At 60.5% G+C, this 48,719-nt stretch carries 56 protein-coding genes and 2 pseudogenes; 45 read left to right on the forward strand and 13 right to left on the reverse strand.

The genetic code is table 11. From position 1 onward, the window contains the following. The first annotated feature begins 628 nt into the window (after positions 1-628). Genes infC through rplT form a run of 3 tightly spaced genes read left to right on the forward strand, consistent with a single transcriptional unit; the run spans position 629 to position 1,753 of the window. Positions 629-1,123, forward strand: a complete 495-nt coding sequence (gene infC / locus G485_RS0110645; protein ID WP_035155700.1) for a translation initiation factor IF-3 — start codon at positions 629-631, stop codon at positions 1,121-1,123. A 17-nt stretch (positions 1,124-1,140) separates the two neighbouring features. Beyond that, positions 1,141-1,341, forward strand: a complete 201-nt coding sequence (rpmI, locus tag G485_RS0110650) for a 50S ribosomal protein L35 (RefSeq protein WP_027092543.1) — start codon at positions 1,141-1,143, stop codon at positions 1,339-1,341. Positions 1,342-1,393: 52 nt separating this feature from the next. Continuing rightward, the gene (rplT, locus tag G485_RS0110655; protein ID WP_027092544.1) at positions 1,394-1,753 is read left to right on the forward strand and encodes a 50S ribosomal protein L20; all 360 of its coding nucleotides are present in this window, start codon (positions 1,394-1,396) and stop codon (positions 1,751-1,753) included. Positions 1,754-1,954: 201 nt separating this feature from the next. On the opposite strand, the gene G485_RS25995 is transcribed toward rplT, so the two are convergent. Further along, positions 1,955-2,527, reverse strand: a complete 573-nt coding sequence (locus G485_RS25995; protein WP_051318178.1) for a PDDEXK family nuclease — start codon at positions 2,525-2,527, stop codon at positions 1,955-1,957. Between the two features lie 287 nt (positions 2,528-2,814). Here G485_RS25995 and G485_RS0110665 point away from each other — a divergent pair, with 287 nt between their 5' ends. Then, on the forward strand, positions 2,815-3,120 hold the full coding sequence (locus G485_RS0110665) for a hypothetical protein (RefSeq protein ID WP_027092545.1): 306 nt from the start codon (positions 2,815-2,817) through the stop codon (positions 3,118-3,120). Positions 3,121-3,202: 82 nt separating this feature from the next. On the opposite strand, the gene G485_RS0110670 is transcribed toward G485_RS0110665, so the two are convergent. Then, complete coding sequence (locus G485_RS0110670; protein WP_027092546.1) at positions 3,203-3,655, reverse strand: GNAT family N-acetyltransferase; 453 nt, start codon at positions 3,653-3,655, stop codon at positions 3,203-3,205. 524 nt (positions 3,656-4,179) lie between these two features. Here G485_RS0110670 and ilvB point away from each other — a divergent pair. The 20 genes from ilvB (at position 4,180) to G485_RS29005 (ending at position 24,519) form a co-directional block, all read left to right on the forward strand. Further along, positions 4,180-5,925, forward strand: a complete 1,746-nt coding sequence (gene ilvB / locus G485_RS0110675) for a biosynthetic-type acetolactate synthase large subunit (protein WP_027092547.1) — start codon at positions 4,180-4,182, stop codon at positions 5,923-5,925. Further along, on the forward strand, positions 5,922-6,407 hold the full coding sequence (ilvN, locus tag G485_RS0110680) for an acetolactate synthase small subunit (RefSeq protein ID WP_027092548.1): 486 nt from the start codon (positions 5,922-5,924) through the stop codon (positions 6,405-6,407). Before ilvB ends, ilvN begins: the two co-directional genes overlap by 4 nt. 186 nt (positions 6,408-6,593) lie before the next feature. Next, positions 6,594-7,586, forward strand: a complete 993-nt coding sequence (gene ilvC, locus G485_RS0110685) for a ketol-acid reductoisomerase (RefSeq protein ID WP_027092549.1) — start codon at positions 6,594-6,596, stop codon at positions 7,584-7,586. 170 nt (positions 7,587-7,756) lie between these two features. Then, on the forward strand, positions 7,757-9,313 hold the full coding sequence (locus G485_RS0110690) for a 2-isopropylmalate synthase (protein WP_027092550.1): 1,557 nt from the start codon (positions 7,757-7,759) through the stop codon (positions 9,311-9,313). A 96-nt stretch (positions 9,314-9,409) separates the two neighbouring features. Further along, the gene (locus tag G485_RS0110695) at positions 9,410-10,603 is read left to right on the forward strand and encodes an aminotransferase-like domain-containing protein (RefSeq protein WP_027092551.1); all 1,194 of its coding nucleotides are present in this window, start codon (positions 9,410-9,412) and stop codon (positions 10,601-10,603) included. 280 nt (positions 10,604-10,883) lie between these two features. After that, positions 10,884-11,963: a 3-isopropylmalate dehydrogenase gene (gene leuB, locus G485_RS0110700; RefSeq protein WP_027092552.1), complete on the forward strand. Its 1,080-nt coding sequence runs from the start codon at positions 10,884-10,886 to the stop codon at positions 11,961-11,963. 140 nt (positions 11,964-12,103) lie between these two features. Next, positions 12,104-12,652: a peroxiredoxin gene (locus G485_RS0110705; RefSeq protein WP_027092553.1), complete on the forward strand. Its 549-nt coding sequence runs from the start codon at positions 12,104-12,106 to the stop codon at positions 12,650-12,652. A gap of 179 nt (positions 12,653-12,831) precedes the next feature. Next, a complete protein-coding gene (locus G485_RS0110710; RefSeq protein WP_027092554.1) occupies positions 12,832-13,257 on the forward strand; it encodes a hypothetical protein in 426 nt (141 codons plus the stop codon). 219 nt (positions 13,258-13,476) lie between these two features. Then, positions 13,477-14,280, forward strand: a complete 804-nt coding sequence (gene sigI, locus G485_RS0110715; protein ID WP_027092555.1) for an RNA polymerase sigma-I factor — start codon at positions 13,477-13,479, stop codon at positions 14,278-14,280. After that, a complete protein-coding gene (locus tag G485_RS0110720) occupies positions 14,277-15,773 on the forward strand; it encodes an anti-sigma-I factor RsgI family protein (protein ID WP_027092556.1) in 1,497 nt (498 codons plus the stop codon). The genes sigI and G485_RS0110720 overlap by 4 nt, the downstream gene beginning before the upstream one ends. Positions 15,774-15,984: 211 nt before the next feature. Then, positions 15,985-17,253, forward strand: coding sequence for an ATP-binding protein (locus G485_RS0110725; RefSeq protein WP_338027749.1), 1,269 nt, complete (start codon positions 15,985-15,987; stop codon positions 17,251-17,253). A 123-nt stretch (positions 17,254-17,376) separates the two neighbouring features. Next, on the forward strand, positions 17,377-18,684 hold the full coding sequence (locus G485_RS0110730; RefSeq protein ID WP_027092558.1) for an MFS transporter: 1,308 nt from the start codon (positions 17,377-17,379) through the stop codon (positions 18,682-18,684). 87 nt (positions 18,685-18,771) lie between these two features. After that, positions 18,772-19,353 (forward strand): sulfite oxidase-like oxidoreductase, encoded by a 582-nt coding sequence (locus G485_RS0110735; RefSeq protein ID WP_027092559.1) that lies wholly within the window; start codon positions 18,772-18,774, stop codon positions 19,351-19,353. Positions 19,354-19,558: 205 nt separating this feature from the next. Next, positions 19,559-20,065: an FUSC family protein gene (locus G485_RS26000; RefSeq protein WP_051318180.1), complete on the forward strand. Its 507-nt coding sequence runs from the start codon at positions 19,559-19,561 to the stop codon at positions 20,063-20,065. Positions 20,066-20,206: 141 nt separating this feature from the next. Continuing rightward, the gene (locus tag G485_RS0110745) at positions 20,207-22,468 is read left to right on the forward strand and encodes a xanthine dehydrogenase family protein molybdopterin-binding subunit (RefSeq protein WP_051318185.1); all 2,262 of its coding nucleotides are present in this window, start codon (positions 20,207-20,209) and stop codon (positions 22,466-22,468) included. After that, entirely contained in the window at positions 22,465-23,301 is an 837-nt protein-coding gene (locus G485_RS0110750; RefSeq protein WP_027092561.1) for an FAD binding domain-containing protein, read from the forward strand. Before G485_RS0110745 ends, G485_RS0110750 begins: the two co-directional genes overlap by 4 nt. 39 nt (positions 23,302-23,340) lie before the next feature. Further along, positions 23,341-23,808 (forward strand): (2Fe-2S)-binding protein, encoded by a 468-nt coding sequence (locus tag G485_RS0110755; RefSeq protein ID WP_035155705.1) that lies wholly within the window; start codon positions 23,341-23,343, stop codon positions 23,806-23,808. Between the two features lie 103 nt (positions 23,809-23,911). Beyond that, entirely contained in the window at positions 23,912-24,046 is a 135-nt protein-coding gene (locus tag G485_RS31235) for a hypothetical protein (protein ID WP_276203348.1), read from the forward strand. Positions 24,047-24,137: 91 nt separating this feature from the next. Continuing rightward, on the forward strand, positions 24,138-24,311 hold the full coding sequence (locus tag G485_RS29865; protein WP_156922269.1) for a hypothetical protein: 174 nt from the start codon (positions 24,138-24,140) through the stop codon (positions 24,309-24,311). A 97-nt stretch (positions 24,312-24,408) separates the two neighbouring features. Further along, on the forward strand, positions 24,409-24,519 hold the full coding sequence (locus G485_RS29005) for a hypothetical protein (RefSeq protein ID WP_027092563.1): 111 nt from the start codon (positions 24,409-24,411) through the stop codon (positions 24,517-24,519). 186 nt (positions 24,520-24,705) lie between these two features. On the opposite strand, the gene G485_RS0110775 is transcribed toward G485_RS29005, so the two are convergent. Next, the gene (locus G485_RS0110775) at positions 24,706-25,014 is read right to left on the reverse strand and encodes a hypothetical protein (RefSeq protein ID WP_156922271.1); all 309 of its coding nucleotides are present in this window, start codon (positions 25,012-25,014) and stop codon (positions 24,706-24,708) included. Positions 25,015-25,247: 233 nt separating this feature from the next. Between G485_RS0110775 and G485_RS26005 the strand changes: the two genes are divergently transcribed. The 10 genes from G485_RS26005 (at position 25,248) to G485_RS26025 (ending at position 29,369) form a co-directional block, all read left to right on the forward strand. After that, positions 25,248-25,688, forward strand: a complete 441-nt coding sequence (locus G485_RS26005; RefSeq protein ID WP_051318181.1) for an Hsp20/alpha crystallin family protein — start codon at positions 25,248-25,250, stop codon at positions 25,686-25,688. A 57-nt stretch (positions 25,689-25,745) separates the two neighbouring features. Continuing rightward, positions 25,746-25,970 (forward strand): hypothetical protein, encoded by a 225-nt coding sequence (locus G485_RS0110785; protein ID WP_027092565.1) that lies wholly within the window; start codon positions 25,746-25,748, stop codon positions 25,968-25,970. Then, positions 25,967-26,362, forward strand: coding sequence for a hypothetical protein (locus G485_RS26010; RefSeq protein ID WP_051318182.1), 396 nt, complete (start codon positions 25,967-25,969; stop codon positions 26,360-26,362). Before G485_RS0110785 ends, G485_RS26010 begins: the two co-directional genes overlap by 4 nt. A gap of 6 nt (positions 26,363-26,368) precedes the next feature. Continuing rightward, the gene (locus G485_RS0110795) at positions 26,369-26,650 is read left to right on the forward strand and encodes a hypothetical protein (RefSeq protein ID WP_027092566.1); all 282 of its coding nucleotides are present in this window, start codon (positions 26,369-26,371) and stop codon (positions 26,648-26,650) included. Between the two features lie 36 nt (positions 26,651-26,686). After that, entirely contained in the window at positions 26,687-27,148 is a 462-nt protein-coding gene (locus tag G485_RS0110800) for an Hsp20/alpha crystallin family protein (RefSeq protein WP_027092567.1), read from the forward strand. A gap of 85 nt (positions 27,149-27,233) precedes the next feature. Next, a complete protein-coding gene (locus G485_RS26015) occupies positions 27,234-27,500 on the forward strand; it encodes a hypothetical protein (protein ID WP_205620139.1) in 267 nt (88 codons plus the stop codon). 35 nt (positions 27,501-27,535) lie between these two features. Continuing rightward, on the forward strand, positions 27,536-28,072 hold the full coding sequence (locus tag G485_RS28335) for a hypothetical protein (protein WP_027092568.1): 537 nt from the start codon (positions 27,536-27,538) through the stop codon (positions 28,070-28,072). Positions 28,073-28,114: 42 nt separating this feature from the next. After that, the gene (locus G485_RS0110815) at positions 28,115-28,366 is read left to right on the forward strand and encodes a hypothetical protein (RefSeq protein WP_027092569.1); all 252 of its coding nucleotides are present in this window, start codon (positions 28,115-28,117) and stop codon (positions 28,364-28,366) included. 21 nt (positions 28,367-28,387) lie between these two features. Further along, positions 28,388-28,654: a zinc ribbon domain-containing protein gene (locus tag G485_RS0110820; RefSeq protein ID WP_027092570.1), complete on the forward strand. Its 267-nt coding sequence runs from the start codon at positions 28,388-28,390 to the stop codon at positions 28,652-28,654. 13 nt (positions 28,655-28,667) lie between these two features. Next, positions 28,668-29,369 carry a S1C family serine protease gene (locus G485_RS26025; RefSeq protein WP_051318183.1) on the forward strand — a complete coding sequence of 234 codons (702 nt, stop codon included), beginning with the start codon at positions 28,668-28,670 and terminating at the stop codon, positions 29,367-29,369. 69 nt (positions 29,370-29,438) lie between these two features. Here G485_RS26025 and G485_RS26030 read toward each other — a convergent pair whose 3' ends face one another. The 4 genes from G485_RS26030 to G485_RS0110845 all read right to left on the reverse strand — a co-directional run bounded on the left by G485_RS26030 (position 29,439) and on the right by G485_RS0110845 (position 34,958). After that, positions 29,439-31,022 (reverse strand): sugar porter family MFS transporter, encoded by a 1,584-nt coding sequence (locus G485_RS26030; RefSeq protein ID WP_276203349.1) that lies wholly within the window; start codon positions 31,020-31,022, stop codon positions 29,439-29,441. 168 nt (positions 31,023-31,190) lie between these two features. Then, positions 31,191-32,513 carry a response regulator transcription factor gene (locus G485_RS0110835; protein WP_027092571.1) on the reverse strand — a complete coding sequence of 441 codons (1,323 nt, stop codon included), beginning with the start codon at positions 32,511-32,513 and terminating at the stop codon, positions 31,191-31,193. Next, positions 32,488-33,960 carry a sensor histidine kinase gene (locus G485_RS0110840; RefSeq protein WP_027092572.1) on the reverse strand — a complete coding sequence of 491 codons (1,473 nt, stop codon included), beginning with the start codon at positions 33,958-33,960 and terminating at the stop codon, positions 32,488-32,490. Before G485_RS0110840 ends, G485_RS0110835 begins: the two co-directional genes overlap by 26 nt. Beyond that, positions 33,957-34,958 carry a substrate-binding domain-containing protein gene (locus G485_RS0110845; RefSeq protein WP_027092573.1) on the reverse strand — a complete coding sequence of 334 codons (1,002 nt, stop codon included), beginning with the start codon at positions 34,956-34,958 and terminating at the stop codon, positions 33,957-33,959. The genes G485_RS0110840 and G485_RS0110845 overlap by 4 nt, the downstream gene beginning before the upstream one ends. A gap of 271 nt (positions 34,959-35,229) precedes the next feature. Between G485_RS0110845 and G485_RS0110850 the strand changes: the two genes are divergently transcribed. From G485_RS0110850 to G485_RS31240, 6 genes and pseudogenes are all read left to right on the forward strand, one after another. After that, positions 35,230-36,390: an MFS transporter gene (locus tag G485_RS0110850; RefSeq protein ID WP_240489123.1), complete on the forward strand. Its 1,161-nt coding sequence runs from the start codon at positions 35,230-35,232 to the stop codon at positions 36,388-36,390. Positions 36,391-36,618: 228 nt separating this feature from the next. Then, positions 36,619-37,065, forward strand: coding sequence for a Fur family transcriptional regulator (locus tag G485_RS0110855; protein ID WP_027092575.1), 447 nt, complete (start codon positions 36,619-36,621; stop codon positions 37,063-37,065). A 342-nt stretch (positions 37,066-37,407) separates the two neighbouring features. After that, on the forward strand, positions 37,408-38,133 hold the full coding sequence (locus G485_RS0110865) for a metal ABC transporter ATP-binding protein (protein ID WP_035155707.1): 726 nt from the start codon (positions 37,408-37,410) through the stop codon (positions 38,131-38,133). Continuing rightward, positions 38,067-38,960 (forward strand): metal ABC transporter permease, encoded by an 894-nt coding sequence (locus G485_RS26035; RefSeq protein WP_051318184.1) that lies wholly within the window; start codon positions 38,067-38,069, stop codon positions 38,958-38,960. The genes G485_RS0110865 and G485_RS26035 overlap by 67 nt, the downstream gene beginning before the upstream one ends. Before the next feature lie 19 nt (positions 38,961-38,979). Beyond that, complete coding sequence (locus G485_RS0110875) at positions 38,980-39,993, forward strand: metal ABC transporter substrate-binding protein (RefSeq protein ID WP_027092577.1); 1,014 nt, start codon at positions 38,980-38,982, stop codon at positions 39,991-39,993. 45 nt (positions 39,994-40,038) lie between these two features. Then, positions 40,039-41,237 (forward strand): annotated as a pseudogene (locus tag G485_RS31240) (GTP-binding protein). 100 nt (positions 41,238-41,337) lie between these two features. Here G485_RS31240 and G485_RS0110885 read toward each other — a convergent pair. Further along, positions 41,338-42,168, reverse strand: coding sequence for a 1,4-dihydroxy-6-naphtoate synthase (locus G485_RS0110885; protein ID WP_027092578.1), 831 nt, complete (start codon positions 42,166-42,168; stop codon positions 41,338-41,340). Next, positions 42,165-42,839 (reverse strand): futalosine hydrolase, encoded by a 675-nt coding sequence (locus G485_RS0110890; protein WP_027092579.1) that lies wholly within the window; start codon positions 42,837-42,839, stop codon positions 42,165-42,167. The genes G485_RS0110885 and G485_RS0110890 overlap by 4 nt, the downstream gene beginning before the upstream one ends. Positions 42,840-43,053: 214 nt before the next feature. Here G485_RS0110890 and fur point away from each other — a divergent pair, with 214 nt between their 5' ends. Beyond that, the gene (fur, locus tag G485_RS0110895; protein ID WP_156922273.1) at positions 43,054-43,530 is read left to right on the forward strand and encodes a ferric iron uptake transcriptional regulator; all 477 of its coding nucleotides are present in this window, start codon (positions 43,054-43,056) and stop codon (positions 43,528-43,530) included. A 72-nt stretch (positions 43,531-43,602) separates the two neighbouring features. Here fur and hxlB read toward each other — a convergent pair whose 3' ends face one another. Continuing rightward, on the reverse strand, positions 43,603-44,196 hold the full coding sequence (hxlB, locus tag G485_RS0110900; protein ID WP_084423252.1) for a 6-phospho-3-hexuloisomerase: 594 nt from the start codon (positions 44,194-44,196) through the stop codon (positions 43,603-43,605). A 5-nt stretch (positions 44,197-44,201) separates the two neighbouring features. Next, positions 44,202-44,834, reverse strand: coding sequence for a 3-hexulose-6-phosphate synthase (hxlA, locus tag G485_RS0110905; protein WP_027092582.1), 633 nt, complete (start codon positions 44,832-44,834; stop codon positions 44,202-44,204). Positions 44,835-44,988: 154 nt separating this feature from the next. On the opposite strand from hxlA, the gene G485_RS0110910 reads away from it, so the two are divergent. From G485_RS0110910 to G485_RS0110920, 3 genes are all read left to right on the forward strand, one after another. Beyond that, positions 44,989-45,342 carry a winged helix-turn-helix transcriptional regulator gene (locus G485_RS0110910; RefSeq protein ID WP_027092583.1) on the forward strand — a complete coding sequence of 118 codons (354 nt, stop codon included), beginning with the start codon at positions 44,989-44,991 and terminating at the stop codon, positions 45,340-45,342. Between the two features lie 79 nt (positions 45,343-45,421). Then, positions 45,422-45,850 carry a MerR family transcriptional regulator gene (locus G485_RS0110915; protein WP_027092584.1) on the forward strand — a complete coding sequence of 143 codons (429 nt, stop codon included), beginning with the start codon at positions 45,422-45,424 and terminating at the stop codon, positions 45,848-45,850. Positions 45,851-45,895: 45 nt separating this feature from the next. Next, the gene (locus G485_RS0110920; RefSeq protein ID WP_276203350.1) at positions 45,896-46,354 is read left to right on the forward strand and encodes an MFS transporter; all 459 of its coding nucleotides are present in this window, start codon (positions 45,896-45,898) and stop codon (positions 46,352-46,354) included. Here the strand turns inward: G485_RS0110920 and G485_RS0110925 are convergent, their stop codons facing one another. After that, positions 46,355-47,101, reverse strand: coding sequence for an MBL fold metallo-hydrolase (locus tag G485_RS0110925; RefSeq protein WP_027092586.1), 747 nt, complete (start codon positions 47,099-47,101; stop codon positions 46,355-46,357). 204 nt (positions 47,102-47,305) lie between these two features. Here G485_RS0110925 and ssuE point away from each other — a divergent pair, with 204 nt between their 5' ends. After that, positions 47,306-47,857 carry an NADPH-dependent FMN reductase gene (ssuE, locus tag G485_RS0110930; RefSeq protein ID WP_027092587.1) on the forward strand — a complete coding sequence of 184 codons (552 nt, stop codon included), beginning with the start codon at positions 47,306-47,308 and terminating at the stop codon, positions 47,855-47,857. 332 nt (positions 47,858-48,189) lie between these two features. Here the strand turns inward: ssuE and G485_RS30405 are convergent. Next, positions 48,190-48,719, reverse strand: a pseudogene (locus G485_RS30405) (hypothetical protein); the annotation flags it as partial.

Below are 48,719 nucleotides of genomic sequence, written 5' to 3' on the forward strand. Positions count from 1 at the left end.
CGAGTTGCATACTATTCGCGGCATGGCCAAAATGAAGATGCGGTGCGGACTCGTGCTTTGCGTCATGCTGGCCATGGCGCTGGGACGAATCAAGGAAAACCAGACTGAGAAGATGAGAAGCTTGGTGGCGTAAGAAGATATCCAGATCTGGATAACTCGCCCAAAAAGCGAATCCACAAAGCCGATTCTGTGGATAACAGGATTCGTGCGCCCTTTTACGGTCAGATTCGCTGCCATGCGCTGACATCTGCGTTAATTTTGCTGTGAAACCGTCTAAGACACTTGCACTTGCGTATTCATTTTGCAGCCATCGATCACAAAAAAGGCACATCGCAAAAAGCTCGCGGCGGATAAAGGTTGACACTTTGGCTTATGGCGTGATATATTAATCGAGTGACTGCTCTAATCAGCACGCGCAAGCAGAAGCGCCCGCTTCTCACCTGTCCGGCCGCGGCCGGCTGGTACAGCGTAGCCGACGTACCGGGCAGCGAAGGGAACAACGCCCATCGCAGCCAAGATCACGTTTGCGACGGAATGCGGGTCTTCTACGGACCACGCATTTTTTGTTTGTGTCTGGAAGGCAACTCAGCCCCTTTGGAGGTGGAACATTATCAGCAAGGATCATCAAATCAACGAGGAAATCCGGGCGAAGGAAGTTCGTCTCGTCGGCGCTGACGGCGAGCAGATCGGCATCAAGCCGTTTCGCGAAGCTTTGCAGATGGCGATCGATGCGAACATGGACTTGGTTAACGTAGCTCCCCAAGCGAAACCGCCGGTTTGCCGCATCATGGACTACGGCAAATTCCGCTACGAGCAACAGAAGAAAGAGAAGGAAGCCCGGAAGAATCAGAAGATTGTCGACCTGAAGGAAGTCTGGTTCCGTTCGAACATTGAGGAACACGACTACCAGACGAAATTTCGCAACGTCGTGAAGTTTCTGAACGAAGGCGACAAAGTCAAATGTTCCGTGCGGTTCCGTGGGCGCGAGATTGCCCATGCCAACATCGGCCAGAAGATTTTGGAGCGCGTCGCGAGCGAAGTGGCCGACATTTGCGTCGTCGAGCGCGTACCGAAGCTGGAAGGCCGAAGCATGATCATGATTCTGGCTCCGAAGAGCCACTGACAGGAGGAACCATTCAGATGCCTAAAATGAAGACGCATAGCAGCCTGAAGGATCGTTTCAAAATTACGGGTACGGGCAAAGTCAAACGCTTCAAAGCTTACAAGAACCACTTGCTGTCCCACAAGTCCGCCCGCCAGAAACGCGTCCTCGGCACGCAGCCGCTTATGGCGCAAGGCGACGTTCGCCGTCTGCAGCAACAACTGGCTAACCTGAAATAATCGACGATTCGTCGCGCGAGCGGCGATCCATTTTCCCGGGAGGTAATGAGCAATGGCAAGAGTTAAAGGCGGGTTCGTCACGCGCCGCCGTCGCAATAGAGTTCTGAAGCTGGCGAAAGGTTACTGGGGCGCGAAGCATCGCCTGTTCAAGAAAGCTAACGAGCAAGTCATGAAGTCGCTGATGTACGCATATCGCGACCGCCGTCAGGCGAAGCGCAATTTCCGCAAGCTGTGGATCGTGCGCATCAACGCGGCTGCCCGTCAGAACGGCTTGTCCTACAGCAAGCTGATGCACGGCCTGAAGCTGGCCGGCATCGAAGTCAACCGCAAAATTCTCGCCGACCTGGCCGTGAACGACATCGCCGCGTTCAACACGCTGGCCGGCACCGCCAAAGAAAAGATCAACGCCTAATCCGCGTTGCCGTCAAGCCGCCGACTTCTCCGGTTCCCGGAGGGTTCGGCGGCTTTTTGCTTTCATTCTTCCTTACAAGCTGTTGGCGACGCGGACGCAGTGAGCGAAAGAGAGCCACTCGAGGCGGCGCCAAGGTAAGGCGGTTAGACGCAGGCCGCTCCCTGACCGCCTGGGGAGACTGCACGCATAGGCAGTGCATCGTTACTTGCGCGGCTCGCGCGGCAAGGCGCCGAAGCGGAGATGCGGCGAGCGCAGCGGCGGGAAGCTTTTTTCCGAGCCAAGGAGAGCGTTCCCGTTGCGTGAGGCGATCGGTCGGTGCGGAAAAATCAGCGCTTGAGCCCAGAAGCCTCTGGCCTGCTGCACGATTTGTCGGCAAAGGCGAGGCCTGTCCGACAGATCGTCGTAAGCGAAGCGCAGCACGCGCCATCCGTCAAGCTGAAGGTCGTTTTGCCGAATGCGGTCGTCGGCGAAGCGCATCTTGCTCGCGTCTATCCCGTGAGGGCCGAACCCGTCGATTTCGATACCGGTCCTTAACAATTCGGGTTCCCACGCATAGTCCAAAAACCGGCTGCCGTCTTTGCAGTCCCTCGCCTCATACTCGGGAACGAGACCGTGCAAATCCCCGAATGCCGGCCACCATACGTCCGACAGAAATTTTCTCTCCGCATGTCCGTGATTTTCCACCCGGCGTTTTCGCTCTCCCCGGCTTTTTCGAATATGGTGCTCCATAAACCGGCGATAAGCTTCCTCGAATCCGTTGACGGACCTGTGCATCTCCATCGCCTCCTTTAAAAATATTAAAAGCCGCCCAACCGGTTCGTAACCGGAATGGACGGCGTGTGCTTCACGTCGCGATAATGGGGATATTTGCCATAACTATAACACGAATGGGGTTGCTTGAAAAGCGTGTAAAAAAGAACAGCCCCTTTTGGCCGGCGATAGACAGAGATACAAGCCGCAAGCCCCGTTCGCTCATACAGTGTAGGACATCTGGGAACGGCGGACGGAGCGGCGTTGACGCGGCCTCCCGAACGTCCCCTGTTGGAAAGGAGGGGTTTTGAATGTCCCGCGTTACTCGAGATCAAGCCTTCAAATTGATTGGAAAACACATCTACGCGCTGCGCAAGGATGGAACGACGGTTAGCGGCAAACTCGTAAAAATCAGCGGCAGCCGCCTGATTCTTGAACGGCCGAGTGGGAAGAAAGTGAGCACCAAGGCAATCCTCCCGCTGGCGCTGTTCGATTTGCTGGCGATCGGAACGGCGCCGTTCGCTTTCGGTCCATGGGGCGGAGGCTTCGGAGGCTTCGGCGGTGTCGGCGGTTTCGGCGGTGTCGGCGGTTTCGGTCCATGGGGCGGCTGGTGGTGATAACGGATTTACCGAAGAAAAGAAGCGCAAAAGAAGCCGGCATCCGCCAGCTTCTTTTGCTGTCCGGGGCCGCCTGCGCCCCTTACCACCAGCGCCCGAGAGGCTTCTCCAGCCGATAACAGCGCAGCGAACTCACGTGCTTGATCGCGGTGTATCCGAGGCGGTTATAAAAACGATGCGCCCTGTCATTTTCCTCGTCCACGAACAGCATCGCCTTGCGGCATCCTTTTTTCACTCCGTATTCCTCGGCGCGAGCCATCAGCTCCGTGCCCCAATGCCGATTTTGCCTCGACGTGTCGACGGCGAGCAGATCGATAAACAGAACCGAATCCTGCACGACCAGATGCAGGAAAGCGAACGGCTCCTCGCACCGCCTCTTAGAGGCGACGAGCGTGCAGCCTTCCCGCAGCCTGGAAGCGATCTCGCTACGCAGCCGGCTGTCCCTCGGATGATGCCAAGGCGAGACCGGCACGAGCTGCGTCCGGACAAGCCGCACGATGCCGCGCATATCGCGCGGCCGCATCCATCGGATCACGATTCCCACCTCCAACGGGCCCAGACCCTCACGCGGCCGGATGAAATATGTTATGAACCCGTCTCCGATGGCGTTCTCCGCGAATTTCATCCGTGTATTGACGAATGCTTCGGTGAAGAATATAATGGATTCTAAATCGACCGAACATTTAACGGCCGTGAAGAGGAAGAAGCGGGAGGGCTCTTGAGCTCAGAGAGCGTCGGATTTGCTGAGACCGATGCCTCAATCCCTGTACGCCGGGTCTCCTCGGAGCTGTTCGCCTGAACCGCCGGTTTAACCGCCAGCGCTGTAGGGGGAATCGGAATGACGCACGTTACCGCGTCCGAGGTATGAAGTTCGGTGCTTGAGCGCTCAGGCGAACCGGCCATACTTTATGAGACCGTCGCCGCGAGGCGCACGGTGAATCCGGGTGGTACCGCGGAAGGAACAGCCTTTCGTCCCAGAACGTCAAACGATGTTCGGGCGAAGGGCTTTTTTGATTTTCCAACCATTACAGCATGAACATTTCGAAAGGAGGATGACGGATGAGCGCGCAAAGTGCCACGCTGAAGTCCAAGGAAGAACTGATTGAGAAATGGAGCAAACCGGAAGTCATTACGGGGTCGGAGATGCTGCTTCGAAGCCTGCTCTTGGAGGGTGTCGACTGCGTCTTCGGATATCCCGGCGGCGCCGTTCTCTATATTTATGACGCCATGTACGGCTTTTCCGACTTTAACCATCTGCTGACCCGTCACGAGCAGGGAGCGATCCACGCCGCGGACGGCTACGCCCGGAGCACAGGCAAGGTCGGGGTTTGCATCGCCACGTCCGGTCCGGGGGCGACCAACCTTGTCACCGGCATCGCGACGGCTTATATGGATTCCGTGCCGCTCGTCGTCATCACCGGCAACGTCATGTCCTCGCTGATCGGCACGGACGCGTTCCAGGAAGCCGATATCGTCGGCATTACGATGCCGATCACGAAGCACAGCTATTTCGTGCGCAACGTCGAAGACTTGCCGCGCATTATCCACGAAGCGTTCCATATCGCGAATACGGGGCGCAAGGGACCGGTTCTGATCGACATTCCGAAGGACGTGTCGGCGGCCAAAGCGCTGTTCCAGCCGGTGAAGGAAGTGCATCTGCGCGGGTATAACCCGACGGTGCAGCCGAACCGGAATCAGGTGGACAAATTGGTCCGCGCGATCGAGGAGTCGGAGCGTCCGGTGTTGCTTGTCGGCGGGGGCGCGATCTATTCCGGCGCTCACGAGGAACTGTACGAATTCGTCACGAAGACGCAAATTCCGATCACGACGACCTTGCTCGGGCTGGGCGCTTTCCCGACGGGGCACGAGCTGCATATGGGGTTCCCGGGCATGCACGGAACGTGGACCGCGAACACGGCCATCCAGAACGCGGATCTGCTCATCAACATCGGCGCCCGCTTCGACGACCGCGTGACGGGCAAGCTGTCCGGCTTCGCGCCGCACGCCAAGATCGTCCACATCGACATCGACCCGGCCGAGATCGGCAAGAACGTGCCGACCGACATTCCGATCGTCGGCGACGTCAAGGCGGTGCTGCAAGTCGCCAACAAGCTCGTCAAGCGGGCGGACAAGGCCGACGTATGGCGCACGCAAATCCAGGCCTGGAAGGCGAGCAAGCCGTTCAAGTACATCGATTCCGACAAGGAATTGAAGCCGCAATGGGTCGTCTCGATGATTCACGAGACGACGAAGGGCGACGCGATCGTCACGACGGACGTCGGCCAGCACCAAATGTGGGCGGCCCAATACTATCCGTTCAACAAGCCGCGTTCCTTGATCACCTCCGGCGGCCTCGGCACGATGGGCTTCGGCTTCCCGTCGGCGATCGGCGCCCAGATGGGCAACCCGGACCGGACGGTCGTCTCCATCAACGGCGACGGCGGCATGCAGATGTGCGCCCAGGAGCTGGCGATCTGCGCGATCAACAACATCCCGGTCAAAATCGCCGTGCTGAACAACCAGGTGCTCGGCATGGTGCGCCAGTGGCAGGAACTCATCCATGAGAACCGTTACAGCCATATCGATCTCGCCGGCAGCCCGGATTTCGTGAAGCTGGCGGAAGCGTACGGCGTCCGAGGCTTCCGCGCGACGAACAAGGAAGAGGCGCGCCGCGCCTGGGAGGAAGCGCTCAAGCATCCGGGTCCGGCTCTCGTGGAGTTCGTCGTCCGCAAGGAAGAGAACGTTTATCCGATGGTTACGCAAGGCAGCACCATTGATCAAATGCTCATGGGGGATTCCGAATGAACCGCAAACATACCATTGCCATTCTCGTGAACGATCAGCCGGGAGTATTGCAGCGGGTGTCGGGGTTGTTCGGACGCAGAGGCTTCAACATCGAGAGCATTACGGTCGGAGCCTCCGAAGAACCCGGCCTGTCCCGGATGGTGATCGTCACGACCGGCGACGACCATACGCTGGAGCAAATTCAGAAGCAGCTGTATAAACTGATCGACGTCATCAAAGTCATCGACGTCGGTTCGAACCCGATGGTCGCGCGGGAGCTCGGCTTGATCAAGGTGGGCGCCGAGCCGTCCGCCCGGCCGGAAATTCTCGGCATCGTCGAGACGTTCCGCGCCGCCGTCGTGGACATCGGCCCGAACAGCATGATCGTCCAGGTCGTCGGCGATTCCGACAAGCTTGACGCCATGATCGAACTTCTTAAACCCTACGGCATCCGCGAGATGACCCGGACCGGCGTCACCGCCATGATTCGCGGCAACCGCTGATCGCCGGCGCCGCATTAGGCGCGCCAACGCATTCCGCTTCCCGCTGGAGCGGGTGTTCGAGGGGAGAAGCGAAGGCGGCTGCGGGCGGGACAAGCCCTGCCGGGCCGTCCGCCGTTTCTCCCTTGGGACGCCCGTTCTATGAGGGTCGCCATACAAGGTTTCATTTTACGAAGGAGGAACACATCAATGGCAGTCAAATTATTCCACGAGAAGGACGCCGACCTCGGCGCTCTGAAAGGCAAAACGATCGCGGTCATCGGCTACGGCAGCCAAGGCCACGCCCAAGCGCAAAACCTGCGCGACAGCGGCCTGTCCGTCATTATCGGTCTTCGCGAAGGCAAATCCGCCGAAGCGGCTCGCAACGACGGCTTTGAAGTGCTGTCCGTCGCCGACGCGACCCGCAAAGCGGACGTCGTTCAAATTCTGATGCCGGACGAGACGCAAGCGGCCGTCTACAAGAACGAGATCGAGCCGAACCTGAAGAAGGGCGCGGCGCTCATGTTCTCTCACGGCTTCAACGTTCATTTCGGCCAAATCATCGCTCCGGCGGATGCCGACGTTCTGCTCGTCGCTCCGAAATCCCCGGGCCACATGGTTCGCCGCACGTACGTCGAAGGCTTCGGCGTTCCCGGACTGATCGCCGTTCATCAGAACGGCACGGGCAAGGCGTTCGAGATCGGCTTGGCTTATGCGAAAGGCATCGGCTGCACCCGCGCGGGCGTCATCGAGACGACGTTCCGCGAAGAGACCGAGACCGACCTGTTCGGCGAACAAGCCGTTCTGTGCGGCGGCGCAAGCGCCCTCGTCAAAGCGGGCTTCGAGACGCTGGTTGAAGCCGGATACGCACCGGAAATGGCTTACTTCGAGTGCTTGCACGAGCTGAAGCTGATCGTCGACCTGATGTACGAAGGCGGCCTGGCCGCAATGCGCCACTCCATTTCCAACACGGCCGAATACGGCGACTACGTCACCGGACCTCGCATCGTGACCGACGAGACGAAGAAAGCGATGAAGGCGGTTCTGGCGGACATCCAATCCGGCCGTTTCGCCCGCGACTTCATTCTCGAGAACCAATCCGGCCGCGCGTTCCTGTCGGCTACCCGCCGCAACGAAGCCGAGCATCCGATCGAAGTGGTCGGCGCCCAGCTCCGCGGACTGATGCACTGGATCAAAAAATAATCGCGATCGGCACCGGCTGTCCCGGGGGCAGACTACCCGCCCTTGGGACGGCCTTTTCTTAATCGTCCGAAGGCGTTTTTGCTTGTTCCTGGCGGTCCGGCGTGCGGGAATTATGCTATAATCAAGGAAGTCTATTTGTTTGCTTCGGGAGGTGCGGGTCAACCCCTGCCATGAGGAAAATTTACGTATTTGACACGACGCTCCGCGACGGCGAGCAGTCCCCGGGCGTCAACCTGAACACCCAAGAGAAAGTTGAAATCGCTCTCCAGCTTGAGAAGCTTGGCGTCGACCGGATCGAAGCGGGATTTCCGGCCGCCTCTCCGGGCGACCTGGCGGCGGTGAACGCCGTCGCCCGCGCGGTGAAGAACGCCTCGGTCATGGGACTTGCCCGTTCCGTGGAGAAGGACATCGACGCGGTGTTCGAGGCGCTCAAAGGCGCCGCGGATCCGGCGATCCACATCTTCATCGCGACTTCCCCGATCCACCGCAAGCACAAGCTGCGGATGGAGAAGGAGCAGGTGCTGGAGACGGCTCAGCGGGCGATCCGGTACGCGAAGAAATATTTCAGCCGGATCGAGTTTTCGGCGGAAGACGCCGGCCGGACGGAGCTGGACTTCCTGTGCGAGGTGACGGCGCTGGCGGTGCGGGAAGGCGTGTCGGTCGTCAACATTCCGGATACCGTCGGCTATATGAATCCGCAGGAATTCGGCAACATTTTCAAAACGCTTAAAGAGAACGTCCCGGGCATCGAGAACATCCAGCTGTCCGCCCACTGCCACGACGATCTCGGCATGGCGACGGCGAACGCTCTGGCGGCCATTCTGAACGGCGCCGATCAGGTGGAAGGCACGATCAACGGCATCGGCGAGCGTGCCGGCAACACTGCGCTGGAGGAAGTAGCGCTGGCGCTGGCGACCCGCGCGGACTACTTCCAGGCGCAGACGACGCTCAACCTGAAGGAGATCGCCAAGACGAGCCGTCTGGTCAGCAAGCTCACCGGCATGGTCGTGCCCGGCAACAAGGCGATCGTCGGCGCGAACGCCTTCGCGCACGAATCGGGCATTCACCAGGACGGCGTGCTGAAGGAGAAGACGACGTACGAGATCATCTCCCCGGAGACGATCGGGCTCAAGGACAGCAAGCTCGTGCTCGGCAAGCATTCCGGCCGCCACGCGTTCCGCGAGAAGCTCATCGACCTCGGCTTCGACAATTTGACCGAGGAGCAGGTGAACGCCGCGTTCGGCAAGTTCAAGGATCTCGCCGACCGCAAGAAAGACGTCAGCAACGAGGACATTATCGCGCTGCTGGAAGAGAAGATGATCGAGACGCCGGAAGTGTTCGCGCTCGAGCAGCTCGTCGTCTCCTTCGACAGCCACGCGACGCCGACGGCGCGCATCCGCCTGAAGACGCAGAAGGGCATCGTCGAGACGCAGTCGGAGGGCAACGGCTCCGTCGATGCGATTTACCGCGCGATCGACGCGCTGACCGGCGAAGAAGTCGTGCTGGACGATTACACGATCAAGTCGGTCACGGACGGCACGGACGCGCTGGGCGACGTGCATGTCGTTCTGAAGCAAGGCGATGTGAGCGCGCAGGGACGGGGCGTCAGCACCGATATCCTCGAAGCTAGCGCCCGCGCCTACGTCGACGCCTTGAACCGGCTCGTCGACAAGCGCAATGCGCCGCCGCGCAGCCGCCGCGACCGCGACAACGTTACGTTGGTTTAAAGCAAGCATAGCACCGCCGCCCCATCGGACGACGGCAATCTGATCGCGAGTCCCGCCGGCCGGCCGGACGTCGCAACAAGGAATGGGGAACCCGCAATGAACTATCGTTTTTCCGCCAGACTGGGAAACTTCTCCTCGTCGGCCGTTCGCGAAATCTTGAAGCTTACGCAAGGCGATTCCATCATCTCGTTCGCCGGGGGGCTGCCGGCTGAAGAGCATTTTCCGGCGACGGCCGTGGCGGAGGCGTTCGAGCGCGTCATGCGGCAAGGGAACAAGGCGCTGCAATACGGCTTGACCGAAGGCTTCCTGCCGTTGCGCGAGTCGCTCGGCAAACGCATGGCCGGCAAAGGGATGAACGTCACGCCGGACCATATGCTCATCACGACCGGCTCCCAGCAGGTCATCGATCTGCTGAGCCGCATCTATCTCGATCCGGGCGACGTCGTTCTGGTCGAGCGTCCGACGTATTTGTCCGCGCTCCAGGTTTTCCGCTCCTACGGGGCCGTGCCCGTATCGGTGTCCGGGGACAAGGACGGCATCGATCTGGACGATTTGAAAGCCAAGCTGGAGCAATACAAGCCGAAAATGCTGTACGTCATTCCGACGTTCTCGAATCCGACCGGCCGGGTATGGAGCGAGGAACGCCGGCGCGGCGCCATCGAGCTATGCCGGGGGGCGAATGCGCTCATTCTCGAGGACGATCCGTACGGAGAGCTGAAGTTCGGGGACGCTTCGCGGAATTATCCTTCGATGTTCTCGCTCGACAAGCATCCGGACGATTCTTGCGTCGTGTACACGAGCACGTTCTCCAAGACGGTGGCGCCGGGATTGCGCACCGGTTGGGCGCTCGGCGATGCCGAAGTGATCCGGCAGATGGCCCGCGCCAAGCAGGCGGCCGATCTGCAGTCCAGCTCGCTCGACCAGCAGATGCTGCACCAGCTGCTCGAGTATTTCGACCTTGACGGCCATATCGAGTTCGTCCGGAAGGAATACGAGAAGCGGATGAAGCTGATGGCCGATCTGCTGAGGCGCCACAACTGGCGCGGAGCGAAATGGGAGGAGCCGAAGGGCGGCATGTTCTTCTGGGTCGAGCTTCCCGAGGAGATCGACACCGCCGAGCTGCTCAAATCGGCTGTCGAGCTGGGCGTCGCCTTCGTGCCGGGCATCACGTTCTATGCGGACAATCCGCAGCGCAACGCCATGCGGATGAATTTCTCTTACAACGACGAGGCGGGCACCGTCACCGGCATGGACCGCCTGACGCAGGCGCTGTCCGCCGTGCTGGTGTAAGGGCGGGCGCTGACGCCGGTAATATCGAGCCGTTCGTACGGGCTGCGTTGGAGCCTGTGCGAACGGTTTTTTCTTTTGCCGGCCGGGAGCGTTCATGGGCGTTTCCGGGAACGCGAAGCGACCCGGTTGACCCAAATAAAGCGCACCGCGGAAGCGTCATCCTCATAGTCCCAAGCTATAAAAACGATAGCTTTTATCTATTTTGCCCGAGATGCCGAAGTATGCTACAACTGATATAGTGCCTTTATTGGACAATCGTAAACGGGAGTGAACCGAAACTATGGCAGAAGTGAAGAAAATCGCCGTCATCGCCGGCGACGGAATCGGTCCGGAAGTCGTGGCCGAAGCGATCAAAGTACTCAAGAAAACGGAAGAACTGTTCGGCTATAAATTTGAATTGGAGCACGGCTTGTTCGGCGGCATCGCCATCGACGAGAGAGGAACGCCGCTTCCGGAGGACACGTTGGAGATGTGCAAACGCGCGGACGCCGTTCTGCTCGGTGCGGTGGGCGGCCCGAAGTGGGACAACAACCCGAAGGAGCTTCGCCCGGAGACCGGTCTGCTCGGCATCCGCAAAGCGCTCGGCCTGTTCTCCAACATCCGTCCGGCCGTCGTGTTCGACTGCCTGAAGGACGCTTCCACGCTGAAGCCTGAAGTGCTGGAAGGCACCGACCTGATCGTCGTCCGCGAGCTGACCGGCGGCATCTACTTCGGCGAGAAGTTCCGCCGCGAAGGCGCGAACGGCCAGGAAGCCGTCGATACTTGCGTCTACAACGTGCAGGAAGTGGAGCGCATCGTGCGCCAGGCGTTCGAGATCGCCCGGAAGCGCCGCAAGCGCCTCGCGTCGGTCGACAAGGCGAACGTGCTGGAGACGTCCCGCCTGTGGCGCGAGACCGTCAACCGCATCGCGCCGGAATATCCGGACGTCGAGCTGGAGCACGTCCTCGTCGACAATTGCGCGATGCAGCTGCTCCGCCGTCCGTCGAGCTTCGACGTTATCGTCACCGAGAACATGTTCGGCGACATTCTGAGCGACGAAGCCGCCATGCTGACGGGATCGATCGGCATGCTGTCGTCCGCTTCGCTCGGCGAAGGCAGCTTCGGCCTCTACGAGCCGGTGCACGGCTCCGCTCCGGACATCGCGGGCCAAGGCGTCGCCAACCCGATCGCGACGATTCTGTCCGTTGCGCTTATGTTTCAGCTAACTTTCGGATATGCTGAAGCTGGACAAGTGATCGAGCGCGCCGTCAAGCGCGTGCTGGACGCGGGCCATCGCACCGGGGACATCGCCGTCGACAAGAGCAAAGCGATCGGTACGAGCGCGATGGGCGATCTGATCGTAGCGGCGATGACGAGATAAGATTCGGAATGCAAATACTTAATTATAATCATTCTAAATAAGTATTGATTCCATATTGATTTTCGTTCTCAGTAATGGTACGATCTAATTGAATAAACTGCGCCCGGCTGAATGGTCGGAAATACAGGAGGTAATTTACCATGGCAGAACGTTTGGTGGGCCGTCCGGCTCCGGATTTTACGCTTGAGACCGCTCTTGGCGACGGTCAAGGCTTCGGCAAGGTATCTCTGTCCGATTACAAAGGCAAGTGGCTGGTCTTCTTCTTCTACCCGCTCGACTTCACCTTTGTATGCCCGACCGAGATCGTCGCGCTGTCCGAAGCGGCCGATCAATTCAAGGCGCTGAACACGGAAATTCTCGGCGCCAGCGTCGACAGCATCCACAGCCACCGCGCGTGGATCAATACGCCGAAGAGCGAGAACGGGCTGGGCAAGCTGAACTTCCCGCTCGCTTCCGACATCACGAAGCAAACGGCAAGAGACTACGGCGTCCTGATCGAAGAAGAAGGCGTCGCGCTGCGCGGCCTGTTCATCATCGATCCGGAAGGCGAACTCAAATATCAGGTCGTTAACCACAACGACGTAGGCCGCAGCGTCGATGAGACGCTCCGCGTCCTTCAAGCGCTCCAATCCGGCGGGCTGTGCCCGATCAACTGGAAGCCGGGAGACAAGCACCTCGTTGCGAAATAAGGAACGTCGCTTTTTCCGCGGACGCATGCTCGTGCATGCGTCTTTGCTTTTTTCCCCGGAATGCGTCAAAATCAACGTTAGAGGGGAAAACAAAATCGGCAGGAATTCCGTCTGTATGTAGAGAATATAGTGAATAGCACAGATTCGTTCGATTCGTGCTTTTCGAGGAGGGGAAGACGATGAGTTTTTGCTGCGGAGCCAGCATGATCGGCACGAAAGGAACGCTCAAGCATTATCGGACGCGCATTCATAACGTACCGATTCTGTTTTGTCCGGTGTGCCATCGGGTGGAGGTTCACTACTTGGTGGAGAACGAGTACGAGATTTTGGCGGAATACGCGCATGGCGACGGAGCATCCGAGGTCGACTTCCACGACTACGTAGACGAATCGGACAAAGCGCTGAACGAGAATTGCGTCAATCACGAAGACGAAGATCCGATGACGATCGTGCAAAGCCAGATCGACATGGCGCTCGATCTTCTGTCTTTCGCCAAGCAGCTCGGCGACGAGGAGTGGGAACAGCAGTTGAAGCGGCGGCTCGGCGTGCTGGCCGGGCGCAGGCACAAGCTGCGCCTGAAGCGGACGACCGGAGGAACCTTCTAGCGAGGCTCCCTTCCGCTTGATCGAATCCCATGCGAACGTACGCCCCTTTCCTGCGACAAACCAAGCTTCTGCCGATCCGGCATCGGTCTCGACGCGCAGCCGCGCACGGGGCCGAGCGGAAGCAGACCGCCGTTTGTGCGGAAGAGGGGCTTTTTTGTTTTGGCCTGCCCCCTCAACCGGTTATCGGCCGACGAAAGCCTATGAAAGTGGGGTGAGCTCTTGCTGCTCTTACTGTGGAGAAAATGGACCGGACGCGGGAGCGCCGAAGCGACCGACCGAGCGCCGATGTCGCCGGAAGAAGCGGTTGCGGCGATCCAGCGAGGCGATGAAGCGCTCCGCAACGAATGGATCAAACAATATCGGCCGTTCATCGCCAAGACGGCCAGCCAATTCGCCAAACGGTATATCGATCCGTCGCGGGACGATGAATACAGCGTGGCTTTGTCCGCTTTCGATGAAGCGATTACCCGTTATTCGCCCGATGCGGGCAGCCGTTTTCTCGCTTTCGCCGCGCAGGTGATCAATCGGCGTCTGATCGATTATTCGCGGCGGGAGCAGCGCCATTCCTCCGTTGTGCCGTACAGCGCGGTTCAGGGCGACCGCGACGAGGATTCGTCGGTTTTGGCTGCCCTGGAGGCGAAGGAAGCGATATCGGTCTATGCAACGGAGCAGACGGCCGAGGATCGCAGGGAAGAAATTGCGGCGCTCGCGGCAGAATTGAAGCTTTACGGCGTCACGTTTGCCGATTTAAGGGATCAATCGCCGAAGCATCAGGATTCCCGCGATACGCTGCTTAAGATCGGGGCGCGATTGGCGCGAAACCCCGGCTTGTTCGCCATGCTCACGGACAAGCGTCAGTTGCCGCTGAAGGAGTTGTGCGAGATCGAGAACGTGTCACGCAAGACGTTGGAGAGGAACCGCAAATATTTGATCGCAGTCGCGCTGATCGCGGGAGGACCTTACCCGGTACTGCAGGAATACATAAAACCGTCGTCGTTGGAAAAGGAGGGGGAGACGCCATGAACCGGGCCATTGTCATGTCATTGGAGGGCAAGCGCGCCATCGTGCTCGCGCCGGGCGGCCGCTTCGTCCGGGTGCCGCGTCGACCCGAGTTTCAAATCGGCGACGAGATCGAGCTGGAGGTTGCGGAGGAGCAGCCTGGGCTTGGGCTGCGGAAGCTCGTCCGCAACCGATCGTTCGCGGCGGCGATCGCTTCCTGCGCGGCTGTTGTGCTGCTGCTCATCGGCTTCTGGTCGTTTCGAACCCCGCCGGTTGTCGCTTATGTATCGATGGACGTCAATCCGAGCGTGGAGCTTGGCATCGACGCCAAGGAGCGGGTGCGCGAGCTTCAAGCGCTCAATGCCGACGCCGAGCCGATCGTCGCGGCGGTCCGCTACAAAGGGGAAGACGTGGAGACCGTTACGGCGGAGCTGGCGGAGGAGATGGCGGCCCGCCACTTGCTGAACGGAGGAGAAAGCGAAGTCGTGCTGGCCAGCGTGCTCGTCCGGAACGCCGAGAAGCGTTGGGAGGCCGAAGTGACGGAGAAGATGAAGCGGGCCATCGAAACCGCAGGCGCGAAGGCGGAGCCGGACGCGAGCGGCACGTTGGAGCCCGCGGCCGGGACGGCTCCCGAGATTACGACCGTCAGCGTGCCGAAGGAAGTCCGGGACGAAGCGAAGGCGAACGGCTTGTCCGCCGGGAAGATGGCGTTCTGGCTGAAGGCGGAAAGCCAGGGGCACGACGTTCCGCTGGAGGCGCTGAAGCACCGGTCGATGAAAAAAATCGCCTCGTCGTGGGGAGGCGTCAAGCAAGTATTGGGCGGCGACGCGGATTCTTCCGCGAACGGCGGGGAGGACTGGAAGGCGCTCCTGGAGAAGGCGCAGGACAAAGTACGGCAGATGCAAGAGTCCCGGAAGCAGGAACCGAACGGGCAGGCTGAAGACCATAAAGGTCACGGAGGAGGCCGGCAGGATCGCAGCGGCAAATCTCCGGACCCGGGCTCGGTCAAGAGCGGAAGCTGGAAAGGAAGTTCGAACGGCACCGGCTGCCCGGGATGGGGCCGCGACCGGAAGGAAGACAACAACCAAGGACGGAATGGCCAAGCCCGGGACCACGATCGCAATGAATCGAACGGCAAGACAAGCGCGAACGGCCGAGATTCGGATGCAGCGGTGACCGTCTCCGGCCCTGCCGCGGCGACGGGAAGCGCCGGCGGACAAGGCAACTGGGGCAACGGCGGCAGTCATTCGAATAGCGGGCGGAACGGTCCCGGCAGCGGCAATACGAGCGGCCATTCAAACGGCAAGACGGACGGCGGCAACGACCGCAACAACCGGAATAGAGGAAACGACGGGAACAACGATTGGAACAAGAACGGTCGCGATAACGATAACGTTAAGGTTAACGACAGCCAAAAGGACGGCAGGAGCAACGGTCAAAAAGGCAAAAACGACGGCCGGAAAGAGGCGAGCGGCCGGGACTCCGGGGACGATCGTGGCGGCGATTCGGGAAAATAAACCGCTTCGACAATCCGCATACGCATTCGACATGATCTCTCATTGACAGGCTTTCCCTTCCATGTCTATGATTAATGTGAAATTTTGTCGGTGCGTTCCTTGGCACAATACCGTAATTCCGGGAGGAGAATGGATGGAAAGGTGGAGGACACGCTATTTCCCTGCCCTGGCCGAATTCGCCCTCAACGGACGAGGAGGTCTGAGCAAGGAAATGGCGGAATTGCGAGTTCAGTTGCAGGGCATTGCCATCGACTCGATCGTCCATCATCATGAAGAGAGCGTGTGCTTTCTGCTCTCCAACGCAGATACCTTGTTTCTCATGGAAATGCTGGCGATGCTGCGTCTTCCCGAAGCCGCGGCAAGCAATGAACGGGACCACGAACGCCTTCGGGAAGCGCTGTTCGACTCGCTGCCGCTCGAGCACGAGAAGCCGAACAAGTTCGAGACGGTGCTGCAGCATATGGACAGCGGGGTCGCCCTGTTCGATTCCGAAGGCCACTTGCGGTTTTTGAACGTTCAGATGTCCCGGCTGCTTCAAGCTCCGCGACGCCTGCTGATCGGCAATTCGCTCCGTCAGCTGATGCTTCATCCCTATCTCCGCAAATCCATTCGCATGATCTTTCTGCGGATGTACAAGGAAATGGTCTACCACCGCCGTTTCCACGGGGAGTTCCAGGATTCCAACGGGCGTTTCCTGCTGATCAGCATTTTGCAAATCGAGGAGCTGGACGGCGATTATCTCGTCAGCGTAAAGGACGTGTCCGAATACAAGCAAATCGAGCAGACCGCGTTCCAAAACGACAAGCTGGCCATGTTGGGGAAAATCGCGGCCTCCATTGCGCACGAAATCAGGAATCCGCTTACATCGATCCGCGGCTTCATTCAGTTGCTGAAGCCTTACCTGGAATCCATCGGCAAGCAGGAATACGGCCGGATCATTCTGTCGGAGATCGATCGGGCGAACGACATCATCTACGAATTTCTCAATTCGTCCAAGCCATCCGCACCCATGAAGCAGACGCTCAAGGTCGCTTCGCTGATCAAGGATACGGTGCTGCTCGCGGAGAGCGAAGCTCATATGAAGAGCTGCGAGCTGCAGTACGAAATTTACGACTCGTCCATTTCCATCGCCATCGACGTCAAGCAAATCAAGCAAGTGCTGCTGAACATCGTCAAGAACGCGATGGACGCCATTCTGGAGGCCGGGGATCAGCGCAAAGGCCTGATTCTCGTATCGGCCAGCCGGGAAGGCCGGTTCGCGGCCATCCGCATCCGGGACAACGGCAAAGGCATGGACCGGCAGACGCTCAGCAGGCTGTTCGACCCGTTCTTTACGACCAAGGAACAAGGCACCGGCCTGGGATTGTCCGTCAGCTATCGGATTATCCGCAACCAGGGCGGAACGATTCAAGTGGACAGTCAAGTGAACGAGGGAACCGAATTTATGATTTATTTGCCGCTGGTAGAAGAAAAAGAGTAGAAACCGCATCAAATGCCGCTATAATAGATTCTGGCTGCTATCAAACGAACGTGAGTAGCGGAATCGTTGCAAGGGCACGTTCGTCTGCCGCCGGATACGGGCACATCATGGGGGAACCGCCGAATGCCTCGCAAGTCGAATACATCCATCGGAGCGGCATTGTTTCGGGCAAGACGCCTGTCCGATTCCGAGAACCGCCGGGGAATGCGCACTTCCCTTCGGGAAGGCATACCCGCCAACATCATCGCCAACGTGCTGGGCGGTCCGCTTCAGACGGCTTTTCTGCTCTATTTGGGCTTCAACTCCGAGCAGATCGGACTCATCGCGGCGATTCCTTCTTTGTCTCTGATCATTCAAATCTTTATCGCTTTCGGAATGCAGCGGTGGAGCAACCGGCGCTTGCTCGTCTCCCTGTTCGGCATCGCCCACCGGACGCTCTGGGTGTCGACGGGGCTCATTCCGCTGCTTTTCCCGGAAGCGTCCTGGTTCTGGATTTACGTCGTTCTCTACATGCTGTCGTTCTTTTGCGCCCAATCCGCGGGGGTCATCTGGACGTCCCTGATGGCCGACATCGTGCCGTATGCGGTACGGGGACGTTATTTCGGCATCCGCAATACGATTCATTGGGCCGTCGCCAGTCTTACGCTCCTGCTGGGAGGCCAATGGATGGAGCGGGTCACCGGCGGCGAAGGCTTCGCCTACCTGTTCATCGTCGGCGCAGTCTGCGTCGTCTGGAACGGCTGGGAGCTCGCCCATTACCCCAATCCGCCGTTCGAGCGTTCCGAGAGCGGAAGTTCGGCCGCTCTGCTGCTCAAGCCGCTGAGAGACGGCGCGTTCTTGCCTTCGACGTTGTTCATTACGCTGTTCCTGCTCGTTCAGAACGTCGTCGTTCCGCTTTTCTCGTATGCGATGCTCAACATCCTTCATCTAAGCTACAGCGCCGTTACGCTCATTACGATGTTTCAGAACGTCGTCATGATGTTCAGCTACATCTACTGGGGCAACCTGAACGCGAAGTTTCCGGCCCGCACGCTGCTGCTGTGGACGTTTCCGCTCATTGCCGCCTCGTGCGTCGTCTGGCTCGGCATGGCGGCGCTGCCGGCGCTGGCCGTGCTGGTCGCCGCCCATCTGCTGCTCGGCTTCGGCCTGGGAGGCTACAATCTGCTCGTCTTCAACTTCTTGATCGGAGACACGCCGAAATCCGAGCGTCCCATCTACGTGGCCGTTTTCTCGGCGTTGACCGGGTTCGCGGGGTTTATCGGGCCGATTATCGGAGGCTGGCTGTTCAAGCTTGCGGTCGAAGGGCCGGCTTGGGTCTCCAGATACGGCGTCGTCCTCGTTTGCGGCCTGGTGATGCTGCTGCTGTCGGCCGTCGTCGCCCCGCCGCTGTTCCGCGCGACTTCCGGCCCGCGTTCGAACGAACGGAGATGAGCGCCTTTTCCGGGGCTCCGTCTCGTTTTTCCGAAGGGGATAGGGGTATAATGGAATCAGAACGTCAAGAAAAGAGGGAGAACGGCGATGAGCGCGACGGATATCGAAGCCCGGGTTCCGCCGGGACAGAGGTTAACGACGGGATTTCCCGTCCTTCATTACGGCGAGGTTCCGTATTATCGGGACATGAGCAAGTGGGATTTAAAGGTGTTCGGGCTCGTGGAGGAAGAGAAGACGTTCTCCTACTCGGAGTTCATGCAGCTTCCGCGACGGGAGTTCGTCAACGACATTCACTGCGTCACGACCTGGTCCAAGCTGGACAATGTGTGGGAAGGCGTGCCGGTATCCGTAGTCATGGAGCGGATCAAGCTGAAGCCCGAAGCGAAGTTCGTCATGCTGCACGCCGAGCACGGATGGACGACGAACCTGCCGCTGGACGATTTCCTCCGGGATACGTCCTTCTTCGGGCTGAAGCATAACGGCGAGCTGCTGACGCCGGAGCACGGCTATCCGGTGCGGATGGTCGTTCCCCATCTCTATTTCTGGAAAAGCGCGAAGTGGCTTCGCGGCATCGAATTCCGGGCGACGGACAAGCCGGGCTTCTGGGAGCGGAATGGGTATCACATGTATGGAAACCCGTGGCGCGAACAAAGATACGATTTCGATTGAACGGTCCATCGCTTCAAGCCCCGCAAGGGGCTTTTTTTATTTCCAGGCATACAGAGGCGATCTTGACGATTTTGAGTTGTTCATTCGCTCTCGGTGCCCGTCCGGACGTGCCATTCGCAGCAGTCCACATTTCGGCTTCTCGTATTGCGGAACGATCGGGTGCGTATTCTAATGGTCACCGAATCCAGCAAATGGAGGCCCGATTTTGAAAACCGCAGCCGCGCAATCGAGCCAAGCGCAACTCGTGAGCTTGGCAGCCACGATTTTGAAAATGGCGCTTGCGTCCGGTATCGCCTGGGAACTGGCCAAGCTGGCCGGCTCCCGGCATCCGTTCCTCGCGCCCGTCTCCGTTATTTTGTGCATGCAGCCTTCCGCAACCCAAACGCTCCAATTTTCCTACTACCGCGTTCTCGGCACCGTCATCGGGGTCGTCATGACCGCCTTGGCGGCGATTTGGCTGCCGCTCGCCTCCTGGGCGATGGCGCTCGTGATCGTGGTCGCCTGTTCCTTGTCGCTGATCGCCAGCCGCAACCCGACGCTCGTCCGCGAAGTGGCGCTCAGCGTAGTGCTGGTGCTCGCCTTGCAGCCGCAATCGGGCACGTACGGCTTCGATCGCGTGCGCGACACGTTCATCGGAGTGGCCGTCGCTTTGGCGGTCCATCTGCTCCTTTTTCCTCCGCCCAAGAACGAGCAGCCGACGCCCTCCTCTTGACGCGCAAGCTCCAGTCATATCGCGCCTTGTCCCGCCCATATACTTGAGAGATCAATTGGCTCAGGCGGGGGGATCGAATTGGAGGCGATCGGACGGAGCGTACCGAAGAAGGAATCGTTCGATAAAGTCGCCGGTTCGGCGATGTATACGGCCGATCGGATCGAGCCGCGCACGCTGCATGCGCGCCTGACGATCAGCCCGTTCGCGCACGCGCGCATCGCGGCCGTCGATGCGTCCGAAGCGAGGAGGTCTCCCGGCGTGCGGGCGGTGCTGACGGGAGATGCCAGCGACGTGCTGATCGGCGAGGAGATCCGGGACCGCCCGGTCATCGCCCGGGACCGGGTTCGCTATAACGGAGAGATCGTCGCGGTCGTCGTCGCGGATACCGAAGCGGAGGCAATGCGGGCCGCGAATTTGATTCGCGTCCGGTACGAGCCGCTGCCGGTCGTTAACGATCCGGTGGAAGCGCTCCGCCCGAGTGCGCCGATTCTGCACGAGAAGCTGGCCGAATACCAGAAGGGCGAAGGCGTCGTCTCGATTCCGGGGACGAACGTCGCCAGCATCATTCGCGTTCTCAAAGGCGATATGGACCGGGGATGGGCGGAGAGCGAGACGATCGTGGAGAACCGCGTGTCGTTTGCGCCGTCCGACCATGCGGCGATGGAGACCCGAAGCGCGTCCGCGGAGATCCGTCCGGACGGGCACGTCATCATCGAGACGTCGACGCAAGTTCCGTTCGCCGTCAAGAAGTTCATGGCCAGATACTTCGGCATCGATCCGGGATGGATCGTCGTGCGGACGCCGTTCGTAGGAGGAGGATACGGAGGCAAGACGGCGATTCAGCTGGAGGCGGTCGCCTACCTGGCTTCCCGGGCGGTCGGCGGGCGGAAAGTGAAGCTCGTCAATACGCGCGAAGAGGACATGTTGACGTCGCCGGTCCGCATCGGCCTGGACGCTACGGTGAGGCTGGGCAGCACGAGGGACGGGAAAATCAGGGCCGCGCAAATCGTCTACCGCTTCGACGGCGGCGCCTACAACGACAAATCCAGCGACGTGGCGAGAGCGGCGGCGGCCGACTGCTCGGGTCCGTACGGGATCGAGCATCTTCATTGCGAATGCTTGACGGTGTACACCAATCACACGTTTCCGGCGGCTTTTCGGGGTTACGGACATTCCGAGCTGACCTTCGCCATGGAGAGGGCGATCGACGCGCTGGCCGACGAGCTGAAGATGGACCCCTGGGAACTTCGCATGCGCAACGCCGCCGTTCCGGGCGATACGGCGCCGACGCGGGACCGGCTCACCCCCAGCAATCTCGGCGACATCCGCACGTGTCTGAACCGGGTGCGCAGCCTGGCGGAGTGGGACGACTGGCAGGTACGGCAGGTGAACGAACATACCGTGCGCGCCAAGGGAATCGCCTGCTTCTGGAAAAACTCGTCCATGGACACCGACGCGACCTCCGGCGCCATTCTGCTGTTCAATTCCGACGGAAGCGTCAACCTGGTGACGGGCGTCGTCGAGATCGGCACCGGCACGAAGACGGTGCTGGCCCAAATGGTGGCGGAGCGGCTGCGAATGAGCGTCGACCGCGTTCACGTCAAATTTACCGTCGATACGCTGGATACGCCGGAGCATTGGAAGACGGTGGCGAGCCGGGGGACGTTCCTGGCCGGCCGGGCCGCGCTGAAGGCGGCCGACGACGCGATCCGGCAGCTAAAGTCGATTGCGGCCGTCGTGCTCCGGGCCGATCCGGACGATCTGGAGCTCGCGCACGATAAGGTGTTCGTGCGGGCCGACCCTGCCGTCCAAATCGCCGTCAAGGATATTTGCTACGGCTACAAGTATCCGAACGGCAACGCGATCGGCGGGCAGATCGTCGGACGCGGCTATTACACGCAGCGAAGAATGAATCCGCTGAATCCGGCCACCGGGGAGGGCACGCCCGGACCGGAATGGAACGTCGGCGCCCAGGCGGTGGAGATCGAGATGGATACGCGGGATTGCTCCTACCGGCTTGTGAAGGCGATCTCGGTCAACGACGCCGGCAAGGTGCTCAACCCGAAGGGAGCGCTGGGCCAGGTGACGGGAGCGATGGCGATGGGGCTCAGCTACGCCAGCCGCGAAGCGTTCTACTACACGGATAACGGAACGGTATTGAATCCTACGCTGCGGGATTTCACGCTTCTGCGCTTCGGCGAGAATCCGGAGTACGTCGTCGAATTCATCGAGAACCCGTGTCTGGACGCGCCGTTCGGGGCCCGCGCCATGGGCGAGCACGGCCTGATTGCGATGCCGGCGGCGCTCGCAAGCGCCGTGTCGCGCGCGGCGGGCGTCCGGCTCAACCGGCTACCGCTCTTTCCGGAGACGGTCTGGCGGGCGAAAAACGGAGGCATCGGATGATACCGTTCGACTTCGACTACTACCGGCCGGCCACCGTGCAGGAAGCCGTCTCCCTCTATGCCCGGCTGGACCGCGAAGGGAAGCGGCCGCTCTATTGGTCCGGAGGGACGGAGATCGCCACCTTCGCCCGATGGAACCGGATCTATACGGAAGCCGTCATCGATCTGAAGGCGGTTCCGGAATGCCGCGCCCTGACCGTCGGGGACCGGGAGATGACGTTCGGCTCCGCGCTGTCGCTCTCGGAAATCCACGATTCGGGGGCGTTCCCTTTGCTTGGCGAGACGGGGGGCGGCATTGCCGACCGCACCTCGAGAAACAAAATTACGCTCGGCGGCAACGTCTGCAGCCGGATGATTTACAAGGAAGCCGTTCTGCCGCTGCTGCTTGCGGACAGCGACGTCCTGGTCGCGGGCGCTTCCGGCGTCCGCCGCGTCCCGATCGGCCGGCTGTTCGACCGCTCGATGCGGATCGGGAGAGGGGAGTTTCTCGTTCAATTCGTCATGGACGCGGGCTATCGGACGATGCCTTATGCGAGCGTGAAAAAACGAAAAGCGTCCGCCATCGAATACCCCATCGTCACCGTGGCCGCGCTCGCGACCGGATCGGGCATCCGCTTCGCCTTCAGCGGCTTGTGCGACTTCCCGTTTCGCTCCGCGGAGATGGAGCGCATCTTGAACCGGCGCGAGCTTCCGGCGGGCGAGCGGATTCGCCAAGCGGCAGCCCGGCTGCCGGCTCCGGTGATCGGCGACATCAAGGCGTCGGCGGAATATCGCAAGTGGGTCTGGACAATAACGACGGAGGATGTATTGAAGGCGCTCGAGCCGCAAGCGTAAAAAGGGAAGCGCTGCAATCCTTCAAGCGAGGTGGATGCGATGAAGCTCGAATTGAACGTAAACGGCGAGGTTCGGCACGCCGACGTCCGCCCGGCGGAGCTGCTGCTCGACGTGCTGAGGGAGAACTTCGGCCTGACCGGCGCCAAGCCTGGCTGCCGGAACGGCGATTGCGGCGCCTGCACCGTAACCGTCGACGGCTGGCCGATGAAGTCGTGCCTGATGCTGGCCGTCGAAGCCGCGGGCAAGGCGGTGCAGACCGTCGAAGGATTGGGAGGGACGCCGGAGCAGACGGCTTTCGTGGAGAAGTTCGCCTTTCAATGCGGCTATTGCACGCCCGGTTTTATTATGAACGTACACGCCCTGCGGCGCATTCATCCGCAGGCGGACGAGGCCGCCGTGCGGGATTGGCTTCAATCGAACATTTGCCGATGCAGCGGCTACGAGGAAATTCGCGAAGCGGTCGAGTGCGTGCTGCGAAGCCGGCCGCCGGCGGACAACGAGCCGTAAACCGTGCCGGATCCCGCTTACCCGGCGTTACGACGAGGCAAGCGGGCGGTTGCCGTCTGAACGGCAGCAACGAGCAAACCCTCTCTTCCGGAACGGAGGGGGCGTGCTGATCTTTGCGGGCATCTTCATTCTGTTCGCCACGCTAGATGGCGCAGTACCCGCTGAACATTTACCAGCGATGGGTAACGGACTTCTTTACCTTCCGTTTTTGTATCTGCTCGACAAGGCGCACGGCTAAGCGTGTCGCTACATGGCGATGCCGCTTGCGGGCGTCCTGTTCCTGCTGCTCTGCCTGCTCGTCTGGCAAAGAACGACCCAAGCTCGACCCGATGCGGGCGTTCGAGCAAGCCGCGGATCCAGGCGAGATCGAGGAGTTGGACCTGACCTTGCTGTTCGACCCGGAAGTCGGGGAAGGGATCATGAAATACGCCGAACTGATGCTGGCGCAGGAGTCGTATTCCCGTGGCGGCGATTTCCGGGTCCAAAAATCAACGGAAATTTGACGACAGGGTGCAAATGCAATGGAAGGAAGGCTGTCATCCTCATATGATGGCAGGGTGATGAGACATCACAAATCCAAAACAAATGGAGGCTGGGAAAATGAGTGCTGGAGTAGGATACGGCGGTTACGGGTACGGCGGCGGCGCTGCATTTGTTCTGGTTTTGTTTATCCTTCTCGTGATCATTCTTGCAGGCTTTTTCTTCATCTAATTCGGAAGCCTGCACCTCAAGGCCGATCGGCTTGCGCCGGCCGGCCTTTTTTTTTGTTCAGTCTTGGCGGACGCGGAATAAAAATAAGGTAAGGAAGCTTGCCGCCCGAGAGCGGGAAGGCGAAAGCGACAAAAAAGCGCTCTTCCGGCGCGAGAATCTCGACCGGAAAGGCGCGGGCCGTGCGGCTCAGATTTTCAGTCCGCCCATCAGCGGAATAATCGTCTGCAGCATGCCGATGCCCATTTTGATGCCGGGCCATACTTTGCCGATCATGCCGACCATGCCGCCAAGTCCGCCGAGTCCGCCGCCGGCGCCCGCTTGGCCCGGCAGCCCTTGCTCGAAGCCGCCCCCGCCCGGACCTCCGCCGAACGGGTTGCCGCCCAAGTTTCCAGGCTGGGCGAACGTGGGGAAGAGCCCGGCCAGCCGCGCCTTCTGCGAATGGCGGATCGTTTGCGGACTGATCTTGCCCCGGCCTTTGCGACCGCGCAGGGTCACGCCTCCGTTTTCGACTTCCGTTATCCAACCGACGTAATAGCTCCTGTCCTTCAACACGATGCAGACGGGCTGCCCCACCCACCGTCTGGCCTCTGCGGCGGTTAGTTTGGCTTTTGCGGTAGCGATGCCGATCACCCCATTCGAAAAGATGATGCATCGTATGCAGACGGGCTTCGTTCCGCTTGTTCGTTCACCGTACATTTATACAAAAACGACGAATGGAGGCGCAGGACATGGATCAGGGAAGGCCGAACGTCCCGAAGGATTTTTACAGCCAGGCCACCGAGGTGCTGGGCGAAGAGTTCTGGCAGGAGCTGGGGGAGCTCCTCCCGAACGCGGGGCCGCGCGTCGACATGTACGAGACGCCTTCCGCCGTCGTCGTCCTTGCCGAATTGCCCGGCCTGCAGTCGCCGGAGCAGGTCCGCGTCCGGCTGTACGGGCAGACGCTCGAACTGGAAGGGGATCTTCCTTGCCCGTACCCCGTGACCGGCAACCGGATTGCGCTCAGCGAACGCTTCTTCGGCCACTTCCGCCGTTCCTTGTCCCTGCCCAAGCCCGTATCTCCGGACGCGATCGCGGCACGCTACGCCAAGGGCTTGCTGATCGTGAATTTGCCGATCGACGGCTCGGACAAACAAACGTCGATTCCGGTCGAATTCGGTCCGTCCGGGTAAAGCCGTCCGTCCGAACGACCGATCAATCCGATGCCGCGCGAAAGGATGTGAGAGACCATGGTGGACATCAGGTTCGGCGAATTCCGGGTCGGCAGCGTCGTCCAATCGTCCGGCATTTTTGCCGGCAGCAACACGCAGTGGAAGATGAAGCATGCGTCCAAGGAAAACCAGGCCTTCGGGACGGTGAACGGACAACAATGCTCGGTTGCAGACGTCGTCGGCGTGCTCGCGGACTTCGACGAGATCGACACCGAGCTGGACGGGAAGCGGCGCGAGCCGTGAAAAACCCGTTTCGGAGAGGCGGGCGCCCGCGGACCGACGACCTGCTTCGCGAGATCCGCGGCCGTATCGAAGAGATCGAATCCCGGTTCGGCCGGATGGAGGAGCGTTTGAAGCGCTCGGAGACGCAGCCGCAAATCCGGATCGACAACGTCCATATCCATCAGCCCGTTCTGGAGAAGCTGGAATTCCGGCTGGACGCGCTCGACATCGAGCAGTTGAGCGGGTCGCTCAATCTGGGCAACAACTTCGGGGCCAAAATGACGGAAGGAAGGGAGGCTGCGCCGAAGCCGCAGCCTCCGTCGTCCCCCCAGGGCGGCAAGACCGATTCCAACCCTTCCCCGGAAGGGCTTCGCCGGACGCCGTCAGGCTTCCGCTGGAATAACCGGAGGTGATCGCAAGTGGCCTCATTCCTGTCGCCGCAATTCGTCATCGGCTCGATCCGCATCGGATCGGTGGAGAACGCGTCCTGCATCAATCTGGGCAACAACTGGCCTTCCGGATTCGAGAGCCACCAGAAGCTCACGCAAGGGTTCGGCTCGGTAAGCGGGGACCGGAACATGGTCGCCGGCATCCGTTCGCTGCTGAACGATTCGGATTTCCTCGACATGCTGAACGTTGCGGACGCCGAAATTCCCGAGTGGCTCCGGGGTATCATTTCCGAACGAGAGCACATAAAGTAGTGCAAGAGTTTATTTACGAGAAGGGCAGTGACGCGGATGAACCGATGGCGTCCTCAGCATTCGGACTGGAGCGACTTCCGGAACGATCTGTTTGAGCAAATCCCTTTTACCGGCAAGGAATGGAATCCGAAGGGCATCGAAAATTTCGTGCACGACACGCTCCGGAACTACATGCCGAAATCCCTTTTCAAGCAGGCCGGCATCTCGTCTTTCCAGTCTTCCGCCGTCGATTACGACGTCTTCGAAACGCACCGCTCCGTCTTCGTCCGATGCCGGCTCCCGGCGGAGGCGCCGCCGAGAAGCCTCCGCTTCTACGTCAACCGGCGGAAGCTGAGGATCGAGAGCGGCGACAGCACCGAGGACATCCCGCTGCCGGCCGACGTCAGCGCGAACCGGACGATCGCGAGATACGAGAACGGGGTCGTCGAGATCCGGCTGCCGAAAGTCGGCGACGCCGAGCCGTTCCAGGAGATATTTATCCGGGATGGAGGCAAATGAACAGGCGTGACGGAAGCCGATGCATATGTGATCTCGACAGGCAGGCGTTAGGCGACGGCATTCAGCCGCATATCGGCAGACCGGTGTGCGCGGTTTTGAAGCGCTGAGCCTCGGGACCAGCCAGCATCCGGACACTTTCGTCTCCTACAAGCGCAATCAGGGCGTCGGCGAACAGAACGGCGATATCTCCCCGATGTTCGTTCCGATCTCCCTGGTGCTCGACTGCGATCTCGTCGACAGTCCCGGCATCAAGGGAAGTCTTCTCTGGCGTAGAACCCATTGGCGCCGGCTGGAGCCGGCGTCGATTTATTTTTACCAGGCAACCGCCGAACGGATGGCGAATAGGGTATAAGCGATAGCCCATTACCCGCGGAGGAGGTCGTCGCTTTGGAATCATCCGGACAGAAAGCGAGCGTCGTGTTTCAGAAGCTCATCGTCAACAACATCGAGAACGCATCGGGCATTTTTATCGGAACGAACCAGGCCTGGGGATGGAGCTCGTACGGCAAAACGAACCAGGGCTTCGGCACCTTGAGCGGGTCGACTCTGTCGCACGCGGTGGGCGTCGTGCACGATCCCGACGTCGTCGACGCCAGCGTTCGCGACGTTCGGAACATCGGCCTGACCGAGGCTCCGAACGCCGCCCAGCAATGCTTCGTCGGGTTCGGGTCCATTCAGGCGAACGCCGTGAACAACGCTTCGGCGATCGACCTGGGGGACAACAAGCAATTGGGATGGCGAACGTCCCGCAAGAGCAATTACGGGAACGGCAAAATGGTCGGCACCAATTCGGTCCGGCAGGTTGCCGCCTTTGCGGTCGACAACGATGCGGTGGACGCGCCGGTAGCGGCGTTAGAGAAATCTGCGGACGCGTCGACGGTCGTCAAAAATATCCGCATCGTTCAAAACACCGATGAGCCGTAATCGGAATACGTATGAACTAGGCGCTTATCGGGGGTGTGAGGCTTGGCTGTATTCATATCGTTGGCAGCAGGAGCCATTAACGTCAATGCGTTGAACAGGGGAAGCTCGATCGCGATCGGGGAAAATTCGCAGCCGGGCTGGACCCAGAACGGCAAAACCAATTTCGGCAACGGCCAGGCGATCGGGGCCAACGTCCAAGCGGGATATATCGCGACCGTTCTCGATAACGACATCATCGACAATCCGCTCGGCGAAGTTCAGCCTTCGGCTTCGCTGCAAAACCAGACGGCATAAGGAAACAGGAGGGAATCACCGATGGGCGAAAAGCCGGAATTGTATCCATGCATCCGCTGCGGGCGAATGCCCGACGAGAAGGACAGATATTGCATCGACTGCGGAGCTCCGGTCCAAAACCGATGTTCGGACGAACCCGGCATTCTCCGCAAGGGATGCACGTTCGTCAATCCGCCGACGGCGGCCTATTGCGCGAAGTGCGGAGAGCCGACGATCTATCAGTTGAACGGCCTTATTCATCCGATGTATCCCGGCGGGAACAAACCGGCGTTTTTGAACTTCAATTAAGGAGTCTTAGGCGATGGGAACCCCTAACGGTCGGCGCAAAAGCGGGAAACTGCGCATCCGCCGGCATTCCGGCGGCGGGTTTGTCCGCTTGTTCCGAAAGGCGCGGAAGGGAGTCGTCTTCATCCGGACGCTCAAGCGGGAGGAGGAGCCGCAGTCTTCGTTTCCGTTTTTTTACACGCCGGCTCCGGAGCCGAAAGAGGTGGTGCTCGGCATCGGAACCGGCATCGTCCTGACCCGGGACGGGTTGATACTGACAAGCGAGCACGTCGTGAACGGAGCGCAGACCATATTCGTCAAGACGTTCGACGGGAAGGTGCATCGCGGCAAGCACGTCTGGGGCGACGCTGAGCAGGATGTCGCGCTGCTCAAGATCGATTCGTCCGTTCCGCTCGCGCCGCTGCCGCTCGGTTCTTCGGGGAAAAGCAAAATCGGCGAAATCGTCATGTCCGTCGGCAACCCGCTGGGGTTGGAAAATTCCATCACGTCGGGGATCATCAGCGGCAAGCACCGCAAGGTGAAAATATCCGAACGGGAGCTGGAAGACATCATTCAGACGGACTGCGCGATCAATCCCGGAAGCAGCGGCGGGCCGCTCATCAACCGGCAAGGGCAAGTGATCGGGATGAACGCTTTTATGGCCAAGAACAAGAACGGCCTCGGCTTCGCGCTGGGCATAGACGGCATCCTGGCCCGCATCAAGCGTTACCTGAAATAGCGAACAAGCCCGCCGATCCGAACGGACCGGCGGGCTTGCCGTTTTGTTTAGAATGGATAAGCTTGACGCTTATTCATTTTGGACGGGTCTCCCCAAAGCTCCTTCGTCGTTCGCAGACGCCGAAGCCTTTATGGCTTGGCCGGCTCTCCGGCTCCACAGTTCTTCCATCTTCTCCAGCGACTTGCCCTTCGTTTCGGGCACGAACAGCCACGTGAAGAGGACCGTGACGAGCGAGAGCGCTCCGAAAATCCAATAGGTGGCGGCGGGTCCTGCCGAGCTGAGCAGCGGCGGGAACGATTGGGATACCGCATAGTCCGCGGCCCACAGCGCCATCGATGCGATGGCCGTCGCCCGTCCCCGAACCCGGTTCGGGAAAATCTCGGCGAGCAGCACCCAGACGACGGGGCCGAGGGATACGGCGAACGCCGCCACGTAAATCAGAATCAGAACGAGCACGAGCGGTCCGGAGATGTTCCCGGTGTTGAAGACGTAGCCGATCAGCGCCAGGCTGACGGTCATGACCGCCGATCCGGCGAGCAGAAGCGCCTTGCGTCCCGCTTTGTCGATAAGCCATATGGACAGAATCGTGAAGACGAAGTTGATGAAGCCGACGAGAATCGTTTGAATGAGCGCAGCGTTCGTTCCGGCGCCGGTCGCCTTCAAAATTTCGGGCGCATAATAAAGGATGGCGTTAATGCCGGTCACCTGCTGCAGAATGGCGATGACGACCCCGACGAAGAGGGCGAACCGGATGCCGGGCTTGAACAGCTCCCGCAGCGAAGCGCGCTGCTCCCGGAACGATTCTTTGATCTCGAGCACTTCCTGCTTGGCGGCCTCTTCGCCGTGAATGCGCAGCAGAATCGCCAGCGCTTCTTCCGGACGGCCTTGCTTGATCAGCCAGCGGGGGCTCTCCGGCACGAAGAAGAGCAGAATCATAAAGATCATTCCCGGGATCGCTCCTACGCCGAACATCCAGCGCCAGGCGGTCGAGACGTCCCAGGCGTCGTTGCCGGCGCCGGCAATGCCCGAGTTGACGAAGTAGGTCAGGAAAATGCCCGTTACGGTCGCGAACTGGTTCAGGGCGACCAGACGTCCGCGGTACCGGGCGGGGGCCATCTCCGCGTTGTAGAGCGGACAAAGCGTCGACGTAATGCCGATGCCCAGCCCCCCGACCATCCGCGCGATGACATAGCCCGCGAACGTCGACGGGAGCGCGGAGCCGATCGAGCCGATGACGAACAGAATGGCTGCGCCGATCAACACTTTTTTTCGGCCGAGACCGTCGCTCAGCCAGCCGGACGCGGCCGCCCCGACGATACAGCCGATGATCAGGCTGGATACCGCCCAGCCGACCTGGACCTCGTTCAGGTCGAATCTGTCCTGCATAAAGCCGATGGCGCCGGACACGACCGCCGTATCGAAACCGAACAAGAGGCCCCCGAGCGCCGCTACGATGGATACCAACGTAACGAACCGCATGTTCGGGCGTTCCGCATGTTCGGGCAAAGTTATTTTTGCTGCCATGACGAAGTTCTCCTTTCGGCATCTTGAAGTGGATGCGCATTCGCTCTCGGAATCCCGTGCCTCGTCCCGACGAGATCGAACCGGGCGGCCGAACGGTCTTCCGGAAATCGTGATAAGTATAGCATCCAACCGGAAGCGCCGAGAGAACGATCGTCTGCACTAATTTGCCTTGTTCCCGCACAATTATTCTTCCGGGGAGCGGCTCGGCGAGCCGCAAGGCCGGAATCGCATTATATTGGCCCCGGAACGCAAAAAAATCCATGCCCGCTCAGGGCACGGATTGGGGATACGGAGGCTTCATTTGAGCTGGGAACGGTATTCCGACGGGGCGACGCCGGTCACTTTCTTGAACACCCGGCTGAAATAGTTCGGATCCTTGTAGCCGACTTCGTAGCAAACTTCCTTCAGGCTCAGCCGGTCCTCTTCAATGAGCTGCTTGGCTTTGTCGATCCGCAGGCCGGTCAGGTAGTCGATAAACGTCTCGCCCACGTGCTGCTTGAACACTTTGCTGAAGTAGAACGGATTCAAGTGGACGTGATCCGCCACTTCCTCGAGCGACAAGTCTTCGGCGAACCGCTGCCGGATGTAGGCCTTCGCCCGTTCGATAACCGACGACGTCTGCTCTTCCCGCATTTCCCGAATCCGCAGGAGAGCGGACATGAGGTAATTGCGCCTGCCGTCCTCTTCGGCTTCGTCGCCGGGAAGCTGCCCCACCTTGCCTTCCTTCAAATCTTCGAACATGATCACCCGTTTGTTCCTGCCGGAAGAGGAGGAGGCGAATACGGCCTCAAAATACGATTGCCGAAGCCCTTCCGCCCCGCTGCGCAGCGTGCCGATGCCTACGGCGAGCTCCGCGTCCGACGGGCCGCCCGCGGCGTCCAGAAGCTTCTCCGCGAAGCGGACGGGCTCTTCTCTCCAGTCCGACGCCTGGGAAGGCTTGCGAACGAACAGCGCCATGTGGTGCTCCAGAATCGAGCTCACGATGCAGTCGGCGTGCGACTTGGCGAATCTCCGGATCGCTTCGAACAGCTCCTTCTTGTGCGGGGACGGGTCGCGGCACAGGAAGGCGACGACGAGGCAGCGGCAATTTTCAAGCGGAAAATCGAGCCATTCCGCCAGCTCATCGGGTCCCGCGTCCAGCACCTGATCGACCATCAGCATCAGCGCCAGCTCGTTCTCCACCAGCGGCTGCAGCGCGGATACTTTGGTTCTCAGCTCGAGCTGCTCGGCCCGCTTGGCCTTCTCCCGGTCCAACTCGTCCACCAGCCTTCGCAGCAGCCCGGCCAGATGCTCGCGGTTCGCCGGCTTCACGATAAACTCCTTGACCCCGAGCGTCATCGCCTCCTGGGCATAGGAGAACGAATCGTACGCCGTGACCAGCACCAATTTGGCGTCGGGCAGCAGGCTCCGGATTTCCTTCAGCGCCTCCAGTCCCTGGATGCCCGGCATTTGAACGTCCATGAGGACGATATGCGGGCGGCGCTCCTCCGCCTGCTCGATCGCCTGCCTTCCATTCTCGGCGTGAATGATCTCGAACGTATCCGGAAGCATTCGGCGGGCGATCCATTCGAGGCCTTCTCTCTCCAGCGCCTCGTCATCCGCGATCAACAAGCGGTACATCGGTTCGTTCCTCCTCTCGGGCCAACGGAACGCGGATCGTGACCGTCGTTCCCCGGCCGGGTTCGCTGCGGATTTGGGCGACGTCTTCGCGTCCGCAGAACAGCTGAAGCCTTCGAAAAACGTTGCGGGTGCCAAGCCCCGCCGAATGCCGGCCCGCAGCGCCGGCGGCATCGGTCTCCGGCTCGAAGGCCATGTCCAGCAAGGCCGCCCGCGTCGCCTCGTCCATGCCGGCCCCGTTGTCCGCGATCTCGACGACGGCGTCCGCGCCCTCCCGCCGGACGGTCAGTCCGATCCAGGCGTCCTTCTCCATCCGTTCGATGCCGTGCACGAACGCGTTCTCCACGAGAGGCTGAATCGTAAGCGACGGGATCGGCGCCGCCAAGGCGGATTCGTCCACGGACGTCTCGAAGCGGACGCGGTTGCGGAAACGGGCCTGTTGAATTTTGACGTATTCCGCCACGTGTCCGAGCTCGTCGCCGAGCGTGACCGGTTCGTCGAACTTCCGAAGCCGGTAGCGGATCAGATTCGACATGGAGACGATGAGGTCGGACGTCTTCTCCGCTCCTTCCAGCAAGGCGAGCTTGGACAGCACGTTCAGCGTGTTGAACAGAAAATGGGGATGAATCTGGCTTTGCAGCGCCCGCAGCTCCAATTCCTTGACGAGCCGGCTTTGCTCCAGCCTCTCCTTGTCCCGCTCGGCGGACGCTTTGAGCGAAGCCAGCATTTGCCCCAGGGCGCGGGACAGCGTTCCCAACTCGTCCTTTGCAGGCGGAGGAAGCGGAGGCAGTTCGTCGGAAGACCGCCCTTCGGACACGAGCTCCGCCGCCTTGACGAGTCTCCCGACAGGTTCGGTCACGCTGCGCGAAATCCAGAACGCGAGCCCGGCGCCGAGCAGCGTTTGAACGACGATGACGGCGGCGCCAAGCCGATTCATCCGGGCGTTCTCTTCCTGAATCCGACGGAAAACGGCCTGATCGTTCTCCAGTTCGAGATCGACGAGCCGCTGCCCCTCCTCGCGGATGAAGCCCGCCGTTTTCTCCGCGGATTCGTACAAGGCCAGCGCCTCCGACGGGGAAGAAGCCGCCGATTGGGCGGCGCTTTCCTTCTCGGCGAGCGTATCGAGCAGGCGGAGGTACCCCTCGGCGGCGGATGCGAGGGACGAGGTCATGCCCGCTTGTGTCAGCGCCTCCCGGCGCAGCTTGAGCTCTTTGCGCCAGCGTTCGGCTTCGGCCCGATTGTCCGCTCCCGGATCGAGCAGATAGGCGTAAAGCGCCTGCAGCGACTGATCGGCGGTTTGCGCGGATTGTTTGAACGACAATACCCGGTCCATCATCCGGTCGTAGCCGACCTGCACGATGGATGAGCTGCGGAAGAGAAAAAAGGTGACGGTATTGGCGAGCAGAACGAGCAGCGGGATGACGAGCAGAAGTTTCCTGCGGATCGTCATCGGCAATCCGCTCCCGATGCGCCGCCGCCGTCTGCGAGAGCGCTCCGGTCCAGAACGGTCGTCCCGGTATAATGAACCTTACCGATCCGTTCGCCTTGAAAATAGGCATGCAAAAGCGCGACGGCTTCTTCACCCATCTCGACCGGGCTTTGGACGAGCGTCGCTTTGATCCGGCACTGGCGGATCTCCTGCCGCGTGCTCTCCAGGTCATCGAACGCGAACACGGCGGGGCTTGCGGCTTGCTGCCGCTGCACCGCCTCGGCGATGCCGGGCCCGTCGAGCGCGCTGAAGCCGACGATCGCGCGCAGACCGGGACGTTCTCGCAGCATGTCCTCCGCCTCCTTGGCGGCTTGGAGGCGGGAGATGTTGGAGATGCGAACGTCGGCGACGGCGAGCCCGGGGTATCGGTCGATGACGCTCCGGAACCCCTCGAGCCGAAGCTTCTGGTTGACGGCTTCGCTCCCGAGCACAACGCCGATCCGGCCGGTGCCGCCGATCGTCTGCGCGACGAGCCGGCCCATCCGCTCGCCCGCGAGCTTGTTGTCCGTCCCGACATAGGCGATGCGGGCGCTGTTCGGCTCGTCCGCATCCACGGTAATGACGGGGATGCCTTGAGCGGACGCCCGGTCGATCAAGGCGGCGTACGACGGCTCGTTCAGCCCTTGCACGAGCACGGCGTCGAAGCGTTCGGCGATCGCTTTTTCCAGCAGCCTGCTCTGTTCCTGCGGATCGATCCGCCTTGGCCCCCCGTATTCGATGGTCATGCCGTATCGCCCGGCCGAGGCGCGGGCTCCCGATTCGACGGATCTCCAGAAGGGGTTGTCCAACTCCTGGGAGATGAGCGCGACGCGGCGGCGCTGGGGCTCCTCCGGATGGGCCGGCTCCAGCTCTCCGGCGAGCTTGCGAATATGCACGGCGGTTGAAGCGAAGCCCGCAAGCAGCCCTAGAAACGCCAAGGCGAGAACGGCCAGCCCTGCATTCCACATCCATTTCGACAAATGGTTCTTCTCCTTACGTTCGTCTTGGGCTCCGATCGGGCCCGATATATTAAATATAACCCGTGTCAAGGAGGTTTGCGAATCGGCGCGTCGGATCGAGCGGAATCGGCTTCTTCATGCTACAATGAACGGAAGATCGTCCCGCCTAACGCTGCTGAAGAGCAGGAGCGTCGGGGCGGTCGCACGCATCGCCGTGGGAGAACGGTGGAAGGGATATGGGGAGAAAAAAATGATCGGAGACCATGCTCAAGCAACACAAGGGAAATCCGGCTTGTCAAAAGGATTGCTGACGCTCATGGCCGTCGCGGCCGGCATGGCGGTGGCCAACTTGTATTACAATCAGCCGCTGCTGGCGGATATCGGACGTTCGTTCGGCGCCCCGCCGGACGAGGCGGGGATGATCTCCACGTGTACGCAAATCGGCTACGCGCTCGGCATGTTCCTGTTCGTGCCGCTGGGCGACATCAAGGAGCGCAGAAGCCTCATTTCCGTTCTGCTCGCATTAGTATGCCTCTCCTTGATCGGAGTCGCCGCGGCGCAAAATTTGACCTGGATGTACGTCGCCAGCTTCGCCGTCGGCATGACGACGATCGTTCCGCAAATTCTGGTGCCGATGGCGGCTACGCTGTCCGACCCGGGGGAACAGGGGAAAGCGGTAGGCACGGTGATGAGCGGTCTGCTGCTGGGCATTCTATTAACGAGAACGGTGTCGGGGCTCATCGGCGGCACCTGGGGCTGGCGCGTCATGTATTGGATCGCCGCCGGCGCGATGCTTGTCTTGCTCGCGGTGCTGCGGATCAAGCTGCCGCCGAACCGGCCGGAGGCGGCGCTTAGCTACGGCCGGCTTCTGTCTTCGATGGGGCGTCTCGTGCTCAAGCATGCCACGCTGCGCGAATCCGCTCTGATCGGGGGGGCGAATTTCGCGGCCTTCAGCATTTTCTGGACGGCGCTGTCGTTCTATGTGGAGGGAGCGCCGTACCATTATAGCAGCCGGATTGCCGGGCTGTTCGGCCTGATCGGGGCGGCCGGCGCGCTCGGGGCCCCGCTCGTCGGAAGGCTGGCGGACCGGTTCCGCATCTCTCGCCTGATCGGGGCGCTGATCGTGCTGAACTTGTTGTCGTATTTGCTGTTCGGCGCGCTCGGCGGCTATTTGGCGGCGCTGATCGCCGGCGTCGTCCTGCTCGATCTGGGCGTGCAAGGAGCGCAGGTGGCCAACCAGACGCGGATTTACGCGCTTGACCCGCCGGCAAGAAGCCGGCTGAATACGGTTCAGATGGTCACGACTTTCCTCGGCGGCGCGCTCGGCTCGTGGCTCGGCAGCTACGCCTGGCATCTTTGGGGCTGGCGCGGCGTCTGCCTGGCCGGGGGCGGTTCGGTGCTGTTCGGCTTCGCCGTCTGGCTGGCGCATCGTGGACGCCGGGCGGCGGGATAAACGGAGCAGGGCGGCAAGCCGGTCCGGCGGAAGGAGGGGCGTCTGGCTGACGGGGGGCGGAGGGCTCGAACGGTACGGCTCGGGATTGCCCCGGCGGGCCGCTTGCTTGCCGGATCGTAAGGATAACTGGTATGATAGTTAATGTAGATTAAGACGCTCCGGACGGCACGAACGGGCTTCCTTGCCCGTTCCGTAGGCCGACTTCACAGTGAAGGGAGGGGGACAGCGATGGCGGATTCGGACAAAGCTCAGGAAATGCTGGCGATTATGGCCCGAAACGGTTGGCGGATTACCGACCAGCGCCGAACGCTCGCCCAAATTTTCGCGTCCACGGACGGCTATTTATCTCCCAAGGACGTCTACGATCAATTGACCGCCAAATATCCGAGCGTCAGCTTCGACACCGTCTACCGCAATTTGCGGATGATGAGCGAGATGGGCGTTCTGGAGCAATTTTATTTCATGGAAGGCGGGCTGAAGTTCAAGTCCTCCTGCCTCGACCATCATCATCACCATTTGATCTGCATGAATTGCGAGAAGACGCTCACCTTCGACTTCTGTCCGATGAAGGAATCTCTTCATTTGCCCGGCCATTACAAAATCGTCAACCACCGCTTCGAAATTTACGGCATCTGCGAGGAATGCCAGCACGAGGCTGCGGTTCCGGGGCCATGACGTTCCAGCTTCGCTATTCGATCCGGCGGCCGGTCTTCGGCCGCTTGCGATTCCCGTCTCGGGGCGGCCCGTCGCCGTCGCCTGCGACGGGAATTTTTATTTTCCCTTGGCGGGCGTATTGACGAATGGGGAATTCGAGCAATGAGGTTGCTCTATCGGCGGTAGTTGCGCGCTGCAAGCCGCTATCGTCGGGTTACAGCGCGAGTTGGGCGACGGCAAAGAGCTGGCGACAATTTTCCCAATCTCTGAGTTGAGGGGATAAGCCCTTATGCGCAGTCTTAAATCGTAATAATTACATATAACCGCAACAAAATTTTACCCGCTGCTAAGGAGGAGAATCGAATGCTGCTGGCCTCGATGAAGGATGTGACGTTCGGCTACTCGGACGTCCCCTGCCTGGTAGATGTGAACCTCGACATCCTGCAAGGGGAGTTTGCGGCGATCGCCGGACCGAACGGGGCGTCCAAAACGACGCTGCTCAAGCTGCTGCTCGGTCTGCTCAAGCCGTGGAAGGGCGAGGTGTCGCTGCTGAGCGAAAGGGATAGTGGGAGGGGCAAGCGGAAGGTCGGTTACGTCCCGCAACAGATCGCCGCGTTCAACGCCGGCTTTCCCAGCACGGCGGAGGAGTTCGTCCGGTCGGGCCGGTTTGCGGCGCAAGGCTCCTGGTTCCGCAAGCTCCGCGGCGAAGACCGGGAGTGGACGGAACTCGCGCTCAAGCAAGTCGGCATGTGGGAGCAGCGCAGCCGCCGGATCGGCGAGCTGTCGGGCGGCCAGAAGCAGCGCGTCTGCATTGCCCGGGCGCTCGCCATGGAGCCGGATTTGCTCGTCCTGGACGAACCCGTGACGGGAATGGACGAGGCGAGCCGCAACGGCTTTTACGAACTGATGGACCGTCAAGTCCGGAAGCACGGAACAACGGTGGTCATGGTCACGCACCATTTGCCCGAGGCGCGCCCCTATCTGGATCGCATCATCGAATTGGAGCGAAAGGAGAACGGAGGATGGAAATGCTGCACTACGACTTCATGCAGAGGGCATTTTGCGCCGGCGCGCTCATCGCGCTTGTAGCGCCGGTGCTGGGCGTATACCTGCTGCTCCGAAGGCAAGCTCTGATGGCCGATATGCTGTCGCACGTCTCGCTGGCCGGCATCGCGGCAGGCGCCTATCTGGGCGCGAACCCGACGGCAACGGGATTTGCCGTAGCCGTCGCGGGGGCGATCGTCGTCGAGTACGTGCGCCGCTTCTACAAAACGTACGGCGAAATATCGGTCGCGATCCTCATGATCGGGGGATTGTCGTCCGCCGCGATCCTGATGGGGCTGAACAAAAGCTTGAACCAGAGCGTGTCGTCCTATCTGTTCGGCTCCGTCGTCGCCGTCGATCGCACGGAACTGGTCCTGCTTTTCTCCGTCGTGCTGGCGGGCGCCGTTTTCTTCTACGTGCTGCGGAGGCCGCTGTACCAGATCGCGTTCGACGAAGAGACGGCGGCGACGAACGGCCTTCCCGTGAAAGGGCTGTCGCTCGCGTTCAGCCTCCTCACCGGCATGGTCGTATCGTCGGCGATGCCGGTCGTCGGCGTGCTGCTCGTCTCCGCGCTGATCGTGCTGCCCGCGTCGCTGGCGATCCGGGTCGCGCCCAGCTTCGCCGCCGCACTCTGGATGGCGATGGGCGTCGGGTTGGTCGGCGTCTTCACCGGGCTGACCGCCTCGTACGAGCTGAGCACGCCGCCCGGCGGCACGATCGCGCTGACGCTGCTTCTGCTCCTGCTCGCGGGCGTCCTGTCGAAGAAAGCGTACGCCAGGCTTGCGCAGCGAAACCAACCGCAGCTTGATAAAGCGGAGGCCGCGGCCATCGGTCCGGCAGCCGGCTTTTCCAATCATACAACCCTTCATTGAATAAGGAGGATCCAACCCTATGAAAACGAAATGGGCAAAACCCGCGCTGCTCCTGGCAGCGGCGGCAACAATGCTGGCGGGGTGCGGCTCCGGCGCCGGGAACGGAGCGAATTCGTCCGCAAGTCCGGCTGCTGGTGCAGCTGCCAGTGCGGCTGCCGGTCCGGAATCGTCGGGCGGCAGCAAGCTGAAGGTCGTCGCGACCTTTTATCCGATGTACGAGTTCAGCCGGCAGGTCGCCGGGGACCATGCGGACGTCGTCGGCCTCATTCCGGCCGGCGCGGAGCCGCACGATTGGGAGCCGAGCGCGAAGGATATGGCGCAAATCGGCGAAGCCGACCTGTTCGTCTATAACGGCATCGTCGAGGACTGGGCGGAACAGGCGCTGGCAAGCGTGGCGAACCCCGACCGGGTCGTCGTCAAAGCGATCGACGGCATTGAGCTGCAGGAAGGCATTCCCGAGGAGGAAGAGGGCGAAGCCCATTCCGACGAACACGCCGGCGACGAGCATACGCTCGACCCGCACGTCTGGCTCGATCCCGTACTGGCCAAGCGGGAGGTTGAAAATATCGAAGCCGCGTTCATCCAGGCCGATCCGGCGCACGAGAACGATTACAAGGCGAACGCCGACGCGTATATCGCGAAGCTCGATGAACTCGATCAGGCGTACAGGGACGGGTTGAAGGACGTCAAGCGCAAAGATTTCGTCACGCAGCATGCGGCGTTCGGCTACTTGGCCAAGGAGTACGGTTTGACGCAAATTCCGATCGCGGGGCTGTCTCCCGAGCAGGAGCCGTCTCCCGCCCGGATGGCCGAGGTCGTGAAGCAGGCGAAAGAGATGAACATTCGCACGATTTTCTTCGAGACGCTCGTCGATCCGAAGATCGCGGACACGATCGCGAAGGAAGTCGGAGCGAAGACGGACGTGCTGAACCCGCTCGAGGGTCTGACTGACGAAGATAAGCAGAACAATCTGGACTACATCGGCATCATGCAAAACAATCTGGCCGCGCTGCAGAAAGCATTAAACGAATAGGCGTCCACAAAAATCGTAATTATTACGCAGAAGGAGGAACGAAGATTGAATCGAAAAATACCGGTTACGGTGCTTAGCGGCTATTTGGGGGCGGGCAAGACGACGATTTTGAACCATGTGCTGCGCAACCGCAACGGTCTGAAGGCGGCCGTCATCGTCAACGACCTGAGCGAGGTCAACGTAGACGCCGAGCTCGTTCGCGACGGCGGCGGGCTGTCCCGGACGAACGAGAAGCTGGTCGAGATGTCGAACGGATGCATCTGCTGCACGTTACGGGAGGATCTGCTCAAGGAAGTGGAGCGGTTGGCCCTCGAAGGGCGCTTCGATTATATTCTGATCGAATCGACGGGAGTGGGCGAGCCGGTTCCGGTCGCCCAGACATTCAGTTATATCGACGAGGAGTTGGGCATCGACCTGACGAAGTTTTGCAGGCTAGACACGATGGTGACGGTCGTCGACGCCAACCGTTTCTGGCACATTACGCTTCCGGCGAGACGCTGCTTGACCGCGGCCAGGCGACGGGGGAGGGCGATACCCGGGAAGTGGTCGATCTGCTTATCGATCAGATCGAGTTTTGCGACGTGCTGATCCTGAACAAATGCGATAAGGTGACAGCGGAAGCTTTGGACGAGCTGGAACGCGTGCTCCGGGCGCTTCAGCCGAGGGCCCGATTCATCCGAACCGTCAACGGAGCGGTCGATCCGGCGGCGATTCTGAACACCGGCCTGTTCGACTTCGAACAGGCGAGCCGTTCGGCGGGCTGGATTCAGGAGCTGGAAAAACCCCAGCACACGCCGGAAACCGAGGAATACGGCATCTCGTCGTTCGTCTACGAACGGATTCGCCCGTTTCATCCCGGCCGGCTGATGGCCTGGATGTCGGAGTGGCCGGCCGAGATCGTCCGGGCCAAAGGCACGCTGTGGCTCGCGACGCGCAACGATGTCGCCAAAAGCTTCAGCCAGGCGGGCCCTTCCATTCAGATGGGGCCGAGCGGCTACTGGATTGCGGCGCTGCCCGAGCGCGAGCGGCGGGAGCTGTTCCGCGAAGAGCCGGAACTGGAGAAAAGTTGGCACCCCTTGTACGGGGATCGGATCAACAAGCTCGTGCTTATCGGCATCGGGATGAACCGGACCGTACTGGAGGCGGAACTGGACGCCTGCCTGCTGACGGAGGCGGAGCTGTCCGCGGACTGGAGCCGCTTCGCGGATCCGTTCCCGAATGCGGCGATGGAGGAACTGGCTTAAAGCCGTCGATAATAGCACGTAAAAAAACTTCGGCCTTTCCCGCGCTGCAGAGCGCCGGAAAGGCCGAAGGCGGTTTTGGCGACCCCGGATGCTCGCCCGTTTAGCGGAGCAGCTTCGGATCGACCGGGGGAACGAGGTTTTCCTTGGCGGCGCGAACGAGCAGCGCTTCGATCGCCGCGAACCCGTCGTCGCCGAGATTCTCGGTAAACTCGTTCACGTACAGGTCGATATGCTGCTTCGCCACGTCGGGCGACATCTCCTGGGCGTGGCTGAGCACGTAAGATTGCGATTGCTCCGGATGCGCCCAAGCGTAGCGAACGGAGGCTCGCGTCCAGTCCGCGATCGCCTTCGCATCGAGCGTCCGTTTGGCGATAATGGCGCCAAGAGGAATCGGCAACCCGGTGTCCTGCTCCCACCAGCTGCCCATGTCGGCCATCATCGACAAGCCGTACGACGGGTAGGTGAAGCGGGCTTCGTGAATGACGAGCCCCGCGTCGATGCGGCCGTCGCGCACGGCCGGCATAATCTCGTGGAACGGCATGACGACGATCTCGCCCACGCCGCCGGGGACGTTCTGCGCCGCCCAGAGCCGGAACAGCAAGTAGGCGGTCGAGCGTTCGCTCGGCACGGCCACCCGCTTGCCGGAGAGGGAGGCGGGATCCCGCGAATCCGACAGCGTCAGCACGAGCGGACCGCAGCCTCTTCCGAGCGCGCCTCCGCACGGGATGAGCGCGTAATCCTTGAGCACCCAGGGCAGCGCCGCATAGGAAATTTTAAGCACTTCCGGACCGATGCCGTCGGCGGCCCAATGATTCGTTACGTCGATATCGGCGTAGGAGACGTTCAGTTCCGGAGCACCGGGGATAAGACCATGCACCCAGGCATGGAAAACGAAAGTGTCGTTCGGGCAAGGCGAGAATGCGATATTCATCGGATAACCTCCTTCAGGTTCGAAAAAGCGGCTTCCAGCGCGCGCAGAGCTTCGGGAATTTTCCAGGCGGAGCGGTCGCGGGGGCCGACCGGATTGGACACGGCGCGAAGCTCCATCGCCGGAACGCCGAACCGTTCGGCGGCGACGGCGACGCCGTACCCCTCCATCCCTTCGGCGGACGCTCCCGGTACCCGACGGGCAAGCCTCGCGGCGCTCTCTGCCGTGCCGGTAACGGTCGACAGCGTGAGAATCGGGCCGGCCACGGCCGGCCATCCCGCCGCCGCGAGCGTCTCCGTCCACTGCCGGACGAGCTCCGCGTCCGTGCGGACAGCGGCGGAGCCAAAGCCGAGCTCGTCCACGCTGGCGAAGCCGTCCGGCGTCTCGGCGCCCAGATCGGCGGCGACGATCTCGCTGGCCACGACCAGCGAGCCGATCTCCGCCCGCCCGGCGAAGCCGCCGCCGATGCCGGCGCTGACGACGAGCCGATAGCCGCCGGAACCGCCGCCGGCCGCCAGGGCGGCGGCGGTATTCGCAGCGGCCGCGGCCGGACCGACGCCTGCAAGCCGCACATCAAACCGCTCAGCCCCTCCGAGCCCCCGGAGAACCGCCTCCCGCTCGGCTTCGACGGCCGTCATGACAAGCACGCGTTTGCCTATGTCGGATTGTTGCATCATACGAATAAGGTCATCTCCTTCTCCTATCTATCCTATCAGATTTCCCGATCCAATCCCAAGCTGCACCTCAAACGGCACTCCAAGCGACAAAACCTTTGCGTCTTCGGACCGAATCGGTTAAAATTAGATTAGAATTATTCTAAACAAGGTTTCAGCCGGCGACGAGCTGCCTTGCGTCCATAAAGCCAGAGAGGCGGGTGAGTCCGTGACGATCGCGGAGCATATCGACAAGATCAACCGGCAGTTGTTGAATAAAGGCTACAAGCTGACGCCTCAGCGCGAAGCGACGCTTCGGGTGCTGCTCGAGAACGAGAAGGACCATCTGAACGCCGAGGAAGTCTATCTGCTCGTTAAACATAAGTATCCGAACATCGGGCTGGCTACGGTGTACCGTTCGCTGGAGCTGCTCAGCGAGCTGCATATCGTCGAGAAGATCAACTTCGGCGACGGCGGAGCCCGCTTCGATTTGCGAAGCGACGATCAGCCGCATATGCATCACCACCTGATCTGCACGCGCTGCGGCAAAGTCGAGGAGATCAAGGAAGACTGGCTGCTTCCGATGGAGAAGCGGATCGAGCGGGAATTCGGCTTCAAGGTGAGCGACCACCGGCTCGATTTTCACGGCGTATGCCGGGAATGCAACGCTTTGGAGCTCGAAAAATCACGCAAAGCCAAAGCCGTGTCCTAAGCGAAAGATGGGGCTGCCCAAGGTTTTCGACCTTGAGGCAACCCCATCTTTTTGTACCGGATAATCGAACGTTTATTCCAAATTCGCGTGCCGGCCGAACATGATCGAAGCGTCCGTGTTCAGCGCATCCATCGCTTCAAGCACAATGGCGTCGCAGGCGATCAGCAGCGTCTGCTCGAAGAGCGAGCCCATCGGCTGGACGCCGACGGCGCCTTCGCCCGTCTGCTCCTTCGCCGACGCGGGAATCGTCGCGACGATGTCGGCCAGCCGCCCGAGCGTCGAATCGGGCGTGACCGTCAGCAGGGCGACGGCTGCGCCCAGCTTCTTCGCCTTTTCGGCCATGGCGACGACAGTGCGCGTCTCCCCGGAACCGGAGGCGACGATCAGCAGGTCGCCGGAGCCGATGCCCGGCGTGACCGTCTCGCCGACGACATAAGCCCGCATGCCCAGATGCATGAGCCGCATCGCGAACGCCCGCATCATGAGCCCGGATCGGCCGGCGCCGGCGACGAAAATCTGTTCCGCCTCCAGCAGCCGCCCGGCCAGCTTGCCCAAATCTTCCGCGTTCATCGCGCTCAGCGTGCGCCCCAGTTCGTTCACGATGCCGCCGGCTCGCGCCGCAATTCCGCTCCCTTTTCCGAAGCCGGTCTTGATCCCGCTCTCCATACGCCTTACCCTTGCTTCACCAGTTCGCGCATTTTGGCGGCCACGGAACGTTTGTCCTCCGCTCCGGTGATGCCTCCGCCGACGATGACGAGATCGGGAGCGGCTGCAACCACTTGCGGCAGCGTGTCCAGCTTGATGCCGCCGGCGATCGCGGTTTTGGCGTTGCGGACGACGCGTTTGATCGTCGCCAAGTCTGCGAAGGAATTGATTCCTGCAGCTTGGTGATCATAGCCGGAGTGCACGCAAATGTAGTCTACTCCGAAGCTATCGATTTCACGGGCGCGAGTCTCCAGGTCTTTGACGTTGATCATGTCGACCATGATCTTCTTGTTGCGCTTGCGGGCTTCCTCGACCGCACCGCGAATGGTGGAGTCGTCGGACACTCCTAGCACGGTAATAATGTCGGCGCCGGCTTCGGACGCCTTCATCACTTCGTAGCCGCCGGCGTCCATAATTTTCAAATCGGCCAGCACTTTCAGATTCGGGAAAGCTTCCTTGATCGCCTTCACGGCGTGAAGCCCTTCGTTAATGACGACGGGCGTGCCGATTTCGACGATGTCGATATAAGGTTCCACTTCTTGAACGACTTGCTTTGCTTCCGGTATATTCACCAGGTCGAGCGCCAATTGCAGCTCCATTCGACTCATTCCTCCATAAGATTCGGTTGTCATCGTCCGATGCAAGCCTTATTCTATAATCAAAGTTTCCGTGAAGGAAGTACGCACTTTGGCGTGACGTAGTTACCGTAAGGATACTATTGGACGGCCGCTAGGCCCGAAGGAGGAACAACGCATGGCTACGGTGTTGAAGGAACGCATCAATCTAAAGGAGATCAACTGCGAGAAGGAATTGACGCTCGCGGTCATCGGCGGCAAGTGGAAGCTGATTATTCTTTGGCATCTCGGATTGGAGGGAACGAAGCGGTTCAGCGAGCTCAAGAAGCTCATTCCGTCGATTACCCAGAAAATGCTGACGAACCAGCTCCGGGAACTGGAAGACGACAAGCTCGTCCGCCGCAAGGTGTACGCCGAAGTTCCGCCTAGGGTCGAATATTCGCTTACCGAATACGGAGAGAGCCTGATGCCCATTCTGAAGCTGATGTACAAATGGGGCAAGGACTATGGGGAACAGGTCGTCTGGAAATGAAAACTTGGAAATTTGACGTTGACGTTAAGGTTAATTCATTTTAACATAAAATAGACTAGAAACGTTTGGGAGGGGCGTCATGGCGTTGTACAAAATCGACGATGTCGCCAAGCAATGCGGGCTGACGAAGCGCACCATCCGCTACTACGAGGAGATCGGGCTGCTGCCGGCGCCCCAGCGAAGCGAAGGCGGAACGAGGCTTTATACGGACGAGCACATCGCGACGCTGAACAAACTCATTCGGGCACGGGATTCGCTCGGTTTTACTTTGCAGGAGCTGCAACGCTACTTGATCGTCTCCGATATATTGGAAGGCAAGCGGCAAACCTATAGGGAAATGACGGAATCGCTGACGCCGGAAGAACGCAAGGAGAAGCTTCTCGACATGGAGGAGGCGCTGGATAAGCAGCTGGATCTGATCGAGACGAAGCTGAGCAACATTATGACGATCAAGGGCGAGCTCGAAGAACTGAAGACGCGCATTCGCAAAAGGCTGGAAACCCTCTAGCCCGCCGGAAGCCCGTCTCCGGTTCGCCCGGCGCAGCGGACGTCCATCGCCAGACCGCACAGACTCGGCTTATTCGCCGTTATGATCGTGCTTCCGCGCCCGTTGATCGGCAAGCTATTCGACCGTTACGGCGAGCATGTACTCGCTTATCCGGGCATCGGCTTATTTATCGCCGGCATGCTGCTGCTGAGCGCGGCGCATTCGGACTACGTTCTGCTCCTCTCCGGGGCGATCATCGGACTCGGGCACGGCGCGCTGATCCCGTGCTTTCAGACCGTTGCGCTTCGCTCGGCTCCGGGCGGCCGCAGCGGTCTGGCGACGGGCACGTTCTTCCTTCTGTTCGATCTCGGCTACGGGATCGGCTCCTATGCACTCGGCATCGTGGCGGAGCATGTCGACTATGCGGCCATGTACCGGCTCGCGGCGCTGATCGTCCTTCTGTCCGCCGCCGTCTACTATGTCCTTCACCATCGGGTCAAGGCCAGAGCGGAACGGACGGCGTAATCAGTCTTGCTTCGGGCCGGAGGCGGCCAATTGGGCGATTGTGCGGTTCGGGCCGTCCTCGAAAACACCCCCGTGATAGCAGACGACCTTCCGGATATCGAAGGCGGCCAGCTTGGCTAGCGACCGGATCGCTTCATCCATGTCCGGCGTCACCGGCGGGTTCGGGCCTTGCAATTGTCCCTGCCGCATGACCATGGCGTCGCCCGCGATCAGCGTTTGGCTGGCCGTGTGGTACAGGCTGATGTGGCCCGGAGTGTGGCCGGGCGTATGAATGACGGTGACGCCGCCGCCGAACGGCAGCGTATCGCCGTCCTGGAGCGCATGGCTCACGATTTTCGCTCCAGGCGCGTAGTAGCGTTCGAACTGCTCCGCCGTTTGGGGCGGCAGCGACTGCAGCAGCCCGGCCCGTTGGTCCGGCGTGAATTTGATCAGCGGGAGCTCGCCTTCGATGTAAGGCTTATCCGCCGCGTGGGCGTACACCTCGACCGCATGCGCGCCCGCGATCTGAGGGAGACTGCCTATATGGTCGATATCCTGATGCGTCAGGACGACGGCGGACAGCCGGTCGACCGCAAAGCCGGCCTTGGCGATTTGCTCGGCGATCGACGGCAACATGCCGGGCATGCCCGTGTCGACAAGAACGAGCGAGTTCTCGTCCCACAGCAAGGTCGGGTGAATCGTCATGACCCGGTTATCCGGCATCGGGATGCTGATCGGCAAAATTTCAATTCCCGATTTGGCATGCATGGCAGCGTCTCCTTATTGTTTTACTTCTAAGATAATTCCATTTTGACACATCGCTTTGCGTTTGCAACGTATTATAGCACAATCGAATTTGTTTGGAAGCGTTATCCAAAGTTGACGGTCCTAGAAAAATGCGGTTATAATGAAAGGAATTCCGAGTTTTCGAATCGGATATAAACGGAACGGTAGAAAAGGAACGTGATCCTTATGGCCAAAATCGTTATTCTGCAAGGCAGTCCCTCTGTGAAATCCAGGCTTCACGGCGTATTGGACCGGGTGCGCGCGCAAATCGCCTCCTCCGGTATCGAAGCTTCCGTCATTGCCGTCCGCGATCTTCCGGCGGAGGACTTGCTTCACGCCCGCTTCGACAGCGAGGCGATCCAAGCGGCCAACCGCTTGGTCGAAGAAGCGGACGCCGTCATTGTCGCGACCCCGGTGTACAAAGCGTCCTTCCCGGGCGTTCTGAAAGCCTACATCGACCTGCTCCCGCAGAAAGGGCTGCAAAACAAGATCGTATTGCCGATCGCCATCGGCGGAACGATCGCCCATTTGCTGTCGATCGACTTCGCGATGAAGCCGGTGCTGTCCACGATGGCTCCGCGCAACATTCTCGCCGGCGTGTTCGTTCTCGACTCCCAGGTGCAGTGGAACGAAGACGGCTCGGCCGCTATTGCCGACGACATCGCTTCCCGGCTGGACGAATCGGTAGCCCTGCTGCTCCAGGAAGTCAACTGGCAAACGAACAAAGCCAACGTCTAAAGGCAGAGTAAGGGGTCCGCGCGACCGCATAAGGAGCAGGCCCCTTTTTCGCACTCCCCTCCCATTATCCCTTCGCCTCAGGCGGGTCCCCGACCCACTCCGTTTTTTGTCCACTCCTCCCATTATCCCCTTGCCTCAGGCCGTAGTCCCAGTATAGTTTAGCTGGTGTCATTATCCCCACGGTTCAGGGAGACAGCCGTAGAACCTCGTGATTCTCTCAAGCATGCCATTATCCCCTTAGTTCAGGAACGAAAAACTGCCAAAATACCGAATGTTGTACGACAGAGTTCAAAGGGCGATTGGTGATTAGGTGATTATAGAAAAGGAAATTTTCACGCCCCCCAAGCGCTGAAGTGCCGAGCCTTCCATTTCGCCCTGCTGCCCCACAAGCGCCAGGGAACGGGGAGCACCGGCTTGTCCCGCGTCAGCTCTTTGTAAATCAGCACCGGCGTCGAAGCGCACCAGCCAAGCAGCTCGCCGAACACGGGCGCCGTGCGCAGCTTCAGATTGACCCGGAAGCAGAATTCGTCCAGGTACGCCTGCAAATGCTTCGCTCCAATGCCGTTAAAGGTGGTGTTCAGCCAACCGCATACGTCCCATTTGAGCATCAGCAGAATCCAGGGCGATTGGCTATAGAGCCCGCCGACCGAAACGTTCTTCCCGTCGGTATGCTGCCGGACGAACGCTTCGGTTCCCCTTTTGCCAATGATGCGCTGCTCGTTGTCGACATGGCTGGGATGGGGCTGCTTCATTTTCACCTGCTCGGGTACGCTCTCCTCCTTGAACGATCCGCCGATCAAAAGCGGCTGCTGACCGTCCGGATACAAGACGGAACCGTAGTGGAAAGGCTCCACCCGCACGT

Origin of the sequence: Cohnella thermotolerans DSM 17683 (assembly GCF_000429825.1) — a bacterium.
Taxonomy (GTDB): Bacteria; Bacillota; Bacilli; order Paenibacillales; family Paenibacillaceae; genus Cohnella; species Cohnella thermotolerans.

Coding starts and splice junctions, on each gene's coding strand:
- rpmI (WP_027092543.1), top strand. CDS start 1,141: ATGCCTAAAATGAAGACGCATAGCAGCCTGAAGGATCGTTTCAAAATT.
- rplT (WP_027092544.1), top strand. CDS start 1,394: ATGGCAAGAGTTAAAGGCGGGTTCGTCACGCGCCGCCGTCGCAATAGA.
- G485_RS25995 (WP_051318178.1), bottom strand. CDS start 2,527: ATGCACAGGTCCGTCAACGGATTCGAGGAAGCTTATCGCCGGTTTATG.
- G485_RS0110665 (WP_027092545.1), top strand. CDS start 2,815: ATGTCCCGCGTTACTCGAGATCAAGCCTTCAAATTGATTGGAAAACAC.
- ilvB (WP_027092547.1), top strand. CDS start 4,180: ATGAGCGCGCAAAGTGCCACGCTGAAGTCCAAGGAAGAACTGATTGAG.
- ilvN (WP_027092548.1), top strand. CDS start 5,922: ATGAACCGCAAACATACCATTGCCATTCTCGTGAACGATCAGCCGGGA.
- ilvC (WP_027092549.1), top strand. CDS start 6,594: ATGGCAGTCAAATTATTCCACGAGAAGGACGCCGACCTCGGCGCTCTG.
- G485_RS0110690 (WP_027092550.1), top strand. CDS start 7,757: ATGAGGAAAATTTACGTATTTGACACGACGCTCCGCGACGGCGAGCAG.
- G485_RS0110695 (WP_027092551.1), top strand. CDS start 9,410: ATGAACTATCGTTTTTCCGCCAGACTGGGAAACTTCTCCTCGTCGGCC.
- leuB (WP_027092552.1), top strand. CDS start 10,884: ATGGCAGAAGTGAAGAAAATCGCCGTCATCGCCGGCGACGGAATCGGT.
- G485_RS0110705 (WP_027092553.1), top strand. CDS start 12,104: ATGGCAGAACGTTTGGTGGGCCGTCCGGCTCCGGATTTTACGCTTGAG.
- G485_RS0110710 (WP_027092554.1), top strand. CDS start 12,832: ATGAGTTTTTGCTGCGGAGCCAGCATGATCGGCACGAAAGGAACGCTC.
- G485_RS0110720 (WP_027092556.1), top strand. CDS start 14,277: ATGAACCGGGCCATTGTCATGTCATTGGAGGGCAAGCGCGCCATCGTG.
- G485_RS0110725 (WP_338027749.1), top strand. CDS start 15,985: ATGGCGGAATTGCGAGTTCAGTTGCAGGGCATTGCCATCGACTCGATC.
- G485_RS0110730 (WP_027092558.1), top strand. CDS start 17,377: ATGCCTCGCAAGTCGAATACATCCATCGGAGCGGCATTGTTTCGGGCA.
- G485_RS0110735 (WP_027092559.1), top strand. CDS start 18,772: ATGAGCGCGACGGATATCGAAGCCCGGGTTCCGCCGGGACAGAGGTTA.
- G485_RS0110745 (WP_051318185.1), top strand. CDS start 20,207: ATGTATACGGCCGATCGGATCGAGCCGCGCACGCTGCATGCGCGCCTG.
- G485_RS0110750 (WP_027092561.1), top strand. CDS start 22,465: ATGATACCGTTCGACTTCGACTACTACCGGCCGGCCACCGTGCAGGAA.
- G485_RS0110755 (WP_035155705.1), top strand. CDS start 23,341: ATGAAGCTCGAATTGAACGTAAACGGCGAGGTTCGGCACGCCGACGTC.
- G485_RS29865 (WP_156922269.1), top strand. CDS start 24,138: ATGCGGGCGTTCGAGCAAGCCGCGGATCCAGGCGAGATCGAGGAGTTG.
- G485_RS29005 (WP_027092563.1), top strand. CDS start 24,409: ATGAGTGCTGGAGTAGGATACGGCGGTTACGGGTACGGCGGCGGCGCT.
- G485_RS26005 (WP_051318181.1), top strand. CDS start 25,248: ATGGATCAGGGAAGGCCGAACGTCCCGAAGGATTTTTACAGCCAGGCC.
- G485_RS0110785 (WP_027092565.1), top strand. CDS start 25,746: ATGGTGGACATCAGGTTCGGCGAATTCCGGGTCGGCAGCGTCGTCCAA.
- G485_RS0110800 (WP_027092567.1), top strand. CDS start 26,687: ATGAACCGATGGCGTCCTCAGCATTCGGACTGGAGCGACTTCCGGAAC.
- G485_RS0110820 (WP_027092570.1), top strand. CDS start 28,388: ATGGGCGAAAAGCCGGAATTGTATCCATGCATCCGCTGCGGGCGAATG.
- G485_RS26025 (WP_051318183.1), top strand. CDS start 28,668: ATGGGAACCCCTAACGGTCGGCGCAAAAGCGGGAAACTGCGCATCCGC.
- G485_RS0110835 (WP_027092571.1), bottom strand. CDS start 32,513: ATGTACCGCTTGTTGATCGCGGATGACGAGGCGCTGGAGAGAGAAGGC.
- G485_RS0110840 (WP_027092572.1), bottom strand. CDS start 33,960: ATGACGATCCGCAGGAAACTTCTGCTCGTCATCCCGCTGCTCGTTCTG.
- G485_RS0110855 (WP_027092575.1), top strand. CDS start 36,619: ATGGCGGATTCGGACAAAGCTCAGGAAATGCTGGCGATTATGGCCCGA.
- G485_RS0110865 (WP_035155707.1), top strand. CDS start 37,408: ATGCTGCTGGCCTCGATGAAGGATGTGACGTTCGGCTACTCGGACGTC.
- G485_RS26035 (WP_051318184.1), top strand. CDS start 38,067: ATGGAAATGCTGCACTACGACTTCATGCAGAGGGCATTTTGCGCCGGC.
- G485_RS0110875 (WP_027092577.1), top strand. CDS start 38,980: ATGAAAACGAAATGGGCAAAACCCGCGCTGCTCCTGGCAGCGGCGGCA.
- G485_RS0110885 (WP_027092578.1), bottom strand. CDS start 42,168: ATGAATATCGCATTCTCGCCTTGCCCGAACGACACTTTCGTTTTCCAT.
- G485_RS0110890 (WP_027092579.1), bottom strand. CDS start 42,839: ATGCAACAATCCGACATAGGCAAACGCGTGCTTGTCATGACGGCCGTC.
- hxlB (WP_084423252.1), bottom strand. CDS start 44,196: ATGGAGAGCGGGATCAAGACCGGCTTCGGAAAAGGGAGCGGAATTGCG.
- hxlA (WP_027092582.1), bottom strand. CDS start 44,834: ATGGAGCTGCAATTGGCGCTCGACCTGGTGAATATACCGGAAGCAAAG.
- G485_RS0110910 (WP_027092583.1), top strand. CDS start 44,989: ATGGCTACGGTGTTGAAGGAACGCATCAATCTAAAGGAGATCAACTGC.
- G485_RS0110915 (WP_027092584.1), top strand. CDS start 45,422: ATGGCGTTGTACAAAATCGACGATGTCGCCAAGCAATGCGGGCTGACG.
- G485_RS0110925 (WP_027092586.1), bottom strand. CDS start 47,101: ATGCATGCCAAATCGGGAATTGAAATTTTGCCGATCAGCATCCCGATG.
- ssuE (WP_027092587.1), top strand. CDS start 47,306: ATGGCCAAAATCGTTATTCTGCAAGGCAGTCCCTCTGTGAAATCCAGG.